This window comes from Vibrio sp. S9_S30, assembly GCF_014694455.1.
Taxonomy (GTDB): domain Bacteria; phylum Pseudomonadota; class Gammaproteobacteria; order Enterobacterales; family Vibrionaceae; genus Vibrio.
Genome location: NZ_JAAUWT010000004.1, coordinates 115344 through 173014 on the forward strand (window position 1 = coordinate 115344; position 57671 = coordinate 173014).

Below are 57671 nucleotides of genomic sequence, written 5' to 3' on the forward strand. Positions count from 1 at the left end.
CCACTTTATCGATGGTTTCGACTTGGTTGTGTAGGAAGTAAACCTGACCACCACGCATAATTTCACGCAGTACCGCTTCCCGCGTCACACTATCTTCCCGTTCGCGAACAAACGTCTTAATTGCCAATCTTCGTGCTGGAGGGGTTGCGATGATAGAAAGATCGCGCATGCCACTCATGGCCATATTCAGAGTGCGTGGAATGGGCGTGGCGGTTAGCGTTAATATGTCCACGTCGGCACGCATGGATTTTACTTTTTCTTTTTGACGTACACCAAAGCGGTGTTCTTCGTCGACAATAAGCAACCCCAAATCTCGGAACCGGATGTCGTTTTGCAAGAGTTTATGGGTGCCAATAATGATATCGACTTTACCCTCTTCGACGTCCTCTAGAATTTGTTTTTGCTCTTTAGCTGATTTGAATCGAGACAGGACTTCCACGCGAATCGGTAGGTTAGCGAAACGGTCTCGGAAGTTTTCAAAATGCTGTTGGGCCAACAATGTGGTTGGAACCAATACCGCGACTTGTTTGTTGTTGTCGGTTGAGACAAAAGCGGCTCTCATGGCCACTTCTGTTTTACCGAAGCCCACATCGCCACAGACTAACCTGTCCATCGCTTTTGCTTGACACATGTCAGACAATACGGCGTTAATCGCCATGGCTTGGTCATCGGTTTCTTCAAATGGGAAAGTCGCTTTGAAGTTGGCGTATTGTTCCCGGTCTAGTTTGAATTTGAATCCAGGTTTGAGTTCTCGTTTAGCGTACACATCCAACAATTCAGCGGCAACATCCCGAACTTTTTCCGCGGCTTTTCTTCGTGCTTTTGCCCACGCTTCGCCACCCAGTTTGTGTAACGGTGCATTGTCTTCGGCACCCCCTGAATAACGGCTAATAAGATTGAGTGAGGACACGGGAACATAAAGTTTGGCCGCGTTTTGATATTCGAGCGTGACGTATTCCGTTTGCATGCCACCCGCTTCAAGCGTTTGAAGCCCAGTATAGCGCCCAATACCGTGATCTAAATGAACGACGGGTTGACCTGGCTTCAGCTCGGCTAAATGGCGAATAACCGTATCAGAATTGACTGCCTTACGATCTTTTTTGCGTCTTTGAATCACTCGATCGCCGAGCAGGTCACTTTCACATATGAACGCGATATTGGCAGACTCATGGATGAAGCCATGCTCTGCTGCACCAAGAATCAAAGTGGTTTTGTCTTCAGAGTTGAGAGCCAGAGTAAGGTGGCTATGTTCTACTGGTTTCAATTTGATACGCTGAAGCAGTTCCAGCAAGGCTTCGCGCCTTCCCTCAGATTCAACCGAGAACACGACCTGACCACCAAATTGTTCAATGAACTGGCGAAGTGACGCCATGGGTTCTTTGTGTTGGTGTTGAACGCGCAAGTCAGGTAGAACGCTTATGTTTTCGTTTGAACGACCTGCTTTTTCTGGAATGGCTTCCATACTGAGTAGTGACTGAGGCAATGACTTGAAGTGAGAATACAATTCGTCTTTTTTAAGCCACAAGATTTCAGGTTCAAGCAAGGGACGAAGTGGATCGACTTTACGTTGTTCAAAACGGAAATGTACATCCGTTAAGAATGTATCTACGGCACTGTCTAAGTCACCGACGGTAACAAGTAACGTGTTGCCTGGGAGGTAGTCGAACAATGTCTCTGTTTCTTCAAAGAATAGAGGTTGCCAATATTCAATACCGGCTGGCCATGTCCCTTTGCTGATCTGCATATAAATGGATTCAGGTTCTCGGCGTGCTTCAAATTTCTGACGCCAACGTCCACGAAAATCCTCAATAGCTTGCTCGGTTGTCGGGAATTCGTGTGCAGGTAACAGTCGAATTTCTTGTATGTCGTCGATCGAACGCTGATTTTCTGGATCGAATGTGCGAATGCTGTCGATTTCGTCATCAAAAAAATCCATTCGATAAGGGTCACTTGCTCCAGTGGGGTACAAGTCGATGATTGAGCCTCGGCTTGCGTATTCACCCGGACCGAAGACTTGGTCGACGTGCCTATAACCGGATTTTTCTAATTGTAGGCGCAATGCGTCCAGTGAATAGCTATCCCCACGTTTTACCATTAACGTGTGTTGAAGTAAGAAGTTACGAGGAGATTGACGTTGGAGCAAAGTGCTTACGGGAATAACAGTGATGCCATCGCTTTGACTCGGTAGCTGATAAAGGTGCGCAATCCTGTCAGAGATGATGTCTTGATGAGGCGAAAAATTATCATAAGGTAATGTTTCCCAGTCTGGAAACAGGTGAACATTTCGCTGAGAAAATTGTTCGACCTCAGAGGAGAGTTTCAGCGCCAATTGAGGGTCAGGGACGACAAGTAATAGGTGACCTTGGTGTTGCTCCGCCAGCTGTGCGATAGCGATCGACAGCGCCGAACCTTTAAGGTTACCGACGTGCCTTTTATCTCTAGCGTTACTTGGTAACGCTAGAGAAAGAAGATTTGAATTAGGCATAAATAACGTTTATTTTTGGTCACGTTTCAGTGAACGTTGTCTTAATAGTTTTTGTTGTTGGTGAAGTGCTGCTTTGATCAGCAAATCCTGATCTTCTTCACGCAAGAGAGAGTATGAGATCGTGACTTTATGGGATTGTTCTCCCTCTTCGCATTCCACGACTTCGCCGTAACAGTAAATGGCTGAGGCTGGAAATTCCAGAAAAATTTTGGCTCGTACCTTCTGTCCGAGTGGCAATACTCCTTTAGCAAAGTACGTGAACTGGCTAGCACCAAAAGAAGTGGTAGTGTAGCTAAATGCTGGGTCGTTTTGTTGTGAAAGCATATAAGTAAGTAAAAGGTTTAACTTACTGTTCTGAGTTTCCAACAATTGAACAACATGAGACAAATCACTATTGCGCAGTTCTCCTATGGCTTTATCCGTTACGGTATCGAGAGAACTGAATTCGCTTGCGACCAAGAAAGGGGCAGGGATCTCAGTAACAAATTGCTCTGCATCCGGAAGGATGAACTCGGAATCTAGCGGCTCGATGTTGATGGATAGACCATGTTGGACGGTAAAATACTCTTGCTGGCTCATACTGCAATTCCTTTCTGTTAACCTTTTGATTATCGCCATGTAGACGAATGAATCAAGAAAACCCCTTGTATATGTCGTTTTTTCGTCAATTTAACTTCGCAATTCTCAGTAAAGACTACTAAATCGGCGTCTTTCTCGTTACATTACCGACCAGAGATTTATCAAGGTTCCCTTAATATGTTCCATCCCATTTCAATTTATATCGGGTTGCGCTATCTGCGCGGAAGGTCTGGCGACCGCTTTAGCCGCTTTGTGTCTTTTATGTCAACGGCAGGCATAACGATAGGTGTGTTAGCTCTGATTACGGTGACCTCTGTCATGAATGGGTTTGAAGGGCAATTAAAAGGACGAATCTTAGGGGTGTTACCCCATGCGGTTGTGAGTCAGGATACAGGTAAAACGGTAAAATCCAGTCCCCCCCCAGAATTTCTTTCCCAATACCCTTCATCTTTAATGCCTGTACCTATCGTTCGGTCTGAAGCGGTGATTCAAAGCCCCGTTCAATTAAGTGCTGGGATGCTGCTAGGCGTTGATCCAACATTAAATGACCCAATAGGGAAACATTTACTTGGTGGTAAGTTAGAGCGTTTAGAACAGGGAGAGTACAAGATATTTTTAGGTCACACTTTGGCTCGTCAATTAAAAGTGAGAATTGGCGATAAAGTGAGAATCATGGTGACAGGGGCAAGCCGATTTACACCACTAGGGCGAATTCCGAGCCAAAGGAACTTTACCGTAGCCGGTGTATTCAATACGGGATCAGATGTTGACGCGCAGTTGATGATCGCAAATATCAATGATGCAGGTCGTTTGCTTCGATTTTCTTCCGACACAATAACGGGTTGGAGGCTGACTTTTGATGACCCATTCATTGTATCGGAGTATGCCAATGCCCCTCTACCCAATGGGTGGAAATGGAGTGATTGGCGTGAGCAAAGAGGGGAGCTGTTCCAAGCGGTGAAAATGGAAAAGAACATGATGGGGCTGATGCTTGGGCTCATTGTCGCTGTTGCAGCATTTAATATTATCTCTGCCTTGATCATGGTGGTGATGGAAAAGCAGGCAGAAGTCGCCATCTTAAAAACTCAGGGCTTATCGAATTATCAGGTTATGACTGTGTTTATGGTGCAAGGGGCGAGCAGCGGAATCATCGGTTCTTTGGTGGGAGGATTCCTAGGTATCGCCCTTGCGATAAACATTAATGATGTATTAGAAGCCTTCAATTTGAGCTTGTTTGCCGTTGGCGGCGAACTCCCGGTGCTTATTAACTATTCGCAAGTTTTCACCATCATTATACTGGCGGTGGCATTGAGCATTATTGCCACATTGTATCCTTCTTATCGGGCTTCGTCCGTCAAACCTGCTGAGGCACTTCGTTATGAGTAAGTTACTTCTTTGTGAGTCTGTCTGTAAAACCTATCGCGAAGGGAGTGTGGAAACCGAAGTTCTAAAAGGGGTGAGCTTTGCGCTGGAAGCAGGAGAACTGGTGTCTATTGTAGGATCTTCTGGATCAGGGAAAAGCACGTTACTGCACGTGTTAGGTGCGCTAGACGATGCATCGGAGGGCGAGGTATCTTTCCAAGATCAAAGCTTGAAAGCACTGTCGAGCAACCAACAAGCAAAGTTACGCAACCAACATATTGGCTTTGTGTATCAGTTCCATCATCTTTTGGCGGATTTTACTGCCGTCGAAAACGTTGCAATGCCTCTAATGATTGGTGGGTTATCTCCCAAACAAGCGAAATCAAAAGCGGAGAATTTGCTCACTAAGGTGGGGTTAGCACATCGTTTAACTCACCGCCCGGCTGAGCTTTCGGGGGGGGAAAGGCAAAGAGTTGCTATAGCACGGGCTTTAGTTAATGAGCCGGCGCTAGTGCTTGCCGATGAACCAACAGGAAACTTGGACCACAGTACCGCCTTGGCGATTTACGACCTGATGCGTGAGTTGAATCGAGAGTCCGGTACGGCCTTTCTGGTTGTGACTCACGATAATGAGCTCGCCGACAAGATGGATCGAAAGCTGCACATGCAAGATGGGTTGTTGGTTCACGAAAATGAAATGCGTGCTGCGCACTAGAGGTTGACCAGATGTTTTCTCTTTCCCTACTCATTGGAAGCCGCTTTAGCCGCGCCAAGCAACGGAACAAACTAGTTTCGTTTATTTCATTGTCCTCCACGATTGGCATTGCGGTTGGTGTGGCTGTCGTACTGATCGGTCTATCTGCGATGAACGGCTTTGAACGTGAACTTGAAAATCGTGTGCTTGCCGTGATTCCGCATGGTGAGTTTGAAGGGTTCAATGGCCCCATTTCAGATTGGTCAACGTTAGCAAAAAAAGCAGAAGAACATGAAAGAGTGACCGCCGCTGCTCCTTATATTCGGCTAACCGGTTTAGCGGAAAAAGGGCAAACATTAAAGGCGGTGGAGATTCGAGGGGTCGACCCCCAGTTGGAATCACGGGTGTCAAATCTTTCGGAATACATCGGTGATGAAGCGTGGCAGAATTTCCGCTCTGGGCGCAATCAGGTGATATTAGGGAAGGGGATTGCCGATTATCTAGGCGCAACGGTCGGTGAAAGCATTACGTTGTTGATTCCTCAAACGAGTAATTCACTGAAAGTGCGTTCGCCAAAGCGTGTTCGTGTGAACATCGTTGGGCTGTTGTCTTTAGGGGGGCAAATCGATCATGGATTGGTATTGCTGCCTTTGGACGATGCACAACAGTACGCCGCCATCAAAGAGGGGGTAACGGGCGTTTCCATTAAAACGACCGATGTACTTAATGCTCAAATGATTGTGCGTGAAGTAGGAAACACATTGCAAGTAAAGGTTTATCTGAAAAGCTGGCAGCAAAAATTTGGTTTCTTGTATCGAGATATCCAATTGGTGAGAACCATCATGTACTTAGTTATGGTTTTGGTTATTAGCGTGGCTTGCTTCAATATCGTGTCTACTTTGATGATGGCGGTAAAAGACAGATTATCCGAAATCGCCATTCTAAAAACGATGGGGGCAACGGATGGGCTTATTCGTCGTACCTTTGTTTGGCAAGGCGTATTTTCTGGCATAACAGGAAGTGTTGCGGGCAGTGTTTTGGGATTGCTCGTGTCGAGTCATTTAACCTTTTTGATTAAAGGGCTAGAAAGGCTTGTTGGGCACCAGTTTTTGTCGGGCGATATCTATTTCATCGACTTCTTACCTTCTGAGATCATTTGGCAAGATGTGGCTTTGGTATCTGGCACAGCGGTGGTGTTAAGCCTTTTCGCTACGCTTTATCCCGCGTCTAGAGCCAGTCAAACGAATCCCGCGAAAGTACTGAGTGGTAAGTAACGTCAACTCGGGATAACAGATTGCTTTCTAGTGGTCCTTTTTACTTATTACAGCGTTGCTCCCCTCCCAATAACCCGTTATTGGCTCGTGGTTTTGCCTTATCTTAAGTAAAAAGGGCTTATGAGAATTCGCCAATTGAAAACCTGTCTGTATTTGAATGGATTCGTTAACCTCTTATCTCTATTCAGGTTAAATAATCTGTTTTGAATGGGAAGATAAGGTTACGAAACAAAAAAGGACTCGAATGGAGTCCTTTTTTGATGGCACTAGCTAAATTCTTTCGTGAGAAACAGCGTAATTACATATCGCTGCATCTTGTCTCGGAACCTTTGAATTCCAGTTATTTTTTATTCGAGAAATCATCTACCGTACTCGTACGCCACGTTTTTGCCAGCTGCGTACAACGGAGTAGCGCCAAATTCCGCGGATTCCAAAGTAGCCCGCCATTGCACTCACTACCCCACAGATTATGCAGCCTAGAAGGAATGGTGGACCGATTGTCGACATTTGAGCCGCAATAAAATCCCAAGATAACTCAAAGTGAAAGGTTTGAGGTGGAACCGACATGACAGCGGCACCTACTTTGTAGGCGAAGTAGAACAAAACAGGCATCGTAATCGGATTGCTTATCCATACGAGAGCGACCGATAACGGTAGGTTGACGCCACATGCGATAGCAAGACCGGCCGCTAGAATCATTTGGCTGGGGAGAGGGACGAATGCCATAAATAGACCAACGGCAAAAGCGCCTGAAGCCGAGCGACGATTTAGGCACCACAAATTTGGGTTATATAGGACGTTGCCAAAGATTTTAAGCGCTTTTTGACGTTTGATTAATTCGTGATCAGGCAAGAAACGTCGGATTAATTTTTTCGGCATAGGATATGAAAACTCACTTATCTAACTGGACACTAACTACTTTCACAACATTGGTTGCTTCGTCCGCACTTTGGACAACAATGCCGAGTGTTATCTGGGTCTTTCCTGCAATTATCCTATGCTTGCTCGTTTGGAACAGACCTTATGCTGATTGCCTTAAAGGCATGTTGCTTGGTTTCATAGTGTTGGTCGTCCATTCCAATCTATTTCAACACCAGCAACGTTTGCTTTTTTCTGAAGGTGAGAATACTACCATAACTGGGCAGATTGACAGCTTTTTTCAACAAATAAGCCATGGATACGAAGCGTCTTTTGTGGTGCATCAACTTAACGGCAGGAAAATTCCATATTTGCTTCGACCGACCGTTAGAGTCCTATGGTCTATGGAGGGCGAACGGCCTTTTTTGGGGCAGATTTTAACGTTGGAAACGGTTCTCAAGCCGGTTTATGGTCGGCTAAATGAGGCTGGCAGAGATCTAGAAAAACATTACGTTGCCAATCGTTGGCATGGGAAAGCGGTGGTTAGGCAAGCAACACTTCTCTCAAAAACAACGCATTACAGACAAAATCTTCATGGTCATGTTACCCATCTTGTGAAGGCGTTTAACAGTGCGCCATACCTGTTTGCACTCAGTTTTGGCGACCGAAGGGGGCTTAGTGAAAGTGATTGGCGGCAGCTGAAAAGCACTGGGCTTCTCCATCTCATGGCGATATCAGGTTTGCATATTGGATTAATATTCGGACTCGGGTGGGTTTTCGGTAGGGTATTGGCAATTTTTCTGCCCATGCCTTCCATAAAAGTTTGGCTACCGATCGTTTCAGGGCTCTTAGCCGCATTGGTATATTCTGGCTTGGCTGGGTTTTCTATACCCACTCAGCGTGCACTTATCGCGTGTTTTATTCTCACTGCTGTGAAATGGGTTGGTGTCCATTTTAGCAATTGGCGTCTGTTGCTGATTGTCTGTTCGATTCTTTTATTTCTTGATCCTTTTTCTGTGCTTTCAAACAGCTTTTGGCTTTCGTTTTCTGCTGTTTCCGTGATTTTTATCTTTATTGGGTTGCGACGTTCGACACAACGTAACCATTGGCAAAAAGTTCGTTTTTTGCTTGAGATGCAATTCTGGTTGCTTATCGCACTCATACCAGTTTCTATTTTTGTATTTTCAGGTTTCAGCATACTGTCTCCTGCATACAATTTTATTTTTGTCCCCTTGGTAAGCTTAGTGACATTGCCTATTATCAGTATCGCTTTGTTGCTTACCGCAATTGCACCTAGTTTGGCCTATCCTCTTTGGCAAGTCGCTGATTGGTCATTAAGCCCGATCCTGTGGGCGCTAAAATGGGGAGAGTATGGCTGGTTGGATATTCCCTCTCGCTATGCTTTTGCCGCTTTCTCCTTGGTTATCTTAGGTGTTTTGTCTTTTCAATTTCGCTCGGTTACCCCAGTGACGTTTTTGGCGGTTGTGGTGTTATGGTTTTTTCCTCAAAAACCCAAACCCATATGGCGAGTGGACATATTGGATGTGGGGCATGGGTTGGCGGTTCTCATTGAGAAAAGGGGTAAAGCCATGTTGTACGATACCGGAATGGGGTGGGAAGGGGGAAGTTATGCGAACAGTGTGATTCACCCAATACTAAGGAATAGAGGGATGAATCAGTTGGATGGCTTGGTTCTGAGTCATTTAGATGCCGATCATGCTGGCGGGACACAGTATGTTGAATCCATGCTGCAACCGAATTGGCGCCGGGCAAGCCAAAGCATTGAGGGCTATCAGCCTTGCATACGAGGAGAGCAGTGGCATTGGCAGGGATTGATGTTTAAAGCGATATGGCCGCCTCGATTAACGCGTCGAGCGTATAACCCTCATTCATGTGTGATTCAGGTCAGTGACCGCAAAACATCAATGTTATTAACCGGTGATATTGATGCGATAAGCGAATTCATTTTGGCTCAGCAGCAAGGTGATCAGTTAGCCTCAGACATTCTGTTGGTTCCGCATCATGGTTCCAGCTCGTCGTCCAAACGCTTGTTTGTTGACCATGTGAATCCCGACATTGCGATTGCTTCATTGGCAAAAGGGAATCGATGGAATTTACCTTCTGCACAAGTGCGCAAAACATATGAGTCAAAAGGTATAAAGTGGATGGATACAGGGGATGAAGGGCAAATCTCTATCCTGATTTATGAGAATGCATGGTCTATTGAAACCGCTAGAGCTGAACATTCCCCTCGCTGGTATAGGCAGATACTAAGGAAAGGAGTAGAATAAGCGGAATTTTTTGACAATGACCTTTCTTATGTCGCAAGAATTAGATCAATCGACCTTTCAAACCTTTAAGCGCTTATGGCCTTATATTTCCTCATACAAAGCCGGTATTGTTATTGCGATTATTGCATTAGTGATTAATGCCCTCAGTGATACCTACATGCTCTCTTTACTCAAGCCTTTGTTAGATGAAGGTTTTGGTCAGTCAGACTCTGAATTTTTACGCACAATGCCGATCATCATTATTATGTTGATGATCGTTCGTGGTGGTAGTGGCTTTGTGTCTGCCTATTTTATGAGCTGGGTGTCCAACAATGTTGTCATGAGGCTTCGTAGGCAGGTGTTTAATCACTTCATGCAGATGCCTGTTTCCTTTTTTGATAAGGAATCGACTGGACGACTGCTTTCTCGCATTACTTACGATACAGAACAAGTCGCGGGCGCGACGAGTCAGGCTTTGGTGAATATTGTTCGTGAAACGGCGAGTTTGCTAGGGCTGATCGGGTTAATGGTATGGAGCAGTTGGCAGCTGTCTTTGGTCTTGCTGGTTGTTGGTCCCGTTGTTGCTATCACTATTGGGGTTGTTTCTCGTCGGTTCCGAAAAATTTCTAAAAATATGCAGACACAAATGGGTAACTTGACGTCGTCATCTGAGCAAATGCTTAATGGACACAAAGTGGTGTTGAGTTGTGGTGGTCAACAGGTTGAGGAAGCGCGATTTAATCACGTCAGCAATGCGATGCGTCAACAAAATATGAAGATGGTTGTGGTCCAGCAACTGTCTAGCCCTGTCGTGCAAATGATAGGTTCTTCGGCGTTGGTTACGGTGTTATTTCTCGCTTCTGTTGACTCTATTCGTGCTGAGTTGACGGCTGGTACTTTTACAGTGGTCTTTTCTGCGATGCTAAGTATGCTTCGACCTCTTCGCGGGTTAACGTCGGTGATGTCTGACTTCCAACGAGGAATGGCGGCTTGCCAAACGTTGTTTAGCCTGATGGATATGCCAACCGAAAACAATGAAGGGAAGTTGGTTAAAGAGAAGGTGAAAGGCGATGTAGAAGTACGAAACGCTATCTTTACGTATCCCACCAAAGATACCCCAGCGTTATGTGACGTCAGTTTCCGTATCCCTTCGGGCAAAACGGTGGCGCTGGTTGGGCGTTCTGGTTCAGGGAAGAGCACGATTGCAAGCCTGTTTACGCGTTTTTATAACTTAGATTCAGGTTCTATCACGCTCGATGGGCATGACATTTGCGAGTACGACTTGCAGAACCTTCGAACTCACTTTGGGATTGTTTCTCAGCATGTCCACTTGTTTAACGACACGGTGGCAAACAACATTGCTTATGCCGCAGAGGATATGTATACGAGAGAACAAATCATTGAAGCGGCTAAACTTGCGTATGCGCACGAGTTTATCGAGGCGCTGGATAACGGTTACGATACGGTGATTGGTGAAAATGGCGCCAACCTATCGGGTGGACAACGACAAAGGCTTGCGATTGCGCGTGCTTTGCTGCGTGATGCGCCCGTTCTGATTCTTGATGAAGCAACGTCTGCGCTGGATACGGAATCTGAACGCGCGATTCAATCCGCTCTGGATGTGCTTCAAAAGGACAAGACCGTTTTGGTGATTGCGCACCGCTTGTCTACCATTGAAAATGCCGATGAGATTTTGGTTATCGAAGATGGAAAAGTGATAGAGCGTGGTCAGCACGACGTACTGATGGCGCAAGATGGCGCATACGCTTCGCTTTACTCGATTCAATTTAGCGAGTCACATTGATGGTGGAAAAGATTTGGTATGAGCGGCATTGGTTGAGCTTTTTGCTCTGGCCAATACTATGGCCGCTCAGCCTATTGTTTGGCTTGATCAGCACGAAGCGTAAACAAGCATTTTTGAGTCAAAAAAAGCCACGTTACCGTGCGCCTATTCCCGTCATTGTGGTGGGCAATATTACTGCCGGTGGGAATGGCAAAACGCCCGTTGTTGTTTGGCTTGTGGAAATGTTGCAAGCGAAAGGGTATAGACCTGGGGTGGTATCGCGAGGTTACGGAGCCAAAGCGCCGAGCTATCCGTTTTCGGTAACTTCGAGCTCCAGCCCTGCACATTGCGGGGATGAACCCCTTTTAATTCACCGCCGAACGAATGCGCCCGTCGTTGTTGACCCGAATCGCAGTAACGCTGTGAAAGCGCTCTTGGAATTTGGAGTTAATATCGTTATCACTGACGATGGGTTGCAGCATTACGCATTGGACAGAGACATTGAAATAGTCGTTGTTGATGGCGTTAGGCGTATGGGGAATGAAAAACTCATTCCTATGGGACCATTGCGTGAGCCCGTTTCTCGGATAGATGACGTGGATTTTGTGATCACTAATGGTGGCAGTGCACATGCAAACGAGTGTCCAATGACATTGGAGCCTTCTAAAGCCATCAATTTGATGACGAATGAACAGAAGGATGCCGTTGAGCTTAAAAATGTGGTTGCAATGGCAGGAATTGGTCACCCTCCTCGCTTTTTTGAAACCTTGAAGAGCATGGGGTTGAAGGTGTTGTCAGAACAGGGTTTTGCCGATCATCAAGCAATGACGGAACCACAGGTTAGTGCCATTGAAATGGCGGGCAAGCCGCTTATTATGACGGAAAAAGACGCAGTCAAATGCCTGTCTTTTGCAAAGGATAACTGGTGGTATTTACCGGTTTCCGCAACCTTGCCAGCTCAAGACGCGGATAAAATATTACAAAGAATACATGAGGTAATGAAAGAATATGGATCATCGACTGCTTGAAATTGTAGCGTGCCCTGTTTGTAAAGGTAAACTGACTTTTGATAAGGATAAGCAAGAGCTTATCTGTAAATTCGACCGCCTTGCTTACCCAATTAATGAAGGCATTCCCGTTTTACTTGAGTCAGAAGCTCGCAGTATTTCTATGGATGAGGGAAGGTAAATGACCTTTACGGTTGTCATTCCTGCTCGATACCAATCAACGCGATTACCGGGCAAACCTCTTGCTGATATAGCGGGTAAACCTATGATTGAATGGGTTTACCTACAAGCGATTCAAGCTGGGGCTGAAAAGGTCATTATTGCTACTGACGATAAGCGTGTTCAGCAAGCTGCGGAAGCGTTTGGTGCGACGGTTTGCATGACATCGGATAAACATGAATCGGGCACTGAACGCTTGGCCGAAGTGGTGGATTTAATGAATATTCCGTCGGATCATATTATTGTGAATGTTCAGGGTGACGAGCCCTTGATTCCTCCTTCCATCATTTCGCAAGTTGCGCAAAACCTGCAACAAAGCAAAGCGCCTATGGCGACGCTATCGGTAGAAATTGAAGACGAAAATGAAGTGTTTAACCCGAATGCCGTGAAAGTGGTGACAGATGAAAATGGTTATGCGCTGTATTTCAGCCGAGCCTCGATTCCTTGGGATAGGGATGATTATTCCAAGTCAAAGCCGTCTATTCGTCAGCCATTACAGCGCCATATTGGGATTTATGCGTACCGAGCGGGGTTCATAAAAACCTACGTCAATTGGGAACCGAGCGCGCTAGAGCGAATTGAATGTTTAGAGCAATTAAGAGTGCTTTGGTATGGTGAGAAGATTCATGTTGATGTGGCTAAAGAAACACCTGCAGCAGGGGTCGATACACCAGAAGATTTAGAGATCGTCAGAAAGATACTGTCTAGCTAGCTTGTTTGAGTGTCAGCCAATCTAAGGCAGAAAAAATAGCAGCGAATTCGCTGCTATTTTTTATTCGGGATGAGTGATGAGTGTTACGTTATTCGTGTCTAGATGTGCGATGTAGCGATCACTTCTAAGATACTCATACTCTTTCACCCTCGCTAAACCGTGATCAACATTTGTTCTTTTGATCGCTGGGTGACACATAATCAACCCATGATGATCGAGATTGTTGACCCAGCCTTCCATGAGTGCCGGGAAGTTCGCGGTTTCACTAATGGAATACAACCCTGCAAAACTGGTATTCGTTTTAGCGCTGGTGCGCTCACGAATAATTGAATTAAAGCCAATATTTAAACCTTTGATCACCAAGGCTTTTAGGGCTGAATCGTGCCCACTAAGTGGCACCGAGGGGGTTCTAATCCACGGAGGGTTCGTTGAGTAGCGTTGATTGATGACGGACACTAAGACATCACGAATAACGGGAAACGAATGTACGTGCTGATGACCATCAATATAATCGGGGACTCTGCCCACTTCATTTTCAAAGTTATCCAGCTGCTGATTGAGTGTGACTTTCATCGCCGATTGATCCAACGTACGTGTCATCGCCCCAAGCATTAAGTTACTCAGACTTGCAAAGTGTCCCAAATCGAAATGCAAGCCAAAAGCCGCTTGCCCTTCAAGTTCTTTCAATCTGCGAGCAGACGCTTTCCAGCTAGGCATCAATGTCATACAGCTGGTGGCGGAAATACGCTGATTCTCAATTAATTCTAGAATGGCGTCATCGACGTCGTCAGACATACCATAATCGTCTGCACACACTATGATGCTTTTCATTAATTAACTTTCTACTTTGTTGTCATCGATATTGCCATCAGCGTCTTGACCACCGATGCCTTTGTCTACGCTTTGCTGGTACTCTTCAACAATATAGAGAGGGCGCTTTTTTACTTCAGAGAAGACACGAGCCAGATAGTCTCCCATGATACCGATGGATAATAATTGGATGCCACCAAGGAAAAAGATGGAAACGGTCAGCGTTGGCCAACCTGGTACGTCTGAACCAAAAATCAGCGTTCTAAGTAAAATGAGCATGCCATAGCCAAATGACATGGCTGAGATAATCGCGCCTATCACCATCCATATTTTTAAAGGAATGCTGCTAAATGATGTCAATCCGGTTATCGCGAGGGAGGTGAGATCCCTAAAGCGAAAGGTGCTGGCTCCGCTCAATCGGTCTTCAACATCGAACGATACGGCTTTACTTTTAAAACCAACCCACGCATAAAGACCTTTCATCATTCGGGTACGTTCGGGCAACGACACCAATGCATCAACAACGTTTCTGTTTAAAAGTCGAAAGTCACCGGCATCTGGGTGGATATCCACATCCGAGATTCGATTTAAAAGCCCGTAATAGAGTTTTGTGAACGCTCTTTTCGCGAAGGACTCATCGTTTCTATTCGCTCTCACGCCATAAACCATGTCGAAGCCGTCACGCCAGTGTTCAATGAATTGTTCGATGACAGATAGCGGATGTTGGCCATCTGAATCCATGATAATGACGACATTACCGCGAGCGCTGTCCAAACCCGCACTTAGCGCAATTTCTTTACCAAAATTTCTGGAGAGCTTTACAACAGAAATAGGGTAACTATTCGCAAGTTCTTGAGCGACACTTACTGTGTTGTCCGCGCTGCCATCATCAACAATGAGGATTTCGACTTCTTGGCAAAACTGCTTCAAGTAGTTGTATGTTTTTGGCACGACATGCGGAAGATTCTCCGCTTCATTATATGCAGGTAACAAACACGTGATCATATTAGGAAGGTCACGACGGTGTTGGCTTTCTGCGAGAGGGGCGTTTGAAGCGCTCATATTTTTATCACCAATCTAGATTTACCTTTGGGTAATTAACCTAAAGGACAACAACGCGCCATTATAAACAGGTTTGACCTTAGTAAGAAATAAACACAAACTTGATATTTCGTTTTGCTTCCAGTTTATGGTTCAGGTAACTTCCGAGTTTTATTCATATAAAGTTCCTCTTTTGCCGACGAAATAGCGCTTTGTACATTCGCGCTTTTGTACATTCGCGCTTTGGACATTGCCTATAGCTGTGAATACCGAAAGCCGTAAACGCCGAATACTGTATGTGCCTCAAACGTGAAGTGTTTATGCGGAGGAAGACCTCAGGCGAAAGCCGGCGAATCGGGTGCCACAAATTGCAGTTTTCCTGCATATTGCAGTTTTCCCACATACTTCGGTTTTCCCAAATATTGTCGCTTTCTCGTATATTGTTGCTTTCTCGGATATAGAGGGTGTGTTCGTTCTAAAGATGGAACGGAAAAGCAATCAATGCGTTGGCTTCTCCTGTTTGAACCGTAAAAAAGCCCACAGACTTCGTGGGCAAATAGGAGGATGGTTTAGAGATACTGGCTTTATGTTTCAGAATTATAGTCTTCACGCTCAGGGCAACTGCCAAGAATCTCTTTTCTTCCAGACTCATTTCGCTGTTCCAAAATGACGTCAAAACCCCAAAGACGATATAGATGTTTCAATACTTCCTGATAGCTTTCACCTAATGGAATCCTATCATGGGGTATGTATTGTAAAACCAAGGATCGATCCCCACGTACGTCAACATTCCACACCTGAATATTGGGTTCTAAGTTGCTTAAGTTATACTGTGCCGCAAGCTTTTCCCTGATTTGTCGATAACCGACTTCGTCGTGTATGGCACTGACTTCAATGAAGTTTTTCCTATCATCATCACTAATTGCAAATAGCTTAAAGTCGCGCATCAATTTGGGTGATAAATACTGGCTGATGAAGCTCTCGTCTTTAAAGTTTGCCATGGCGAAGTGTAAGGTATCTAACCAATCTGCGCCCGCGATGTCTGGAAACCATTCTCTGTCTTCGTCGGTTGGATCTTCACACATTCTGCGAATGTCTTGAAACATCGCAAAGCCCAGAGCATAGGGATTGATGCCACTAAAGTAAGGGCTGTTGTATGGAGGTTGGACGACGACATTGGTATGGCTGTGTAAGAACTCAAGCATAAATTTCTCTGATACCAAACCTTCATCATACAAATGGTTCAGTATGGAGTAGTGCCAGAAAGTAGCCCAACCTTCGTTCATGACTTGTGTTTGCTTCTGAGGGTAGAAATATTGGCTGACTTTTCTAACTATACGCACGATTTCTCGTTGCCAAGGCTCAAGAAGTGGCGCGTGTTTTTCAATGAAGTACAAGATATTTTCTTGGGGTTCCGTTGGGAAGCGAATTTTTTGCGATTGCTCCTTCTCCTCGCTTTTAGGAACGGTTTTCCACAGTTCATTTACTTGAGATTGCAAGTATTCTTCCCGAGCTTCTTGTCGCGCTTTTTCCTCAACAATGGAGATCTTTTCTGGTCGCTTATATCGATCGACACCGAAGTTCATTAGGGCATGACAGGAATCCAAGAGTTGTTCGACTTCTTCTACGCCGTGCTTTTCTTCACACTCAGTGATGTAGTTTCTGGCGAATAATAGATAATCAACAATGGAACTAGCATCCGTCCAAGTTTGGAACAAGTAATTGCCTTTGAAGAAAGAGTTGTGACCATAACACGCATGAGCCATAACCAAAGCTTGCATGGTGACAGTGTTCTCTTCCATTAAATAAGCAATACATGGGTCTGAATTAATGACAATTTCGTACGCCAGCCCCATCTGACCATGCTTGTAGTTTTGTTCTGTTTGGATGAATTTTTTGCCGAATGACCAATGGTTATAGTTGATGGGCATACCAATACTTGAATACGCATCCATCATCTGTTCTGCTGTGATCACTTCAATTTGATTAGGGTAGGTGTCTAGACGATAGTACTCTGCCACCCTTTTGATTTCTTTGTGGTAACGCTCCAGCAGTTCGAATGACCAATCCGGACCATCTGGCAAGCGCTTGTTGTTTGTTGCTGTTTTTTTAGCTGCTTTAGTCGCCATAGCGCGCCTCCCTATGCCGTTTCTTTTTGAAACAGTTCCCTAAATACTGGGAAAATATCATCCACAGTACGAATGTTTTTCATGGCAAAGTTGTCGAATGCTTCTTCAAGTTTGAGATATTCATGCCATAAGGTTTGGTGGGTTCTTCTTGTTATTTCGATATAGGAGTAATACTGGCAGTCAGGTAAAATATTGTTCACGAGCAGCTCTTTACAGCGAGGGGAGTCATCTGCCCAATTATCCCCATCGGAAGCTTGTGCTGCATAGATGTTCCATTCATTGGTTGGGTATCTGTCTTTCACGATTTCATTCATTAATTTCAGTGCACTGGATACGATTGTGCCACCCGTTTCTTGGGAATAGAAAAACTCATGCTCATCGACTTCTTTTGCTTGAGTATGGTGACGTATGAAAACGACTTCGACACTCTCGTAAGTTCTTGTTAAAAAAAGATACAGCAGTACATAGAACCGTTTTGCGATGTCTTTAGTGGCTTGGTCCATAGACCCTGATACATCCATCAAACAAAACATGACCGCTTGGCTGGATGGAATGGGGCGCTTTTCGTAATTTTTGAAACGTAAATCAAAAGTATCAATAAACGGAACTCGCGCAATACGCTGGCGGAGCTCTAGGATTTCCTCTTGAAGTTTTTTCTCCTCCAAAGGCTGAGCGGGTTCATTGTTTTCGATGCGCGCTAACTCTTCTTCCAGTTCTGCCAGAAGGCGTTTTTTGCTCGCGGTTAATGCGGTTCTTCGCGCGAGTGATTGTTGAAGAGAGCGTACCACGCTGATGTTGGCTGGAATCCCTGCCGTTTGGAAGCCAGCGCGATGGGTTTTCCATTCTGTGATTTTATTGATTTGGTTTTTTTGAAGGTTAGGCAGCTCCAAGTCTTCAAATAGAATATCGAGATATTCGTCCTTTGAAATCTGAAAAACAAAGTCGTCTTGACCTTCGCCATCGGCACTTGCGTCGCCTTCACCAGAGCCACTTCCTTGCCCACCTTTAGGGCGCTCTATTTTGTCACCCGTTATGAACTGATCATTACCTGGGTGAACGCGCTCCCTGACGCCACCTTGTCCTTGATGAAAAATAGGCTCTTTGATGTCCTTGTGTGGAATCGATATGTCTTCACCGGTTTCTGTATTGGTGATAGATCGACGATTCACGGCATCGGCTACCGATTCCTTAATTTGCTCTTTATGGCGGCGTAAAAAGCGTTGTCTGTTGACGGTGCTCTTATTCTTGCCATTGAGCCTTCTGTCGATAAATTGCGCCATACGTTAACCCCTCTGAAACGTCAAAGTGTCGAACTGTGTGCCATGAATGACTGGCAGCACTTGCCAGCCTTCATATCTAAGACACTGGGTACTAAGAGGATTTACGCACTCGTAGGTACCATTCCGACAACAATCTAACTTGTTTCTTGGTGTAGCCTTTTTCCATCATACGAGCGACAAAGTCGTCGTGTTTTTTCTGATCATCCGTTGACGTTTTCGCATTGAAGGAAATGACAGGTAGCAGTTCTTCCGTATTTGAAAACATTTTCTTCTCGATGACCGTTCTGAGTTTTTCGTAGCTCGTCCAAACAGGGTTTTGCCCTTTATTGTTTGCGCGAGCGCGTAATACGAAGTTAACGATCTCGTTTCTGAAGTCTTTTGGATTACTAATGCCTGCCGTTTTCTCAATTTTTTCTAGCTCATTGTTAAGCGCAGCACGGTCGAATAGTTGCCCTGTTTCTGGATCGCGGTACTCCTGATCTTGAATCCAGAAATCGGCGTAGGTGACGTAACGGTCGAAAATGTTTTGACCGTACTCAGAGTAGGACTCAAGGTAAGCGGTTTGAATTTCTTTCCCGATAAACTCAACATATTTAGGCACTAAATAGCCTTTTAAGAACTCTAAGTAGCGTTCAGCCGTATCTTGAGGGAATTGCTCGCGTTCAACCTGTTGCTCAATGACATAGAAAAGATGAACAGGGTTTGCTGCCACTTCGGATTGATCAAAGTTGAATACGCGAGAAAGAATTTTGAATGCGAAACGAGTGGAAAGACCCGACATGCCCTCATCAACACCCGCGAAGTCTCGATACTCTTGGTAGCTTTTCGCTTTAGGATCGGTGTCTTTTAGAGTTTCACCGTCGTACACACGCATTTTCGAGAAAATGGATGAGTTGTCGGGATCTTTCATGCGGGAAAGAATGCTGAACTGAGCCAAAATGTCCAATGTGCTTGGAGAGCATGGTGCTTTCGACAGTTCACTGTGGTCCAGTAGTTTTTTGTAGATTTTAACTTCTTCCGAAACGCGTAAGCAGTAGGGCACTTTGACAATGTATACCCTATCTAGGAAGGCTTCGTTGTTCTTATTGTTGCGGAAGGTTTGCCACTCTGATTCGTTTGAGTGCGCTAAAATCATGCCATCGAATGGCAAGGCTGAAAGCCCTTCCGTACCGTTATAGTTACCTTCTTGCGTTGCAGTCAGCAATGGGTGCAGAACTTTAATGGGGGCTTTGAACATCTCTACAAATTCCATCAAGCCTTGGTTAGCTCGACACAATGCACCTGAATAACTGTACGCGTCGGGATCATCTTGTGAAAAGTGTTCAAGTTGACGGATATCGACTTTACCCACCAGTGATGAAATGTCTTGGTTGTTTTCATCGCCGGGTTCTGTTTTCGCAATCGCTGTTTGACCTAAAATCGACGGTCTTACTTTCACCACTTTAAATTTTGAGATGTCACCGCCAAACTCAGTGAGGCGTTTAGCTGCCCAAGGAGACATGATGGAGCGTAGGTAGCGCTTTTCGATGCCATAATCGCCTTTGAGCAAATCCCCATCTTCATTAACATCGAACAAACAAAACGGATGGTCATTGACTGGGCTTCGTTCACCGTTAGCCGAAAGGACGTATATTGGCATTTTTTCCATTAAGGCTTTTAATTTCTCTGCGAGTGATGATTTACCCCCCCCAACCGGACCCAAAAGGTACAGAATTTGTTTTCGTTCTTCTAGCCCTTGAGCGGCATGTTTCAAGTAAGACACGATTTGCTCTATCGCGTCTTCCATGCCATAGAAATCTTCAAAGGTTTTGTATCTGGATATCACGCGATTGGAGAAAATGCGGCTGAGTCTCGGATCTAATGCGGTGTCGATGACTTCAGGTTCTCCAATCGCCATTAATAGGCGCTCAGCTGCATTGGCGTAGGCGCTTTTGTCTTCACGACATAGCGATAAAAAGTCTTGTAGCGATAGTTCTTCGTCCTTGGCTGCTTCATAGCGAGCCTGGTAGTGGTCAAAAATGCTCATAGCGAATACCCCTCTAAGCCTGTCAAATCGACTAATTAACAGCGAAAATGTCACGTCCTTCACTAAATAAGGTTAGACCCAGATTTTGAATTCTGCTTATTAATTCGGTATTTATTTCGATTTTTTGAGAAAAAAGTATGAAGCAAGTAAGGGTTTGTATGAGTGTGCTAGAAGTGATTCAAACTGGCTGGAGTACTGTTCAGACTATAGTGGTAATGGGAAAGCACCACATTACAGTGGTGCTTTGATAAAAATATCAAATGATGTGAAAGAGTTAGGTGCAAAAAATAGTGCTAAGCGTTGAAGATTTGATGAAACTCGGCCGCAGAAAGGTGATATTGACGTGGGCAGCGTTTCCAAGATGCCAACATTCTGCGGTATTTTTCAAGCATTGGCATTTGCGCGTTGAAGTGATGATCACCTTTGTCGAATTGAGTATACAGCCCTTCCGAATCGACTAGAAAACGCACATAGTGGACAAGTTGTGCTTCACTTGCGATATCAAAACCTAAGAAATTGAGCCTACGCTGATCAACGTTTTCTCTTTCATCGTGGTCGAGCATTTTGTTCGATTCTTGCATCGCGTGATACATTTCCATTATGTCGAGGATTTCTCGACACTGCGTTTCATTCAAGCAGCCATAGTCTTTATTCAGCTCCAACATCTGTAGCTCATATCCACGTTCTACAATCGTTTGAAGACGTTGATACTTTTTGGCATTCTGCGGGTCCATCTGCGACATGAGGTAATATTGATTAGACAGAATGAGTCGTTGAGCGTTAGTCATTTCCATAGCATGGTCTCTTAAATTTTATTACTTAATCTACGAAACAGAGTAACAGTAAATATCTCTACCGAAACATGATCTCAACACATGTTTCATAAGGTTTGGTTGAGTAATGAGCGGATTTATTCGTGCTACTACTGCTACGGCTAATGCAAGCCTAGAGTTTTTCTTGTGAAGGTTATTTACTTGGAAAAAGGTAATGTCTATCTGAGAATACGCGTAACCATTCTGGTCGATACACGCAAAGTACCGCTAATGCCATTCCATTGATAAGACCTTCTGGGAATGCCATCAATGGGATTAGCATGAACAGATTCTCCATTACTGTGGTGAAGTCATACCAGTCCTGCCAAAGATAGTAGCTGCCTTTCAACAGAAGGTGAGTGCTTCCAACAAATATGGCATTGAAAAAGCCAGCGACGAAAATGAAAACGAAGATATTTTTGGGTAAATAATGGTAACTCAGAGTGAATATGAAATAGCTTAAGAGGATAGGAATGAAACCGGAAATCAATATCTGTGTGGGTAATTCGGTTAACGGCCACTGGTTGGAAAAGGCGAGTATCCCATAGACAGGTAAGGTAAGTACGCAGGCTACTCGCCAGCCGAACATCATGGTAAAAGTGGTGACACCAAGGAAGTGGATGTCTAAACCGCTTTTGACTCCGGCTTTGGTTTGCCAAAGAAAAAAGAGTATTGCTAAGGTAATGATAGTGAGATTCTGAAAAGACCGTTCGCTTAGAAATTTAGGAATGAACGCGTTTACGGTATCTGCCCAGCTTCGCTGTATGACAAGTGCGACGATGGCGAGACAAAGAAACTGAAATATCGACATTGGCTGATTCCTAGAGTGACAAATTTGGGGGCGGCTGTTGTTCCAAACGCTTTTAAATAACCTGAACTCGAAATAACAGGTTTAGCGCCGACCCTAAATACAACAAAGCCAGCGTTATGCTGGCTTTGTTTGCGAATGCTTGAAGCATAACGTCTCTATGAAAACTAGTATTTCACATTGTCGTTGTATTGTTCAAGTATTCCTTTGATCGTCTCCATCGTCTCTTTAGGTGGAGGGTTGACCCCCTCGAGTGGATAGTCGTGACCTAATGCTTCCCATTTATGAGCGCCTAATTTGTGGTACGGCAACAACTCCACTTTTTCGATGTTATCCATATCTTTAATGAAATCACCGAGCATGTGTGCGGCTTCTTCGTCGTCTGTATAACCAGGCACAACGACATATCGGAGCCAAGTTTTTTGCCCAATGTTATGAAGATAACGTGCGAAATCTAACGTACGTTTGTTTGAAACGCCAATAAGGTCTTGATGAATCTCATCTTTCATATGCTTGATATCGAGCATGACAAGATCCGAGGCTTCGAGCACCTGATCGACAACATCGGTATGCCTACGGATGTACCCATTAGTGTCTAAGCAAGTATGCATCCCTTCTTTTTGAGCTGCTCGGAAAAAATCACGTACAAATTCAGGTTGAAGCATGGCTTCACCTCCTGAACAGGTAACCCCCCCACCAGAAGCCCTCATGAAATGCCTATAGGATTTTGCTTCACTAATGATTTCATCTACGCTCACCACCTTGCCATCGTGAGTATCCCACGTGTCTCGGTTATGGCAATACTTACAGCGCATTAGACAGCCTTGGAGAAACACAATAAAGCGAATTCCCGGACCATCCACCGTGCCACAAGATTCGAAGGAATGAATACGACCAGTAGTAGACATGAGCTAATCTCTTAGGAATAAATTACTGTCATTTTATTACAAAATGACAGTGTGCCCTAGGAAAAACTGAGGTTATTTGGTCTGAAGATCAAAATTATCATTTCGTAAAATATCACCAATAGAAATGATAGCTGTTTACAATGATTTTCAATGATAAAGGTATAAAAAACATCAAAATATCCAAAACAAAGAAACGGAACCGTTAGCATGGAAACGTGCCTGATCCTCGTTAAAATCTGGCGTTTTTAAGGCATAAGTGAGCGATATCCCCACCTCTTTATAGTGTGCTAGAGCACCTAAAACTGCGGTGGACTGTAAGTGAGTTACAGAAACAGGTGGAACTTGCGGAGGACGCTTACCTGTAATGGTGATGTCATTAAAGCGGTATCGAGCTTCTAATCCAGTAAAAACGAACCATCCTGAGTGGTCATAATCTAAATGGAGCCGATGCGCTGGGTTGTCATATTGAATGTCGGCAGAACCAAAAGTATTGGTCAGTGCCGTACCCATCCGCCACATTACGCCACTGCCTAGTTCGGATCGAAAATTTCCTAATGCAATTCTGTTAATCCAGCTGACTTCGGATTCTTGAGATTCAAAATAACCAGCATTTCTATGAAGCAAGTTTTGTTGTGTGTACTTCAATTGGTAAACCCAAGGTTCTTCAATTTGGTATGCCCAGCCTTGAGGGCGAGCAGAGCCTATCAGGTCATGAACAAAAACTTGAGCTGAATCTGCTTGGGCATTTTTTCCCATTGTTCCGAGCATAACGTGAAAGGTTTGGTGCTTTTCGCTTGTTCTTGCGATCAAAGAACCACTAATGAAACTGATTCCAGAATAGGGGCGCTCATCCATCTTTGGCGTGGCGGATTCAATATCAATGGGAGTCCATAGTTTCTGTCCAAGGTTTAGATTCCAATAGTAGCGAGCATCCTCATCCCCAAAGCCGATAGAGCCCAAGTTATGGCTCTGTTCACGGGATCCGTTTGAATTCAATTCAGACAGGATACCTAGCTGAATACCACTGCTGTAATCTTCATCACTCCTTACAAGAGAATCGTTGTCCATGGTGAGTGATAGTTGCGTCTTAGCTTGCGTAGCCACGGTAAACAGCAGCGCAAAAGTAATGGGTAGCCAAACAGTCTTCATATCAATGTCGACTCCTACATGAATAAACTCAAAGTGTGCAATGTGAAACTTTTCGGATTTTTATGCAATAAATCAAGTAAGTGGATGGGAAAATCTTTTTGTAAAAAGAGACATGTGTTGAGTTTTTGCATATCTAATGATGAAATTATCATTAGCCAAATGTTAGAAAAATGTAAATTAAACTACAGTATCTTAAACTACAGTATCGTCGTATACCCGACAGTTTTTCCGAACAACACAAGTGCCAATATTTAATTGGTTGGTGTCAATTTCCCAAAAAGAGGAGGGAGTAATGACTAGTTTTGCGCTCTCACAAAAACAAAAAGTATGGATGTACCTAGCGGCATTGATGGTAGGTTTTGCTGGTTTGTTGGTGTTTATTTCGATAAAGATAGGCTCAGTAACGCAACAGTATCAAAATCAGGGGTTTATCCATGAAGGTGTTGCCGAAATCGGTCAAACTCAAATCAGTTTATTGGAGCTGGCCGCTCGCTTAAACAATATGACCGGAGAGCAGGTCGAAGAGATTAACTCAATGCTTAATGATATCTCTCAAAAGGCATCGAGGAAAAAGGCAATTTTAGCCGAAGTTGGGCTACACGATGGAGCGGAAAACTTCATTAAATCTATATCGGCATATCAAGACGCATTAGTTCCGTGGTTAGCGATCAGGCAAGAGATGGGGTTTAATGTTGATGACGGAAAGCTGGGTGATCTCAAGCAATTGGCCAGCACTATAGAGGCAAAAATTGCCGAAACTGGAATGGTGAGCATCAATTCTGATTTTCAGAATATGGTAAAAACCCAGCAAACTTATCTGTTACAACCCAACGAAGAGAACCTCAAATTCTTCAATCGCGCTTTGGCGATGTTTATCAATATGTCAAATTCATACGCCATGCTCGATCTTTATGAAAAGGAAGTGGAGTTATTTAAAGAGTACTCTGCCCGTGTCAGCGAATTGTCCGTTGAACTTGAGTCCGTAGAGCAATCACTCTTTCAAAGGCAGAGAGATGTGCAAGCGGTGGTAAGGCAATTAGGCGAGAAAATGAATGTGATCAGTGCGGAATTTGGGCAGGCAGCTCAACAGACCTCTTCTACGGTGCGATTTTCTACATTGGTTGCTTGTTTATTTCTAGCTCTGTTTACTCTATTTATTTTTGTATCGCAGAACATGTCTATATCACGAGCGTTGAAAAGGGTAACGGCGATATTAGAGCTTATCTCTAACGGGGACTTATCCCAAAGAATGCCCGTTTCAAGCAATAAGAATGATGAATTCAATCGTTTAGCACTTAACATTAACCAAGCCTGTGAAAATTTGGGTGAGTTGGTTAAAGGCGTACAGCACAGCAGTCATGCTCTAGCATCTAACGCAAATGAACTGAATTCCGGATTGGATGAATTGGTCGTAAGCCAGCATGATGTTGTAGGTCAAACTCAAGTATTGGCTTCAGCAACCGAAGAAGTAAGCGTGACTACGCAAGAAGTATCGAGCAGTTTGGATTTAGTCGTACAAGTGAGTGAAAAATCCAGCGACTCAGCTCAACAGGGCGCAACAGTCATTACCAGTGCTATTGATTCTATTGAGGATATTGGGAAAATTCTTGGGAGTGCCTCGACACACATAAAAGCATTGGAAGATGCTTCGGCGAAGGTCGATTCTGTAATGGATATTATTAATGGTATTGCGGAACAAACTAATTTGCTTGCGTTAAATGCGGCAATTGAAGCCGCTAGGGCAGGAGAGCAAGGAAGAGGTTTTGCTGTTGTGGCAGATGAAGTACGAAGCCTTGCGGTGAGAACCGTTGATGCCGTCGCAGAAATATCCGGTACGATCGAGACCATGAAAAAAGAGAGTGCAGAAGTGATCCAATATATTGGGCAGTCTGAAACGTCCATGCAGCAAGGCAGAGAAAAAGGTCACGAAGCGATGGAGGCGTTGAAGCTGATTACTGAACAAGTGTCAGAGGCAACCGAGCAAACCGAACGAATCTCATTGTCCATCAAAGAACTTGCTACCACGAGTCAATCTATGGCTGATAGCATGTCTCAAATATCATCCTCAATGAAAACGATAGAAGAAAACAACGCGCAGCTTAGAGAGGTAAGCAGCCGAGTAGATGAACGTTCTGATGTATTAATTAAAGAATGCAACCAATTTGCCGTTTAGGGAATTCGCAATTGGGGAGCTTAACGCCTTATTGACCATGATTTTTCTGGTTTAAGTGACTGTGACCCAAAAAAAGCCCCCGCATTTGCGGGGGCTGGTATTTTTTCACTCAGTGATTACAGAGATTCAGTGAAAGTACGAGCAATAACATCTTTCTGCTGCTCAGTCGTTAGAGAGTTGAAACGAACAGCATAACCCGATACACGGATTGTTAACTGAGGGTAATTCTCTGGGTGCTTAACCGCATCTTCTAATGTTTCGCGGTTAAGAACATTTACGTTTAAGTGCTGACCGCCTTCAATGCCGGCTTCATGATGGAAGTAACCATCCATTAGACCTGCAAGGTTAGCGCGCTGAGAGCTTTCTTCTTTACCAAGCGCATTTGGCACGATAGAGAACGTGTAAGAGATGCCATCTTTCGCATCAGCAAACGGCAGTTTACCTACAGATGTTAGAGAGGCGACTGCGCCTTTCTCATCGCGACCGTGCATTGGGTTTGCGCCTGGTGCAAAAGGAGCACCTGCTTTACGACCATCTGGCGTAGTCCCTGTCTTCTTGCCGTATACCACGTTTGAGGTAATGGTAAGGATAGACTGAGTCGGCACTGCGTTGCGGTAAGTCTTCAGCTTACGGATTTTACCCATGAAGCTAGAGACAAGCGCACAAGCCATGTCATCAACGCGAGCGTCGTTGTTACCAAATTTAGGGTAATCACCTTCGATCTCGAAGTCGATGGCTACACCGTCTTCATCACGCACAGGTTTAACTTTAGCGTGCTTAATTGCTGACAGAGAATCGGCAGCAACAGAAAGACCAGCGATACCACAAGCCATAGTACGGCGAACATCGCGATCATGAAGAGCCATCAAAGCGGCTTCATAGCTGTACTTGTCGTGCGAGTAGTGGATAGCGTTTAGCGCAGTCACGTATTGTTTAGCTAGCCAATCCATTAGGTTGTCTAGACCAGCCCACACTTTATCAAAGTCTAGGTATTCTTCGGTCATTGGCTCACTCTTCGGACCAACCTGCATCTTCAGTTTCTCATCAACACCACCGTTGATTACGTAAAGAAGTGTCTTAGCAAGGTTGGCACGAGCGCCAAAGAACTGCATGTGCTTACCAATGATCATTGGAGAAACACAACATGCGATAGCGTAATCATCGTTGTCGAAATCTGGACGCATAAGGTCGTCATTTTCGTACTGGATAGAAGAGGTATCGATAGATACCTTCGCACAGAACTTTTTGAAGCCGTCAGGTAGCTGCTCAGACCAAAGTACAGTGATGTTTGGCTCTGGAGAAGGCCCCATCGTGTACAGTGTGTTTAGGAAACGGAAGTTAGTACGTGTAACCAGCGTACGACCATCGACGCCCATACCACCCATAGATTCGGTCGCCCAGATAGGGTCGCCAGAGAATAGCTCATCGTACTCAGGGGTACGTAGGAAGCGAACCATACGCAGCTTCATTACGAAGTGGTCGATCATTTCCTGAGCTTGTTCTTCCGTGATGAGACCCGCTGCGATATCACGCTCAACGTAAACGTCTAGGAACGTAGAAGTACGACCCAGAGACATTGCGGCTCCGTTCTGAGATTTAACAGCAGCTAGGTAGCCAAAATAAGTCCACTGAATCGCTTCTTGAGCCGTTGTCGCAGGGCCAGAAATATCGAAGCCGTAGGAGGCTGCCATCTCTTTCATTTGACCTAGCGCGCGATGCTGCTCTTGAAGCTCTTCACGCAATTGCATCGTCATCTGTAGATCGTCGCCATCTTCTAGTTTCTCTTGAGTAGAGTGGAACTGGGCGACTTTGTCTTTCATTAGGAAGTCTACGCCGTATAGAGCGACACGACGGTAATCACCGATGATACGGCCACGACCATATGCATCTGGAAGACCAGTTAGAACACCCGATTTACGACATTTTAGGATGTCTGGAGAGTAAACATCAAAAACACCTTGGTTATGCGTTTTGCGGTACTCTGAGTAGATTTTAGAAACTTGTGGGTCAAGCGTACGACCGTATGCTTTACAAGAACCTTCGATCATACGCACACCACCATTAGGCATGATTGCGCGCTTAAGCGGAGCTTCTGTTTGGAGACCTACGATAGTCTCAAGATCTTTGTTGATGTAACCCGCATCGTGTGAAGTGATGGTAGAGATAACAGAAGTGTCGAAATCAACAGGAGCGTGAGTGCTGTTTTCTAGCTTAATGCCTTCCATTACTTTAGCCCAAAGCTGATTAGTCGCTTCAGTGCCTTCAGATACTAGGAAAGATTCGTCGCCTTCATATGGTGTATAGTTCTTCTGAATGAAATCACGAACGTTAACTTCGTTTTGCCAGTCACCTTCAGCAAAACCTTCCCAAGCTTTAGCAAATTGCTCTGCCATGACATACCTACCTTTTTAGTAGTAAAAAACCGTACTGTCTTCGCCGTTGAGTCAGCGATCCTTTTCTTAAGGAGCAGTACACTCTAATTAATAACAATATGAATAGTCTCTATTTTTTCTCGTGAAACCATGCATGTTGTCACTGGTTATTCTTTTCTAGTTACACATCCAGAAATTGAAGATTCTGCTGACTTCGTTTCTTAGATTAGGTTAAAAAAAATTTGAAAACCTTAAACTAAATCAATAAAAATCAAAAAAAGTTAATAAAAAGTGGGTAGCAAAGCTTGCTACCCACAAAATATTTGAATTTATAACCAAGCTTTAAGCCCATACTGGCTTTCTAGCATACCAACGGCAAGCATAGCAACTAGACATATAATGAGTACACCACCAGGGATCACAACTCTGTCGATAAAAGAAAGTTTTTTTGAGCGTTCTTTGTCACCAATAAGCCCGTTGTTATCTAGCAACATGGTGATCGCCCATGCGAGAACAGGGTTAACAACCGCGCTACCAAAAATACAGATACCTGCCGCTTGTGAATCTTTGGTGTCTTTGACCATTTGCATGCCTGCTTCAAGAAGTGGAAGGAATACACCAACTAACAATGCGACTCGCATAACGGGGGGCCATACAGCAACATCCATTGGGAAGCCAAGAATAGCAACGATAATACACAACGAGCCGAGCAAGATAGCACCAGCAGGGATTGGTCGTTTAGCAATGGCGGCTGGGATCATGTACGTACCCCAAGAAGAAGTGATGTTTCCGCCACCGACTGCTGTACCTACCATTTGGCGAATTGAACACATCGTCATGGTGTCATCGACATCCATCAGCACTTTATTCGTCCGTTTTGGGTAGTTCAGTTCTTGGAAAATTCGGTGTCCTAGGAAATCGGGTGACCACATCGCAACCGCTAGAATGGCGAAAGGTAGCGAAGCAATGAAATGCTGTAGGGTAGGTAAACCTAATTGCCAACCTGTTTCTGTGCTTCCCCACCAATATACAGGATTCAGATTAGGTAAGCCCATTTCCGTTTCAAATTTAAGGTCAAAACTCGCGCCTAAGGCTAACGCAATCACCAAGCCAACAGCGGCACATACAGGTATCGCTAACCAACGCATGTTAATTTTGGCAAGAAACGCGTAAATAACGATGGTAACGGCTAGCACAACTAAGCCAACGTAGCCCATGCTGCCAGCCGCGACCTCTGCCGATTGCAAACCCGTCGCCCAACTTTGAATTGAGCCAATTTGGCTCATGGTTCCAGTAAAACCAAGAAATATGAGCAACCCTCCGGCGGTGCCTTGCGAGGTGAGGTTAACCAGTTTTGACCCCCCCTTGAAGTAACTGAGAAGGAGACCAAAGACACCGAGAAGAATAGCGAGAGCAAGAGGGTGGGCACCGGCAAGAGCAATCGTACCGATTAGCGGAATCATTGGACCATGGTTGCCAGCTAAGTTTGCCCTAGGGTTGATAAACCCCGAGGCCAGAATACAAAAAAGAAGAGCAGGAATGAGCATTTCTACTCGTGCAACTTCAATGGCAAACTCTTTACCGAGATTAACATGGTCCCAAGCAGCAGTAAGACCATCTGCCCACGACATCATTACAGCCGAGTACATCGCGATAATGCCAATGGTGCCAGCTAACGCAGGGACAAGATCCTCAAGTTCAAAGCGGAAGTCGCGACCAGGTAGGTTCAAACCATAGCGGCGAGGTTTCATGATTTGAAGTTCGTGATCTAGGTAGTCGGAGCGGCTGTTGAATTCTGAAGCTGGTCTATGCAGTTCGCTATAGCTTTTTTCATCTATCGCATCTGAGTTGTCTTTTTGGACGGCGTCGGACATAGAATCCTCGTTTTCTTAAAGTTAGTAATTCTTTAAACACTGAAACAACTGCTTGCAGTTGTGTTCGCTAATCTGTGGCACGAGCTATATGAGCTAGTGTTACACAATATGAAATTTTTCTTGATTAAGTTGTTGTTTTTTGTATTTGTTCCGAGTTTATCAATGGGGTTATATAGTATGATTGATCTTGATCACTTAAAGGTTATTGTTGAAATCAAACTACATCATAGCGCTAATAATGCGTGTGCATGCACCAAATTATGTAAGCGAATTACAGTTGTTTTCGGAAAAATACAAGTTACGCCGAGCATCTATCAGCTTGGGGAATAAAAATATGATCCTTATCATTAACGTGATGTGATGGATGAGAAAGTGAACAGTCACATGCATGAGCATTAGGACATATTGAATGTTGCAACACACTCTATTCCTGTCAATTTTCAGTGACACTTTTTTGGCTCGGTTCTTGCTGTTACTTTCTAAGGTAGAGAAATGGAATAATAGGTGGCAACGAATTGCCGCTTTGTTAGGAGAGAACATGAAGAAGTTTCAATATACTGCTGTTGCTTTCGCAGCAGCAATGGTGATGTCAGGTTGTGGTTCCAGCAGTAAGAGCAGTACAGGAAGTAATACCAAACCATTGTCACCATCTTACGTTAATCTGCAGTTTGTCCAGCTCGCTCCCCCTCAGGCGACTCAGAGAGCGGGCTGTACTTTATTTGCTCAAGATGAAAATGCGTCTCCTAAGCAATATACGTATGCTAATTTAGCGCGCGATGTTCGCGTGCAAATCAATAATGCGGATGGCACCATTAGTACCCAGCTTGCAGTGTCTTCCTCTGGTCTTCTTCGACTAGACAAAAACAAGGTTCCTGCAGGAGGCTTTGTGACTATTATTGATTCACCAAGTAATGCGGATCCATATTATCGGGTTCTTTCTATTCAAAAAGACCTGATCAATAACCAAGTGATTAATGTGGGAAGAAACCAAGGGTCGGTAAATTGCTACGTTGCAAACCAAGCTCCGAAAAATAATAAAACAGGTTACGCTTCCGTTGGTAAAGTTGGTCTGACTGTTACAGATTACGAATATGATTCCATTCTTCAGTCAAGTGGAAGAATCAATTCAGATGCATTTGAAACTCAATCTCTAAATACAGAGGCTGTGTTGGTGCGGGCATACAACAACACAGATTTAGTTGGTTATGCAATGGTCGATAATTTGACGCCTAATGCATTTGAGGACGTAAAGCAAATAGAGGCATTAACAGAAACCATTCCAGGTTCGATACTAACAACGGGACATACACTGTCTTCTATAGATATTAGTATGCACAAGTCGCCCTATAACTATTTGTGGGAAAGCCCTTCGACTTCTTCGAATTCATTCGATATAAAGTCAAACTCTGACTTAACCTTTAACTATCGAGCCAATGGAAGGACATCCACTAATTGGGATTTTGCTGTAAACGGTATTGTTGGCAGTTCGCTTGATATTCAAATCCCTAGCTCATTAAACTTAAACGATACGTCACCCGCCATTCAACAGGACAGTGTAGGGTACAGTTTCGTTAATGAAGGGGTTTCCACCTCAGGAAAGACGTTCATTGTACGTTCAAGCTACGACAAAACACATTCGTCAGGCTCGACACTGAGCCATGTTATTTACTCGAACTCGACTCATGGCAACACTAAAATTCCTGAATTGAATTTGGCTAACCTTGGTCCTTCAAGTGCCGTAAATGTCAAAACCACTTTGTTTGAAGTGAATTCTATCACCCCCAAATTTGTCCGTTATGCCATGACAGATACTGGTAAGGCTGATGTAGTAAGAGAATTGCGTTTACCAAATCAATTAGCCGATGAAAAGAACACACTTAGCCACTCAACTTATACGAAAGTGTCGAGATAGTGCTTATCGCTAAATGAGATAGTGCTTATCGCTAAATGAGATAGTGTTTATCGCTAATTAATGTGCTGTGTTAATTTTGAGTGTGACTCAAGTTAATTTTTAAGAGCCTCATCATTGAGGCTCTTTTTACATCATTATCCAGATTTGTTGAAGATAAAGTCTGGTGGATGAATACTTATTCAGTTATATTGTCTGAATAATGAAATTTTCAAGGTTAATAATATGTTGCAAGAAGGTTTCTGGAATGCTAGCTTGTAACATAATGAGAGGTCGGAGTACCTTGCAGTCGAAAAAATACAGGGAGTAAAGCGCATGAAGGACGTAATCGCGCTGGATATAAAAGAACTGCACAAAACATTCGGTCAGAACGAAGTTTTAAAAGGCATTTCATTAGAAGCCTATAAAGGGGATGTCATTTCAATTATTGGCTCTTCCGGTTCAGGAAAGAGCACCTTCCTTAGATGCATCAATCTGCTTGAGACACCTACTGCCGGCGAAATATGGGTAAATGGTGAACTGATCCAAATGAAGCAAAATCGTCGTGGCGAGTCTCTGCCTGCAAATGAAAAACAAGTGCAACGAATCCGTTCTCGTTTAGCGATGGTTTTTCAAGGGTTTAACTTATGGTCGCACATGACGGTATTAGAAAATGTCATGGAAGCACCTGTTCATGTGTTGGGCATTCCAAAATCAGAAGCGAAAGACAAGGCAGAAGAACTGCTGAAGAAAGTTGGTCTCTACGAACGTAAAGATTATTACCCTGGTCACCTTTCGGGTGGGCAGCAGCAGCGCGCGGCAATCGCCAGAGCACTGGCTGTAGACCCAGAAGTGATGCTCTTTGATGAGCCAACATCGGCACTGGATCCCGAGCTTGTCGGTGAGGTGTTGGGGGTGATGCGTGATCTCGCCGAAGAGGGCAGAACCATGCTCGTCGTTACGCACGAAATGGCTTTTGCCCGTGATGTTTCCAATCATGTCATGTTTTTGCATCAAGGCTTAGTGGAAGAACAGGGAGATCCATCTAAACTATTTACAAACCCTGAGTCCGAACGGCTTCAGCAGTTTATATCGTCAATTTATTAAGCATTGTTTGCTTAAGTATTGTTTGCTTAAGTATTGATTTAAGAATAATTGGTCACTAAGCACCAAAGTAAGTAAACACAATATTTGAAACCATTCACAGGAGTATGGAAATGAAAAAATGGTTACTGGCTGCGACATTAGCAGCAACCGCTGTTGCAGGTACTGTTCAAGCAAAGGATTGGAAAACAGTCCGTTTTGGAATTGAGGGCGCGTATCCTCCGTTTAGTTGGACAGAAGCCGATGGCTCCTTGAAGGGCTTCGATGTGGATATGGCCAATGCTCTGTGTAAAGAAATGGCGGTTACATGTAAAATCGTTCCACAAGACTGGGATGGCATTATTCCTTCTCTCCTCGCACGTAAGTACGATGCAATCATTGCGGCGATGTCGATCACTGATGAACGCAGAAAGAAAGTTGACTTCACTGGCAAATATGCGCTGATTCCAAATAAATTCATTGCCAAAAAAGGTGCCAACATCAACTTTGATAATCTTGATGGTGTGAAGATTGGTGTTCAGCGCGCGACAACGCACGACAAATACCTAACGGACAATTACAAAGCGGTTGAGATTGTGCGTTACGGCTCATTTGATGAAGCGTATTTAGATTTGGCGAACGGTCGAATAGCGTCGGTTTTGGGTGATGCATCTGCACTGGAAGAAGGCGTACTCAACAAAGACGGTGGCGATGCATATGAATTTGTCGGCCCCTCTCTAACCGATCCTAAGTGGTTTGGTGAAGGTTTTGGTATCGCTGTTCGCAAACAAGATAAAGATCTTACCGCTAAACTTGATAATGCAATCAAGTCGCTGCGTGAAAAAGGCATTTACCAAGATATTGCCGCTAAATACTTCAAATACGACGTATACGGCGACTAATTTTCACTTTTCTCTTCATTCAAGAAAGTGAGACGATAAAAGCAGAGGTTTCTTCGCCTCTGCTACTTCAAAAAATACGGTCTTAATTCTTTCTTCTCAGCTCGCTGTATTACTGGATGTAAATATGCTGGATCTTCAAGGATACGAAGTCTCGATATTAAAGGGCGCGTTACTCACGATTGAAGTCGCGATCCTATCACTGATTCTCGCTATGGTATTAGGTATGTTAGGGGCGCTCGCCAAACTAGCACCTTATCGCTGGGCGCGTACTATTGCGACGCTATACACAACCGTCATCCGCGGCATCCCCGATCTTGTACTGATGATGTTGATTTTCTTCGGCGGTCAGATTCTGCTTAACAATAGCCTATATTCGATCAATGAATGGCTGAATGAGTGGATGACGTCGAGCAATCCTGAGCATGAATGGGTGTCCTACCTGCCCGATTATATTGATGTCAGCCCGTTTGTCGCTGGTGTATTGACGATAGGGTTTATATTCGGGGCTTACATGGCTGAAACATTCCGTGGCGCCATCATGGCAGTAGACAAAGGGGAGCTTGAAGCCGGCAAGGCGTATGGTATGAGCAGTGCTTTGGCGTTTCGACGTATCTTATTGCCTCAAATGATTCGCCACGCATTACCCGGATTTGGTAATAACTGGCTCGTATTGCTTAAAACGACGGCTCTGGTATCGATTATTGGTTTAGAAGATATGGTTCGAGTAAGTTCTTTGGCCGCAGGCTCCACCAAAATGCCGTTCACTTTTTACATGACCGTTGCCGTTATTTTCCTCATTTTTACGAGCATATCTACGGGCTTTCTTAAGCTTGTAGAGCGAAAATTCAGTATTCACGCGAGGTAATCCTATGGACTTTTCATTGATAATAGAAAGTTTCCCGGTTTACTTAGAAGGTTTGTGGACCACAGTATGGTTAGTAGGTTTGGCACTGATTATTGGGTTGATGGTCGCGATACCTTTAGCGGTAGCGCGTAACAGCGCGAATTATCTGATCAGTATGCCTTCTTGGGGGTTCATTTATTTCTTTCGTGGAACCCCGCTCTTGGTTCAGCTCTATCTGATTTATTATGGCATGGATCAGTTCTTCCCTGTGAAAGATACGCTGTGGGAAAACGCTTGGTTCTGTGCGCTTGTTGCCTTTGTGTTGAATACGTCGGCTTATACCGCTGAAATCATACGTGGTGCAATCAATGGACTTCCTAAAGGCGAAGTTGAAGCGGCAAAAGCGTATGGAATGAGTGCTTGGAAAACATACCGAAGAATCATTTTACCGAGTGCGTTAAGAAGGGCATTGCCAGCATACAGTAATGAGGTGATTTTTATGCTTCATGGCTCGGCTGTGGCAGGCATTGTAACTATTTTAGACTTAACGGGGGCGGCAAGATTGGTGAACTCACGCTACTATGCTCCGTTTGAATCATTTCTAACGGCAGGGCTCTTCTATATGGGTCTGACCTTTATTATTTTGGGTTGTTTTAAAGTCGCAGAGAAAAAATTTCTGGCTTATTTACGTCCGCTGTCCTAATTCGTTCTATTCACGCCCTGTCAAAAAAGCCGCATTAGAAAAGCTCAATGCAGAAGGTAAAGAAACCAAGCATTGAGCTTTTTCAGTTTGGATCTCTTCGTTTATTCGACAATCTCTCCTGCAATAACGGAGGGTTCACCCGAAACCGTTGGCATCACCCCAATATTGGCATTGCCAGAAATGGAGGTTGGAACAGGTACGGTCGGATCTTCCAACGTAAGCGCAGTACATTGACCAGTGGCGTCTTGCATTTTCTGCTCAATTTCCGTTGCCTTGACAACATAGATATTGTTTGGACCCACAAGCGATCCATCTTTCAAAGAGAACTTAGGACGATACTGGTTACCTTGCTTCTCATAAGGAATTCCCCATAAATCGCCGTTTCCGCCATAGTTCAGCATGAACGTTTGCCCAGCATAGTTTCCAGCGTTACCAGAACGGTCATTACCATCACTGTGCGTATAACTGAACTGAATTGGTTTATCAAAGGTAACAATATTATTTTGGCTATTACGAACGGTGGAAAGCTGGTTCCACTGACTGATGCCGGTTTCCCATACGTAGTAGGTTGTTACAACGCTAGGATCGTAAATATCCCAGATATTGGTCAAAGTGGCAGCAATATCACTAGTAACCATGGGACCTGAACTCACTCCCCAGCTGTACGGAGAGCTACTGAGCTGCTGCTGAGTAATGGATGAGTGGTATTGAACGGGCTCACTGTTACTTGACCGAACGAGTGTGAGTGCATTGTTGCCTGAATCAGAGAATGAGTAATCAATCGCAGAAGCAACGTTGGTGACTTGCGCAGAATAAGGGCTGCCAGAACCGTCAAAGTTTGCCAAGTCACTCAAATTCAGTGTACCAACAGGGCATCGATCAAAACACTTAAGTGCAACAGATCCGGATTCCAGTAAATCCCCTGTCCCTACTTCACCGCCGTTAATGAAAGTTCGTTCGAAAAAGGTTAGCGCACTGCTACCGTAGAGATACTGAACGTTACCACCAAGTTGGTCAGACCACATATAAATGGATTCACCAGCCGATAGTGATATTAACTGTTGGATGTCGAAGTTGGTGATTTGTTGTCCATTTTCTCCCCAAGTCAGTCCTCCAGTGATATAGAAGCCATCAGCCCCCACAGAGTCCTCATTCACCGTTAGGTAATTAACAACCCATTGATTGTATTCTGAGCTGTATACATTGGAATCCCAATATGAAAATAAAACGCCGCGGGCATTGCTTAACGCCAGCGTTTTCGCTTCATTCTTAATTAAGCGACCTGGCGCAGTAACCAATGTGTAGCTTTGGTTTACACCAGTGTTATGATCTTCGGCCACCAAGGTTGTGCCATTGGGTAACGTGGTATCGCTTTCGGTCCAAACCCCCCAGTATCCAACATGTCCGTAGGCATCCACCTGTGTATCGTTATTGCTATCGTAGCGGAAAGAAAAGCCACTGTTTAACGAAACACTTGCTCCAGTAGACGCGTTGAAGAGATCATAGCGATGAACGGAATCAGTGAACTGAGTTCTATCCAGACATTGCCCTGAGTTGCTCCCTGTTTTAAAGGGGAGGCTGTCTATGTCTGCTGCATCCTGAATAAGTACATTGTTGGCATTAAATGCTAAGGCGTATGCACGTCCATTGTTGCTTCCGCGATCGGCTGAAGTAATGGCACTTCCTGTTGAGCGATCGGCACTCATCACCACACTTGCACTTTGAACATACGTATCTACCCCTCTTGTGCTGGACTCATACAAGGTAAACCCGATTGAATTTTCCAGTGAATCCGTAGCCACAATTTCGCCCGCTCCGTTTTGTGTGCCCTCCAATTGGTCAAAAAGTTCGAAGTTAAAAGTAAATGCACCAAATGGATTACTGTCGCTAGCGCCAGCGGTCACTTCAGCCTTAAATTTTATGGCTTGGTCACCACCACCACCGGACATTTTGGGTATCCAAACATTGATTATCAACGGGTCACTATCGGATGCTCTTGTCACATTGGCGACGGCTTTTAGATAAGAAGGCGTATTCGAAGCACCAGAAGATTGACCTGTCGAGCCGTCATCTTCATTTTCAAAACAGGCGGCTTCATCCGCTAAAACAAGATAAGGACCTTGATTGGCAAAACTCGTTGCCTTGAATTGAGTGGTAAAACACAAAATGCTGTTTACAAGCTCTATGGGTTCTAACGCTTCAACCCACACATGTGAGCGTTGGTTAGCATTCGAATAATCAGTTCCTGCATCGTCAAAAGCGGTCATACCTGCCCCTGAAAAAGTCAGGCTACTTGCGAGTAATAAATTAATTATTTTCATTGGTGACAACCTCTAATTGTTCTGGAAGAACCAACTGAGATGTCGGAGTGGTTTGGGATTGAGCTGCGGAACCGCTGCTGTCACAGCCACTTAACCCTAATGCCATAACTAAGGTAAGTAAGCCGCCAACGATGACTTTTTCCATATAATGTCTCCCTAATGTAAGCCTCAAAATAAAATATAGAAGGCCGTGGCAAGAAGGCATTACAAAAACTCAATTAATTAAATTTAATATAATAAACAATGCATTATTGTGGCTTTAATGTTGTTGAATTAATGATTGGGTTGATTTCGTAAAGTTCTATTGAGCTTATAAGTGGATATTTAGATGCGGAGCGACTAACCCAGTATGGAGGATAAAAAAAGCCCAAACCACGAGGGTTTGGGCGGATACAAATAGGAGTTAAAGAAAAAAGCAGCGTTTGTAACAAGTTGCAGGAATAAAATCAGTCTAATACGGCCTTAAACTCAAAATGCTCTGCTTGTTACGTAAGATAGGACTGACCAAATTTCATTTAGTTCAAATTATTTTTAAATTTCTCCAGTATCTAAAAGTGTTTAATGATGAGGTGATGAATTTGTGATGTTATCGTCTTGTTAAATTAGTGGTAGAGGAGTATATTTTCAAACAAGCGTTTAATACGAGTGATTAAAATGAGTGCAAAGAATAAAACCAAAGATAAAATCTTAGATGTAGCGGAAGCGCTCTTTGCTGAACATGGCTTTAATGATACTTCGTTAAGAACCATAACAAGTAAAGCAAACGTGAACTTGGCTTCTGTTAATTATCATTTTGGAGACAAGAAAACGTTAGTCCGAGCGGTACTCAACCGTTACCTTGAAGCGTTCATGCCTGCTTTGGGAAAGGCGCTATCGGAGTTAAATCAAACAGCGGACTATTCAATGGAGGACGTCTTCCAAACGCTAAAACAGCCCCTTCTTTCATTAAATACGCTACGTCCAAACGGTGCGAGCCGCTTTATGTCATTGATTGGGCGTGGGTATACCGATGTGCAAGGGCATTTACGTTGGTTCATTACGACGCGTTACGACGAGGTATTGACTCAGTTTACCTCTTCGGTCAGCCAAGCAAACCCTTCCCTGACTCCGGAAACACTGTTCTGGAGGCTACACTTTACTCTAGGAACGTGCGTTTTCACCATGGCTTCAAGCCAGGCATTAGCCGAAATTGCCTTTAATGATTTTGATAAACAGGTGGACTCAGAAGCCATCATTGACCAACTCATACCCTATTTAGCGGCAGGTGTTGCCGTAAAGTAACAATCAGGTCATCAGAACCTAACCCAATACAAGAATAAATATCAGTTATATAAAGAAACAAAAGGACTGAAACATGAGCTCTCTAAAACAACTAAGAAGAAAATGGGTCAGTGATCCAGCGTTCAAATTCTTCAAAAAAGTGCTGCCGCCACTATCCGACACCGAGAAAGAGGCAATGGAAGCAGGCAGTGTATGGTGGGATGGCGAGCTGTTCGGCGGCTCGCCAAACTGGCATATGTTGCACCAATACCCTAAACCGGAATTGACTGATGAAGAGCAACGCTTCGTTGATAACGAATTGGAAACGTTGCTTTCGATGTTGAACGATGACCAAATCGTCAGACATGATCGGGATCTTCCTGAAGAGGTTTGGGACTATTTAAAGAAAGAGCGTTTCTTTTCACTGATTATCTCGAAAGAGTATGGTGGACGGGAATTTTCTTCTTTAGCCAATTCAACCATTGTGACCAAGATTGCCACCAAGAGCATCAGTGCCGCAGTATGTGTCATGGTGCCAAATTCCCTTGGCCCAGGTGAGTTGCTTTCGCATTACGGAACACAGGAACAAAAAGACTACTGGTTGCCGCGTCTGGCAGATGGTCGTGATATTCCTTGTTTTGCGTTAACGGGCCCCGAAGCGGGCTCTGATGCGGGTGGCATTCCTGATCAGGGAACCGTTTGTATGGGCGAGCATGATGGGAAAGAAGTGCTTGGTATTCGGCTTAGCTGGAATAAGCGTTATATTACCCTCGCACCAGTCGCGACCGTATTGGGCTTGGCTTTTAAACTGAAAGATCCAGAAGGATTACTAGGAGATAACCCAGATCTGGGGATTACCTGCGCGCTGATTCCAGCCGATCACCAAGGTGTTGAATTGGGCGAGCGTCATGATCCACTCGGTCTTGCCTTCATGAATGGACCGACGCGTGGAAACGATGTTTTCATCCCCATGGACTGGTTGATTGGTGGTTCCGAATACGCCGGAAAGGGCTGGCGTATGCTGGTGGAATGCCTATCCGCGGGGCGTGGAATCTCATTGCCAGCACTAGGTACATCAATTGCGCACTTAACCGCTCGCACGACGGGTGCGTACGCGTATGTTCGTAAACAGTTTGGTATGTCAATTGGTCAGTTTGAAGGCGTTGCAGAAGCCATGGGGCGAATAGGGGGGCTTACATACCTTCTTGAGGCAACGCGTACGTTAACGACAACGTCGTTGGACATGAAGGAAAAGCCGGGCATTGTCACCGCCATCGCCAAATACCACATGACCGAAATAGCACGTGATATTTTGAACGATGCTATGGATATTCACGCAGGTCGAGCGATTCAGACAGGGCCAATGAACTATCTTGCGCATCACTACTCGGGCATTCCGGTCGCGATTACGGTGGAAGGTGCGAATATCTTGACACGTAATCTGATGATATTTGGTCAAGGTGCGACACGGTGTCACCCCTATGTACTAAAAGAAATGGAAGCGGCCGCGAATCCAGATTCAAATGAAGGGGCAAAAGAGTTTGATAACCTGCTTTTTAAACACATAGGACACGCAACGAAGAATGCGTTTGGTGCTTTTGGCGCTGCTTTAACTGGGTCTAAGCTCGTATCGGCGTCCATGAGTGGTGAAACGAAAGCGTATTATCAGCACATGACTCGCTTAAGCCGTGCTCTAGCTATAAGCGCGGACGTTGCCATGTTGACACTTGGTGGGGAGCTCAAGCGAAAAGAGATGATTTCCGCTCGTTTGGGAGATGGTTTGAGCTACTTATTCATGGGATCAGCCGTATTGAAGAAATACGAGGATGATGGTAGACAGCAGTCAGATCTAGATTACGTCCATTACGCCATGGCTCATTGCCTTTACCATGCCGCACAGTCGTTGCAAGAAGCGTATGCCAACTTCCCCTCTAAGGTTGCAGGTAATTTCTTAAATTTCCTAGTCTTCCCACTCGGGAACCGATTCAAAAAAGCACCGGACGACAATGCCATGGCTATTGCGAACAGCCTTATGACGCCTGGAGCCCATCGAGATCGCCTGACTCACTTATGTTATGTCGGTAAAGACAACGACGATCCTGTTGGTTTAATGGAAAATGCATTCATGGCGATGTACAAAGTAAGAGGGCATGAGCGCAAGGTTATCCAAGGCATAAGAGAAGGCAAAATCGACAAGAAAGCCCCACTCAATGTTCGACTGGATCAAGCACTCGAGCATAAGATTTTGAATAAAGTCGAAGTGGATGAAATCTTAAGTGCGGATAAACTTCGCTACATGGCAATCCAAGTGGATCACTTTAGCCATGATATGACCGAAACGCGCACCCACAAAACCAATGAGATTTCGCTCAATAGCGTTGCGTAAGCTTCGAATTACCCTGTATTAGAAAAGCGCTGCAGAAATGCAGCGTTTTTTTGATCAAACAGCTCCAACCACTTTCTCATTTTGTAAGAAATTAGGTGCGAAACGGTGTGTAAACTTTTATCCTAGCAACGTTTTTTAAAGGGAAATGAATATGATCATCAAACCAAAAATTCGTGGCTTCATTTGCACCACTACTCACCCAGTAGGCTGTGAAGCAAACGTAAAAGAACAAATCGAATATACGAAAGCACAAGGTCCTATCAAGAATGCCCCTAAGCGCGTACTCGTTGTTGGTTCTTCAAGCGGTTACGGCTTATCTTCACGCATTGCCGCTGCTTTCGGTGGTGGTGCATCAACCATTGGTGTGTTTTTCGAAAAAGCAGGCACAGAGAAAAAACCAGGCACAGCCGGTTGGTATAACTCTGCTGCGTTCGACAAGCTAGCGAAAGAAGAAGGCTTGTACTCGAAAAGCTTAAATGGCGACGCGTTTTCAAACGAAGCAAAACAAAAGACCATTGATTTGATCAAAGAAGACTTAGGTCAGATCGATATGGTGGTTTACTCACTGGCTTCTCCAGTGCGTAAGCTTCCTGAAACGGGTGAAGTGATTCGCTCATCGTTAAAGCCTATTGGTAATACTTACACGTCGACAGCGGTTGATACAAACAAAGATCTAATCATTGAGGCGAGTGTTGAGCCTGCAACGGAGCAGGAAATTAAAGACACCGTTACCGTTATGGGCGGCGAAGATTGGGAGCTGTGGATTCAGGCTCTATCTGAAGCGGGTGTATTGGCGGATGGCTGCAAGACAGTAGCTTATAGCTACATTGGTACTGAGCTCACTTGGCCTATTTACTGGGATGGTGCGTTAGGTAAAGCGAAGATGGATCTCGACCGCGCCGCAACGTCGTTAAACGACAAACTGAATGCAACGGGCGGTAGCGCGAATGTTGCTGTGCTAAAGTCGGTTGTGACTCAGGCAAGCTCTGCGATTCCGGTTATGCCGTTGTACATTGCTATGGTCTTCAAGAAGATGCGTGAAGAGGGTGTACACGAAGGTTGCATGGAGCAAATCTTCCGCATGTTCAATGAGCGTTTGTACAAAGAAGACGGGTCTGCCCCAGAAGTGGATGATAAGAACCGCTTGCGTTTGGATGACTGGGAACTTCGTGACGACATTCAACAGCATTGCCGTGAACTTTGGCCACAAATTACGTCAGAAAACCTGAAAGAGCTGACGGACTACGCTGAATACAAAGAGGAATTCTTGAAGCTCTTTGGCTTTGGTTGTGAAGGTGTGGATTACGAAGCGGATGTCAATCCAGCGGTAGAATTCGACGTTCAAGATATCTAAGCAGTTGTGTATTAAAGAAAAGGCGCTCAGTGAGCGCCTTTTTTGTGACTGTGTAAATGAAGAGCTTCTAGGTAATGATGATCAAGAACGTACCTGCCAAAGTCATCAGGATATTGGCGATGGCATAAGTCCCCGCATAACCCAGAGCCGGAATCGTGGATTTCGCTTGCTCATTAACAACGTCCATTGCTGGACCGCATGTCCTTGCGCCAACAATGGCACCAATCAACAACGCTCGGTTCATTTTCAGCACATACGCACCCACCAGATAAGCCATCATGACGGGGATGACACTCACGAGCAAGCTGACGCCTAAGATTTGGGGGCCCACTTTCGACATGTACGAAACAATACTGTCACCGGCACTTAGCCCGATCCCCACCATGAAGAACATTAAGCCTAAATCCTTGACCATGTTCAAAGCACCTTGGGGAACGTAGCCGAAAGTAGGGTGGTTAGCACGTAGGAAACCCAGAGTAATCCCCGAAAGCAAAAGCCCAACGGCATTGCCCAAACCAAACGTAACTTGCCCGAACGTCATGGTGATCAAACCGAACAAAATGCCTAAGATGAAAAAGCTACAAAACGCCAACAAGTCTGCCATTTGGCTGTGAATGGAGATGAAACCGATTCGCTCAGCCAGCCCCATGACACGGCTTTTCTCTCCACTCACCTGAAGAATATCCCCTTTTGCAAGTACGATATTTAAGTCCATTGGCATTTCGATTTGTGCGCGTACCACACGGTTCAAGAAACAGCCATATTCGGACAAGTTCAAGTCGGAAAGCTTTTTACCTGCGATGCTGTCGCTTTTAACGACGATCTCTTCTTCAACAATACGTAAATCCAATAGATTCCGGTCGAACACTTCTTTACCGTTTCTAAAGCTGGGATCCAATCGGGCATGGCTGTCAGGGTAACCGACGAGGGCAATTTCGTCCCCTTCTTGCAAGATAGCGTCGCCGTCAGGGTGCGCGAGGATGCCATTGCGGCGAATACGTTCAATGTAGCAGCCAGTTTGGCGATAAATACCCAATTCCCTTAGGTTTTTCCCATCTGACCAGTCCACTAACTCTGTCCCTACGCGGTAGGCTCGAATTATCGGCAAATAGACTTTTCTCTGGGCGGAAGTATCGAGCCCGCGCTCTTGGGCAATTTGAGTGGCTGAATCTTGAAGGTTTTGCCTCTGAAATTTGGGTAGTAACTTAGCCAGTATGATCATACTGGTTAGACCGACCAAGTAGGCAATGGCGTACCCAACGGAGAGGTTCTCACGAACCTTATCCATTGTGATATCGGCAGGGACACTTGCTAAACCCGTTTTTAACGCATCTTGAGCACCAACTAGAATAGGTGTTGATGTTAAAGAGCCTGCCATCATCCCCGCAGAAAATCCGAAATCAAGCTCGATATAACGGCTCACAAAATACGTTATGGCGAGAGCGGAGCTCAGTACAGTAAGGCTTAAAATGAAATAATGCTTGCCGTCGCGAAAGAAAATACCGAAGAAGTTCGGTCCTGCTTCAATACCAACACAAAATATAAACAGCATAAATCCAATGGTTAATGCATCGGCATTGAAGGAAAAACCAAGATTGCCCATGAGTATGGCGCTAATCAATACCCCAATAGCACTGCCTAATTGCATACGACCAAATTGAATTTTGCCGATGCCTAACCCTATGGCAAGCACGACGAAGATAAGCAAAATAGGGTTTTGCTCTAATAACGTGACGATATCGATGTTCACTGCTCTATTAACTCGGAATCGCTGTGACAGAATAGAAAAGGAAGGTGAAGTGTAACTGAAAGTGTCAAAGGGAATAAGGGTTTTATACCCTTTTTTCTTGATTTCTTTGTTAGTTATTCATATCGACAAAAACAGCTCGTCGAAACGAGCTGCAATTGAATAAAATCAGAGCTTTGAGATTAATCGTAAAGTCCCAAGTTTTCTTTTGCGTAGGCTTCAAAGTCGGTGAAGCCACCCACATGGTCTTGATCAACGAAAATTTGAGGCACAGTTTCAACCGGCTTACCGACGGTTTTCTCTAGATCAGCTTTGCTGATGCCTTCAGCATGGATATCAACATAACGATAGTTAAAATCGTCACGCTCTTCTTTCAATTTATCAGCGAGGTCTTTCGCACGAACACAGAAAGGACATCCAGGACGACCAAAAATCACTACAAACATATTTTTCTCCTTTGTTCTAATGGTGCCACTATGCCTGAATAGCCTAGGGAAATAAAGCTTGAAAAACCATTTGCTTTAATAGCTTTTGTCTATCAATTTTTATTGAGTACAGTTGTGATTTTCGGCAAAGATCAAATTATGCCATAGGGCTAATATGGTTTGATTTAAAGGATTGCTAAAATCAAAGTTGGTTGCGAAACGCTTAAGGTCAAGATTCTTTAAGGCTAGTTGAAGTAAATCAGTGTTCAAGCTGGTGATCGCGGGCACTCCGTTAAGACTGTGCATATTTCGAGGTGGTGATATGTTTCAATTTATGACTTCGACAAAAATCGTATTTGGTGAAGGTGCGCTTGCATCGTCTTTGTCTACTATTTCTCAATACGGCTACAGTGCGTTACTTGTGACGGGTGAAGACCGAAAACGTGCTTTACCCATCATTGAATATTTTAATTCGCAATCTATTCGCTTCCATCATGTTGCTATTTCAAGTGAGCCCTTTATTGCGATGATAGAAGAAATTGCGGTGCAAGGAAGAAAGTTTCGTCCAGAAATGGTGGTCGCGATTGGTGGCGGTAGCGTCATTGATACAGGGAAAGCGCTGGCAGCCATTATTCCTAACCAAGGTAATCTTTATGATTACGTTGAAGTGGTAGGGCGAGATGTCCCGTTAAAATCGAAACCGATTCCATTTATCGCCATCCCAACCACTGCCAGTACTGGCGCGGAAGTGACCAAAAATGCGGTGCTTCGATCTGGGCAAGATCGAGTGAAAGTGAACCTAAAAAGCGCCGATATGCTGCCAGATCTTGCTATTGTCGATCCTGAGCTAACGTATGGTACGGACGTACAAACATCGGGAAGAGGCGCCATGGATGCTTTTACCCATTTAATGGAAGCCTACGTTTGCGGTGATCCGAACCCTCTAACGGATATGATCTGTGAAGAGGGGCTGCGCAGATTGTCAGGTGCGATTTTACCCGCGTGTTTAGATGACCATCCAGAAGCCCGATCCGATATTTCTTTTGCTGCAATGTTAGGTGGAATGGCAACCACCAATGCCAAGCTGGGCGCAGCCCACGGGCTGGCATTTGCTTTGGGTGGTAAGCTAAAAGCACCACATAGCGTGATTACCGCTCAGTTAGCCCCTTACGTCATGTTAGAAAACATTCATGCGGCTGAATTGCTTGGGCGAGACGATATTTTATCTCGCTACGAAACAATCGCTCAAATAGTAACGAAACAGCATGATGCGCATGTTGAAGATGGTGTGATTTGGGTTCGTGCAATGCTGGATAAACTCAAAGTGCCTAAGCTGTCTACTTTCGGAGTATGTAATACTTCGTTTGAGCAAGTGGCGGAAGACGCGTTGCGTTCGGTTGCGATAAAAGGCAGCCCAATACCACTTAACTACGATAGGCTGATCTATATATTGTCAAAAGTATGCCCATGTACAGGGGGGATCCCTCACCCAATAACACGAGCTTCTGAACAACATAGGACTTCCCAAATGGATAACGTGGAATTTCTAAGTGATAAGTTTGAAAGAGAAGAATAAAAAACGGAGCCATAGGCTCCGTTTTCAGTTAATAGAGAGTCGTCGCTACCGTTGATTTAGCGGCTTGCTGACCTTGTCTAAGGACCTATAGCTTAGTATTGCGCTATTTTGTCGTAACGTGAATCTTTCAATGCATCTTTAACACGCTTTAAGTTTTCTCTGAACCCAGAGCCGCGACGCAGTGTAAAGCCAGTAGCAAGGACATCAATCACCGTCATTTGAACAACGCGGCTCGCCATTGGCATGTATACGTCCGTATCTTCTGGCACATCTAATGAAATAGACAGTGATGAAGCACGATCAAGTGGAGAATCTTTTGCGGTAACCGCAATGACGGTTGCACCGTTTTCTCGGGCTAGATTGGCTATTTCAACTAAGCTTTTTGTTCGCCCAGTGTGAGAAATCAAAACAATAACGTCGTTATCTGTACAGTTAATGCAGCTCATGCGTTGCATCACAATGTCTTCAAAACAACTGATTGGGATATTAAAACGGATGAATTTGTTTTGCGCATCTTTGGCTACAGCAGATGATGCGCCCAAGCCAAAGAATGAGATACGCTTTGCTTGGGTAAGAAGGTCGACAGCTCGATTCACTTGCATGGAATCAATGCTGTTTTTGGCGACATCCAGACACGCCATCGTCGATTCAAAAATCTTATGCGTGTAGGCATCGGGCCCGTCGTCTTCTTCGACATTTCTGTTTACGTAAGGCGTACCATTCGCCAAACTTTGAGCTAAGTGGAGTTTGAAATCTGGGAAACCTTTGGTATCCAGACGGCGACAGAATCGGTTAACGGTCGGTTCACTCACATCTGCCATTTTCGCAAGCGTCGCAATACTAGAATGTATGGCGGTTTGAGGAGAGGCCATGATCACTTCGGCAACTTTGCGTTCAGACTTGCTGAAGTTCTCCAAATTTTTCTGTATTTTTTCTAATGTATTCATCGCGTTCACAAAGGTATAGAGAACATCTTCATTGACCCGATCTTTCCATTTATTCTGTAAACTGGGACTCTCAAGGAGCGAGTCAGAACGATCGCCGACGGTCAATGGCGTATACAGACGAGTATAAACTAAGGTGGTCTGTTGGTTGACTAAAAGACCCGCAATTTGGGAATTAAATGTCTATAATATGACAAGCCTCAAACTTAATTTCAGTTCCGAAATCAAATTGTTGGAGAAACCGCTCAGATAGCGCTATTCACGCCTATTTTACTGTGATCAACTTTCAATAGTGGAAAGAAAGTTTCATTTCTGTAAATTTCAAATAAATATGTGTGGAGTTGTGTATTTTTCTGTCTTGCCCTATTTTGCTAAAATTTTCTTTGAAAGCTCAATAACTTGAGTCATCAAATTTGGCAACTTAGCCGCAATTTCTCTTTGTTCTTGAAGAACCGATTGGAGGATGTCTTGTGTCGTAAGCGGATTGGCGAGTACTACACGAAACACGATGGTATGTCTAAAGCCCCATTTTTCGGGGTTTAATCGCGTTCTCGAAACGAATGTTTTGCCCGTTTCTCGTTGTTTCTTCTGAATCTGTTTTGTTAACGCATTTAATGCTTCGTGCAACTCGTCTAACTGCTTGTCGTCTGCGGCTTCAAGCGCTTGTTTTGCCACTTCTGGTACGTACCGGTATGTGAGCAAGCAAAGCTCGGGTTCTGTTACCAGCTCAAAGTCGGATTGCTTTGAAATTAGAGAAGCAAAATATTTTGCTTTATCGATACTTTGATCGATCAGCAATTCATAACCGGGGCGGCTGATAATATGCATGCTTGAATAAACCAGCATCGCCATTCCTGAACGGGAGCCTTCTAATGTGTGGCTGCCTAAATCCTTTGATCCCTTACGCAATATGTACTGAGCATGATGTTCAATGGCTGCCATAGCACTTGGATCTTTGAAAAGTACCATTCCCGCACCCATCGGAATGTAAAGCTGCTTGTGGGCGTCAATCGTGACAGAATCAGCTAATTCAATACCTTTGAGTAAATGGCGGTGGTTATTAGACATTAATGTTGCCCCTCCCCACGCCGCATCAACATGGAAGTGACAACCGTGTGCCTGACTGATCCGAGCAATATCCTCTAATGGGTCGATATTGCCTGTTTCCGTAGTTCCGGCTACCCCAACAATAGCAAATGGCTTAATGTTGCGTTGTTTTAGGTCGGCAATCTTTTGTTCGAGATCACTAGAGCAAAGCTTGTTTTGATTGTCGGTTTTAACCGTAACCAAACAATCTCTTCCCAAGCCGAGGACATCGGCGGCCTTATTTAAGGAGTAGTGACCACGTTCGGAAACCAAAACAGCCAAACCTTCATAGCCATAATGCTTCATCGCTTTGAAGAGCCCTTCTTTTTCTACCCCCGTAAAATTACCTTTCGGTTTTAGAGCGTTGTTTCTTGCCACCCATAATGCCGTGATGTTTGCAATGGTGCCACCAGAGCAAAATGCGCCAAGGGAATGGTTCGCGCTGTGCATCCATTGCTGATAAAAGTGAGGCGTCTCTTGGTAAATCAACCCGTGAAGCATACCAAGCACTTGGCGTTCAAGGGGGGTAAAGGCTTTCGATGTTTCAATTTTTACCAAGTTCTGGTTTAACGCAATCATGATCTTTGAAAGCGGCATCAGAAAATAGGGAAGTGCTGAGGTCATATGACCAATGAAGCTTGGTGCCGAGGTATGAACAGATTGAGAGACCAAATTGTCTAGCAAGCTTTGCGTGTGTTCAGATACAAACTGAGGGTGTTCTGGCAAATAGGGGTTAGAGAATTGCTTTTCAATGTCGGCTAAGGGTTTTTCTTCAGCGACGATATGTTCTCGCAGAAACTGATTTAAGTTTTGCGATAGCTTATTTTCAATGTGACCAAGTGTTGAGTCTGGTGCTTCCGGCACAGTAAATATTTTCAGCAAACTTTCAAAGCTTACATCTGCTGTCTTATTCTCAGATACCATAACCTTATTTACTTATATTTCGACATTCGCAAGCGGGTCAATCTAAACGAAAATGGGCTCAAAGTCCCGTCTTTATTATTACAGTTTTGCATGTTTGTTGAAACTTTAACCTGACGTGCCAGTATGTTACTGGCATCGTTCCTGCTCAAGTTTATTGATGCTTTGATTGTACTTGTTCAAAGCGTTGTCGATCTTTTTGGGATGACTTAAGAGTTCGGCAAACGCAGTTCTTAATTCGTAGTTTTGGGAATGAGGTTGAGATTGACGATCATCGAAGGTGACTTTAGCGAGCTGACCGAGCTTATCACTTCTTGAGGTGAGTACCTTAATTTCTTTTTGCTCAAGATTTAACCATGCCTCGACAGGTCTATCAGTGGCAACTTTACTTGGGTCATTGCTCAAATAATAATGTACCGCTTCTCTGTTGAGTTCGAAGTGATTCCTTCGTCCGTTCAAAAACCATTGCCCAACGTCGGTAAGCGCTGGATTTTCTTGTATGGTAAAAGAGACAAGATCTTCATACCAAATTAAAGAAGCATCGACATAACTGTCGTATTTTTTTTCTAAGCACAATGTCTGGTCCGTTTGTGTTTGGTCCGTTTGTGCAAAAGTGGATGAGCTAGCTAAAAGTAGGGCGAAGGCAAAGCGTTTCATTGCGAGTTCCTTTAAGGTCTGACTTCAGGCTATATGGTGTTGTTAACATTTTTGGTGCCCGATTAGTTTATTTTAAGCGTTGGTTTGCTTTAGGTAAATGTTTCATCTCTAACTATTTGAGGCAGTTGTTCTGTTTAAGTCAAAGATACAAAAAAAAGCATTAATACCGGGACCAAAAGACTCAAAATGAATCCACTCACAATGGCGATGGGGACACACCGTATTCCACCAGTCGACTGTATGATAGGAAGGGTAAAGTCCATTGCGGTTGCACCTGCGTAGCCTATTGTAGTGCAAGGGAACCTTTGGATTAACATGGGTATTAAAGCAAGAGCGATCAGCTCGCGCGCAAGCTCCAAAATAAATGAAGCACCACCATAAATGGGACCATACGCATCTCCCATTAAAATGCCGGCTAATGAGTACCAGCCAAATCCAGAAGCCATCGCCATGCCTTGGAAAGGGGCGATTTCTAGCAGTAGCGATGCGATGTAACCACCTATTAGAGAGGTTGAAATCATAGTCGAGGCGATCAGCATTCCGTGTTTGTTGATCAAGATTTGCTTAAGCGTTAATCCACTGTTTCTAAGTTGTATTCCTATCAAGAACAAAAGTAATAGAAGAACAGCTTCACTTGTTTGATCGACCCATTGAAGTGAGAAAAGCGATATTAAGCCAACAGCCAAACCTAAAGAAACAACAAGCATTAACTTGACCGATTCCATCATCATCTTATGTAGAGGCAATGCCGATGCGGTACTTTCGGTTTGGACTGGTAAGTATTTATCTAAAATAGGCAGAGCTAAAAGGTTGGCGAGTCCAATAACAATGAAAAAGGTTGTTGCTATTTTAAGAATGAGTTGGAGGTTACTGGAAAGGTTATCCAGCGCCGCGAGGCTCAACCCCATCAAGAAAAGGATAAAATAGATTAAGTAATGCGTGATTCGGTTGACGTAATCTAAGTGAGATTTTTTGGTGACTGGAAGGAGGTATCCAATCACCAAAGGTGTGAATATCAGAATCATCCCTGAATACATAAAATCCTCGAAATGTCAGAGAGTTCAGAATCCGGTTGAATTCATTATCTTTTTAATTTGACTTTCGAAGTCAGAATCTGAAAGGTTGCTCAGTTCATAGAGTACTTCCGCTCCATCAACATCGAATTCCACTTCGTGCTCGTCTATTCCATCGTCTTCATCTCGGAACATTAGAAGATGGTTTGCGATACGAGCAATGTCCAAATAAGTGATGGGATGAAGTGGTTCTTCAATAGATTTGTTCGTCGCTACCTCAATAAAATCTCGATCAAACCCCCAACTTTGTAACACAAGCTGACTGGTTACAGCGCAGCGAGATTGGAAGATTTGAAGTGCGATGTCGTAGTCAAGGTAATTGCCTCGGTCGAGGTATAAGTGATATTCGTTAACCAGACAGAACACACCGATATCGGCAAGAAGACCGATTAGCAGGGCCTTCTCTGCTTCCATGTATGCGTATTTTTCGCCGTCTTCTGTCGCTTGGAATGAACGAACGACCAGAACCATCGTTGCTGCTAACCTACGAGATACGGATGCGCTATTCGTCAAAACATGATTACATTCTTTATTAAGATTAACCGAGTTTTTTAGTTGTTCGATGGCCTGTGCTGTCACGATATCTCGAACACGAAGAATCCCCAATCGAGATACCGCCGTTTGTAAGTCGGTACAGGTAATATTTCTGCGATTAAAAACGACGGAATTAGCAACACGGATAACCACGGCGGTAAGGCTGGGATCTTCCATTAGGCACTCAGCAATATCTGGAATACCCGTCGTATCCATTGTACAAAGTTGCTGGATTTTCAAGACAGCGTCTGGAATGGGCGGAAGACTGATCTTGCCAGTATTTATGGATTGTTCCACTAATTGAGCAAATTCGGACTCAAGCCCTTGGAGCAGTAACTGGTTGTTATGAGGTAACCAGTAAAATGATAAATGATTCATTTGGGTACTTAGAACAGTCTAATATGAACCTCATTTTAGCGTGCTATCCATAGGTCGCGCAACAAAACGAACAAGAAAAAAAGTCCAGTATTTCAGTATATAAAGGTTGAATAAATCGAGCACCTACGATGTTTATAATGCACTTAACTATACTAGTTGCATTAAAATGTGATGCATGTTGGCTTTTTTGCTTATTGATCCAGAGTTACTGTGAGCAACATCTTAACTTATTTCATTCGGTTAAGTATGCGGTTTCATAAAGGTAAATTTCATCATAAACTTCGGGTCACATTTCTAATTTTGAAGTGTTTTTTGTGACCGTATATTTGGTTGCATCTCTAAAGTCGGTATTTATTTAATATTCGACGCTTGTGTATTGATCGGGGGGTTAACACATAAGTTTGGAGGTTAAAGAACATGAAGGAATCAATGTTCTATGATTTTGTTGATCAGTTTGGTAGTTATCAGAAACGATCAATGTTCGGTGGAATTGGCTTATTCAATGAAGGAGCGATGTACGCACTAATTACTGATGAAACAATTTTTATTCGAGGCGGCGGAAACCTAGACAAGAAATTGACAGAGCTTGGATGTGAAAAATATAAGCATGTTAAAAAGCAAACAACAGCAATTGTTAACTATTATGATATTACTGACTTGTTTGACACCATGCACAAGGAGCTGGAAAGCATCGTTCGAGCATCTATAAATTTCTCTAAACAGCAAAGAGCGTTTCAAAAGTCTAAAGACAGCAGAAGGTTGCGTGATCTTCCAAATATGCAATTAACCTTAGAAAGAATGGTGAAAAAAGCTGGCGTAGAAGACGTCAGTACTTTTATGCGGTTAGGTCCTGTTGATGTATTTAGACGTGTTAAGCAAACGTATGGCGGCGAAGTGGATATTCGTTTGTTATGGAAATTTGCTGGTGCAGTAAAAGGCTGCCATTGGAAACTGATTCAAGAGCAGCAAAAGGATGAATTGCTTGCATTGTGTCAGGAAATATAAAAATTGAATTAGCAAAAAGGCTCGCACCAGCGAGCCTTTTTAATATCTTAGTTATTATTAATGGTGTCATGAGTGGCTTCAATGTGTGATAAGAAAAGTAACACTTAGATAGAGTATCAATTAGATAGTTTATTAATGGCGTTATCTAAACGACTGACCGCATCTAGACCAATAATTCGTTTCTATCATTTAATATTACTGAAATAATGACAGCTATACTTATTTCTGTTTTCTTTGTCAATAGGGTATTAATAAGTGAGCCGGATTCTATGAGGTAATGTCTACCACTGATAATTTAAGATTTTAAGGTGATAAGTTTTAGTTTTGAGATCCAAATTGGATTTTAACTCTTCGTATTTACAAAGAGACATATTTACAAAAGAAAAGATACAGTTAAACGCTTGTTTGAAACTTGAAGTTGTTCACTGTTTTCAAATGTTAAATTAGTGTTAAATCCTGCATTTATTCAATATATTGGATTTTTAACTATTAATTTTTGCAATCAATGGGTTTAATCTCTTTGCGTTGTTCTGAGTTTAGGGGAACGTTTGCTTTATTCATGAATTTGATACCAAGTATCCCATTCATAGAATATAAATATAATCGAATAAGGTAGTTTCAGATCTAGTCTAGTAGGAACCATTATAAGAATAGCTCAGCCTCGCTGCTCGCTGAAGTGAGGAGGTACTGGGATATTGATGTTCAATTTAGCTCCGTCTAACGACATACTATAGTGCGTGAATGACATTTTTATGACGGAGAAGCAAAAGACTCGGAGAAGGTCGGTACGTGTTATCTTATTTTTTACGTCGCTTAGGGCTTGTTATTCCAACTTTTCTAGGAATAACCATTTTAATTTTCGCGATTACACGGTTTGTTCCTGGTGGTCCTGTTGAGCGAATGCTTGCGAACATGCAACCACAAGGAGACAGTGCGTCAACATCGGTAGCGGGTGACAGTTCTGCCTTGTCGGAAGCGCAAATGGCAGAATTGAACGCCTTCTATGGATTGGACAAACCTGTACTAGAAGCTTACGTTGATTGGCTGAGTAAGCTTGTTGCCCTAGATTTTGGCGAGTCAACTCGTTACTACGAACCGGTCACCGACATGATCGCTGAGAGATTGCCAGTATCTCTGTTTTACGGCGGTATGACGTTCTTCATAAGTTATTTTATATCGATACCGTTAGGTTATTACAAAGCTCTCAAGCATGGCAGTGTGTTTGATTCGTCTTCTTCAATTCTTATTTTTCTTGGATACGCCTTACCAGGATACGTAGTGGGCGTGTTGCTGATTACATGGTTTAGCTACAACTTAGAGTGGTTTCCGATGGGGGGCTTCGTTGGAGATGATTTTGACGATTATGAAACGGTATACGAGCGTGTCAAAGACATCATGTGGCATGCAATTTTACCTTTGATCTGTTATCTCATTGGTGATTTCGCCACGCTCACCATGACCATGAAAAACAACCTCATGGAAAACCTTTCTTCAGATTACATCCGCACAGCGATAGCCAAAGGTTTACCGTTTCAAAAAGCGGTAAGAAAGCACGCGTTACGCAATAGTTTGATTCCAATAGCCAGCCATTTTGGTAACTCCTTGTTGTTCTTTATGTCTGGTTCTTTTTTGATTGAAGTGATTTTTAACATCGATGGCATTGGCTTGCTTGGGTATGAATCCATTATGGAGCGTGATTATCCAGTCGTAATGGGAATTGTCGCCATCAATGCTTTAATGCTTTTGGTTGGTAACATTGTGTCGGATATTTGTGTTGCGTTGGTCGACCCGCGTGTGAAGTTTGGAGCGTGATCATGTTGAATTTAACGCCTTTAACAAAAAAGAAAATCAAACGTTTTAAAGAGATTAAACGTGGCTATTGGTCATTCCTAATCTTATCCGTATTACTTGTAGCGTCTCTATTCGCGGAAGTGTTTGTTAACAGTAAAGCACTGGTTGTTAAGTATCAGGGAGAATGGTTTTTTCCTGTTGTTAGCGATGTTCACCTTGCTGAAACGTTTGGGCAGACCCACTCAGGTGAAGCCAATTACAGAGAGTTGGCTAAATCTCTTTCAACGTCCGATAATGGCGATTTTGTTCTGATGCCAATGGTTCCTTGGAACCCGTATGAACAAGACTTCAGTGATGATTTCCCACCAACATCTCCTAATGCAGAAACAAAGCATTACTTAGGAACCGATGTCATTGGGCGCGATATTCTAGCTCGGCTGGTTTACGGTTTTAGAATCGCTATGGGCTTTGCATTACTCACAATGTCTATTTCGTACGCGATTGGTACGGCTGTTGGCTGTGCAATGGGCTTCTTTGGCGGAAAGTTTGATCTTTTTGTTCAGCGCCTTATTGAGGTTTGGTCGATGGTTCCTTTTCTCTATGTCATTATGATATTGGTATCGATCACTCAGCCCACTTTTACATTGTTTGTCGCCATTAACGTTTTATTCAGTTGGATGGGCTTGACGTGGTATATGCGAACCATGACGTATAAAGAGTCTGCTCGTGAATATGTCATGGCTGCAAGAGCATTAGGTGCGAGTACTTCAAGAATTCTGTTTAAGCACATTTTACCAAACACAATGGTCATGATTGTTACTCTTGCTCCGTTTACCATTGCAGCAAACATTACCGCTCTTACGGCTTTGGATTATTTAGGGTTGGGACTGCGCCCGCCAACACCAAGTTGGGGTGAATTGCTGCAGCAGGGCAAATCTAATTTGGACTCACCATGGATTGTATCGTCGGTTGTTACGGCAATAGTATTAGTACTTATCATGGTGACCTTCATTGGAGAAGCGATTCGTGCTGCTTTTGATCCGAAGAAATTTACTCGTTACGTATAACTAGAATAATGAAATAGGGAATGTTTATGAAAAAATTAGTCATGGCTGCGTTGCTCTCTGCAACAGGATTTGCAGCACAAGCAGCCACGCTGCCAGAAGGGTTAACATGGAAAACAAACTGGGATGAGCCTTTGATTGGTTCAGAAGAAGCTAAGCGAGGTGGGACCTATAGAACGCACCTTCTCAGTTTTCCACAAACGTTACGTAGTGTCGGACCCGATTCCAATTCAGGGTTGCGTTCATACTTTCTAGACAGTGTTCCGTCACTGGTTGGGCAACACCCCGACACGTTAGAGTGGATTCCTGACTTAGCAAATGAATGGGCGTTTGCGGGTGAGAACAAAACGGTCTATTTCAAGTTGAACCCAGAAGCTGAGTGGTCTGATGGTGAAAAGGTAACGGCAGACGATTTTGTTTTCATGCTAAAGTTCTTCCGTTCAAAAGATATTGTTGCGCCTTGGTACAATACTTACTACACAGAGCAAATTGCTGATGTTGTTAAGATTGACGAACACACAATCGCTGCGGTATCTGCCATAGAAAAAAATCCAGATGAACTACTGCGTATGCTCGGTAGCCTTCGCCCTAGACCAGAGCACTTTTATAAGCCTTCCAAGGATGAAAACGGCGATGGTATTGACGATGACTTTGTCCGAAAATATAACTTTAAAAGTGAGCCTACTACCTACGCCTATTATTTAGACAAAGTGGAGAAAGGGAAAAACCTCACCTTTAAACATGTTGGTGATGATTGGTGGGGATACAGCAATCGGTATTACAAAAACCGTTTTAACGTAGACAAAATTCGCTTCAAAGTGATTCGTGATATCGATATTGCGCGCAAACACTTTGAAAAAGGAAATTTAGACGCATTTAGTGTCATTCTTCCTGGAATTTGGCACGAGAAAACCAATACGGAACCCTACCAAAAAGGTTATATACACCGTTTTTGGGGCTTCAATGAATTGCCTCAAGGTGCTGGTGGTTTGTGGATTAACTCAGCAAAAAATCACTTAAATGACATCAATCTGCGTCAGGGCATAATGTATGCAACTGATTATGATGGGATGATCGAAAAAATTACTCGTGGTGATTACTCCC

The 57671-nt window shown here is 44.0% G+C and carries 45 protein-coding genes (2 of these 45 cut by a window edge); 22 read left to right on the forward strand and 23 right to left on the reverse strand.

The window, feature by feature from the left end; genetic code table 11:
* Positions 1-2485, reverse strand: the 5' portion of a protein-coding gene (mfd, locus tag HC752_RS06170) for a transcription-repair coupling factor (protein ID WP_190334260.1). 974 nt of this gene lie to the left of the window's left edge; 2485 of the gene's 3459 nt are visible here — the first part of the coding sequence; the start codon lies at positions 2483-2485; the stop codon falls past the left edge of the window.
* Between the two features lie 9 nt (positions 2486-2494).
* Positions 2495-3064: a PilZ domain-containing protein gene (locus tag HC752_RS06175; RefSeq protein WP_190334261.1), complete on the reverse strand. Its 570-nt coding sequence runs from the start codon at positions 3062-3064 to the stop codon at positions 2495-2497.
* Between the two features lie 177 nt (positions 3065-3241).
* On the opposite strand from HC752_RS06175, the gene lolC reads away from it, so the two are divergent.
* Genes lolC through lolE form a run of 3 tightly spaced genes read left to right on the forward strand, consistent with a single transcriptional unit; the run spans position 3242 to position 6394 of the window.
* Positions 3242-4450 (forward strand): lipoprotein-releasing ABC transporter permease subunit LolC, encoded by a 1209-nt coding sequence (lolC, locus tag HC752_RS06180; protein ID WP_190334262.1) that lies wholly within the window; start codon positions 3242-3244, stop codon positions 4448-4450.
* Positions 4443-5141, forward strand: coding sequence for a lipoprotein-releasing ABC transporter ATP-binding protein LolD (lolD, locus tag HC752_RS06185; protein WP_190334263.1), 699 nt, complete (start codon positions 4443-4445; stop codon positions 5139-5141). The genes lolC and lolD overlap by 8 nt, the downstream gene beginning before the upstream one ends.
* An 11-nt stretch (positions 5142-5152) precedes the next feature.
* Positions 5153-6394 carry a lipoprotein-releasing ABC transporter permease subunit LolE gene (lolE, locus tag HC752_RS06190; protein ID WP_190334264.1) on the forward strand — a complete coding sequence of 414 codons (1242 nt, stop codon included), beginning with the start codon at positions 5153-5155 and terminating at the stop codon, positions 6392-6394.
* 363 nt (positions 6395-6757) lie between these two features.
* Here the strand turns inward: lolE and HC752_RS06195 are convergent, their stop codons facing one another.
* The gene (locus HC752_RS06195; RefSeq protein WP_190334265.1) at positions 6758-7273 is read right to left on the reverse strand and encodes a DUF2062 domain-containing protein; all 516 of its coding nucleotides are present in this window, start codon (positions 7271-7273) and stop codon (positions 6758-6760) included.
* A 5-nt stretch (positions 7274-7278) separates the two neighbouring features.
* On the opposite strand from HC752_RS06195, the gene HC752_RS06200 reads away from it, so the two are divergent.
* From HC752_RS06200 to kdsB, 5 genes are read left to right on the forward strand one after another with little or no spacing between them, the layout of a single operon-like run.
* Complete coding sequence (locus tag HC752_RS06200; RefSeq protein WP_190334266.1) at positions 7279-9543, forward strand: DNA internalization-related competence protein ComEC/Rec2; 2265 nt, start codon at positions 7279-7281, stop codon at positions 9541-9543.
* A 28-nt stretch (positions 9544-9571) separates the two neighbouring features.
* Positions 9572-11326 (forward strand): lipid A ABC transporter ATP-binding protein/permease MsbA, encoded by a 1755-nt coding sequence (gene msbA / locus HC752_RS06205; protein ID WP_190334267.1) that lies wholly within the window; start codon positions 9572-9574, stop codon positions 11324-11326.
* Positions 11326-12333, forward strand: a complete 1008-nt coding sequence (lpxK, locus tag HC752_RS06210; RefSeq protein ID WP_190334268.1) for a tetraacyldisaccharide 4'-kinase — start codon at positions 11326-11328, stop codon at positions 12331-12333. Before msbA ends, lpxK begins: the two co-directional genes overlap by 1 nt.
* Positions 12314-12493, forward strand: coding sequence for a Trm112 family protein (locus tag HC752_RS06215; RefSeq protein WP_190334269.1), 180 nt, complete (start codon positions 12314-12316; stop codon positions 12491-12493). Before lpxK ends, HC752_RS06215 begins: the two co-directional genes overlap by 20 nt.
* Entirely contained in the window at positions 12494-13243 is a 750-nt protein-coding gene (gene kdsB / locus HC752_RS06220) for a 3-deoxy-manno-octulosonate cytidylyltransferase (RefSeq protein ID WP_190334270.1), read from the forward strand.
* A 60-nt stretch (positions 13244-13303) separates the two neighbouring features.
* Here kdsB and HC752_RS06225 read toward each other — a convergent pair whose 3' ends face one another.
* The 9 genes from HC752_RS06225 to HC752_RS06265 form a co-directional block, all read right to left on the reverse strand.
* Positions 13304-14074 carry a ChbG/HpnK family deacetylase gene (locus tag HC752_RS06225; protein ID WP_190334271.1) on the reverse strand — a complete coding sequence of 257 codons (771 nt, stop codon included), beginning with the start codon at positions 14072-14074 and terminating at the stop codon, positions 13304-13306.
* Between the two features lie 3 nt (positions 14075-14077).
* A complete protein-coding gene (locus tag HC752_RS06230) occupies positions 14078-15115 on the reverse strand; it encodes a glycosyltransferase family 2 protein (RefSeq protein WP_190334272.1) in 1038 nt (345 codons plus the stop codon).
* A gap of 563 nt (positions 15116-15678) precedes the next feature.
* Complete coding sequence (locus HC752_RS06235) at positions 15679-17223, reverse strand: SpoVR family protein (RefSeq protein WP_190334273.1); 1545 nt, start codon at positions 17221-17223, stop codon at positions 15679-15681.
* Positions 17224-17234: 11 nt separating this feature from the next.
* Positions 17235-18503, reverse strand: coding sequence for a YeaH/YhbH family protein (locus HC752_RS06240; RefSeq protein WP_190334274.1), 1269 nt, complete (start codon positions 18501-18503; stop codon positions 17235-17237).
* Positions 18504-18594: 91 nt separating this feature from the next.
* Entirely contained in the window at positions 18595-20529 is a 1935-nt protein-coding gene (locus HC752_RS06245) for a PrkA family serine protein kinase (RefSeq protein WP_190334275.1), read from the reverse strand.
* A 293-nt stretch (positions 20530-20822) separates the two neighbouring features.
* Positions 20823-21323, reverse strand: coding sequence for a YfbU family protein (locus HC752_RS06250; protein ID WP_190334276.1), 501 nt, complete (start codon positions 21321-21323; stop codon positions 20823-20825).
* A 172-nt stretch (positions 21324-21495) separates the two neighbouring features.
* Positions 21496-22152, reverse strand: a complete 657-nt coding sequence (locus HC752_RS06255; protein ID WP_190334277.1) for an energy-coupling factor ABC transporter permease — start codon at positions 22150-22152, stop codon at positions 21496-21498.
* A gap of 164 nt (positions 22153-22316) precedes the next feature.
* Positions 22317-23057, reverse strand: a complete 741-nt coding sequence (gene pflA / locus HC752_RS06260) for a pyruvate formate lyase 1-activating protein (protein ID WP_190334278.1) — start codon at positions 23055-23057, stop codon at positions 22317-22319.
* A gap of 171 nt (positions 23058-23228) precedes the next feature.
* Positions 23229-24206 carry a lipid A deacylase LpxR family protein gene (locus HC752_RS06265; RefSeq protein ID WP_190334279.1) on the reverse strand — a complete coding sequence of 326 codons (978 nt, stop codon included), beginning with the start codon at positions 24204-24206 and terminating at the stop codon, positions 23229-23231.
* 292 nt (positions 24207-24498) lie between these two features.
* On the opposite strand from HC752_RS06265, the gene HC752_RS06270 reads away from it, so the two are divergent.
* Positions 24499-26379, forward strand: a complete 1881-nt coding sequence (locus HC752_RS06270; protein WP_190334280.1) for a methyl-accepting chemotaxis protein — start codon at positions 24499-24501, stop codon at positions 26377-26379.
* Positions 26380-26495: 116 nt separating this feature from the next.
* Here the strand turns inward: HC752_RS06270 and pflB are convergent, their stop codons facing one another.
* A complete protein-coding gene (pflB, locus tag HC752_RS06275) occupies positions 26496-28772 on the reverse strand; it encodes a formate C-acetyltransferase (protein ID WP_190334281.1) in 2277 nt (758 codons plus the stop codon).
* 308 nt (positions 28773-29080) lie between these two features.
* A complete protein-coding gene (locus HC752_RS06280) occupies positions 29081-30625 on the reverse strand; it encodes a DUF3360 family protein (protein WP_190334282.1) in 1545 nt (514 codons plus the stop codon).
* A 538-nt stretch (positions 30626-31163) separates the two neighbouring features.
* Between HC752_RS06280 and HC752_RS06285 the strand changes: the two genes are divergently transcribed.
* The 5 genes from HC752_RS06285 (at position 31164) to HC752_RS06305 (ending at position 36045) form a co-directional block, all read left to right on the forward strand.
* On the forward strand, positions 31164-32537 hold the full coding sequence (locus HC752_RS06285) for a hypothetical protein (RefSeq protein ID WP_190334283.1): 1374 nt from the start codon (positions 31164-31166) through the stop codon (positions 32535-32537).
* 312 nt (positions 32538-32849) lie between these two features.
* Positions 32850-33620: an ABC transporter ATP-binding protein gene (locus HC752_RS06290; RefSeq protein ID WP_190334284.1), complete on the forward strand. Its 771-nt coding sequence runs from the start codon at positions 32850-32852 to the stop codon at positions 33618-33620.
* A gap of 110 nt (positions 33621-33730) precedes the next feature.
* A complete protein-coding gene (locus HC752_RS06295) occupies positions 33731-34498 on the forward strand; it encodes an ABC transporter substrate-binding protein (RefSeq protein WP_342029452.1) in 768 nt (255 codons plus the stop codon).
* Between the two features lie 124 nt (positions 34499-34622).
* Complete coding sequence (locus HC752_RS06300; protein WP_190334286.1) at positions 34623-35363, forward strand: ABC transporter permease; 741 nt, start codon at positions 34623-34625, stop codon at positions 35361-35363.
* A 4-nt stretch (positions 35364-35367) separates the two neighbouring features.
* A complete protein-coding gene (locus tag HC752_RS06305; protein ID WP_190334287.1) occupies positions 35368-36045 on the forward strand; it encodes an ABC transporter permease in 678 nt (225 codons plus the stop codon).
* Between the two features lie 101 nt (positions 36046-36146).
* Here HC752_RS06305 and HC752_RS06310 read toward each other — a convergent pair whose 3' ends face one another.
* Positions 36147-38366, reverse strand: coding sequence for a hypothetical protein (locus HC752_RS06310; protein WP_190334288.1), 2220 nt, complete (start codon positions 38364-38366; stop codon positions 36147-36149).
* Positions 38353-38511 carry a hypothetical protein gene (locus tag HC752_RS06315; protein WP_190334289.1) on the reverse strand — a complete coding sequence of 53 codons (159 nt, stop codon included), beginning with the start codon at positions 38509-38511 and terminating at the stop codon, positions 38353-38355. The genes HC752_RS06310 and HC752_RS06315 overlap by 14 nt, the downstream gene beginning before the upstream one ends.
* A 509-nt stretch (positions 38512-39020) precedes the next feature.
* Here HC752_RS06315 and HC752_RS06320 point away from each other — a divergent pair.
* The 3 genes from HC752_RS06320 to fabV all read left to right on the forward strand — a co-directional run bounded on the left by HC752_RS06320 (position 39021) and on the right by fabV (position 43366).
* Positions 39021-39647 (forward strand): TetR/AcrR family transcriptional regulator, encoded by a 627-nt coding sequence (locus tag HC752_RS06320; RefSeq protein WP_190334290.1) that lies wholly within the window; start codon positions 39021-39023, stop codon positions 39645-39647.
* 73 nt (positions 39648-39720) lie between these two features.
* The gene (locus HC752_RS06325; protein ID WP_190334291.1) at positions 39721-42012 is read left to right on the forward strand and encodes an acyl-CoA dehydrogenase; all 2292 of its coding nucleotides are present in this window, start codon (positions 39721-39723) and stop codon (positions 42010-42012) included.
* 151 nt (positions 42013-42163) lie between these two features.
* The gene (fabV, locus tag HC752_RS06330) at positions 42164-43366 is read left to right on the forward strand and encodes an enoyl-ACP reductase FabV (RefSeq protein WP_190334292.1); all 1203 of its coding nucleotides are present in this window, start codon (positions 42164-42166) and stop codon (positions 43364-43366) included.
* 67 nt (positions 43367-43433) lie between these two features.
* On the opposite strand, the gene HC752_RS06335 is transcribed toward fabV, so the two are convergent.
* A complete protein-coding gene (locus HC752_RS06335) occupies positions 43434-45116 on the reverse strand; it encodes an aspartate:alanine antiporter (RefSeq protein ID WP_190334293.1) in 1683 nt (560 codons plus the stop codon).
* A gap of 179 nt (positions 45117-45295) precedes the next feature.
* Positions 45296-45559 carry a GrxA family glutaredoxin gene (locus HC752_RS06340; RefSeq protein ID WP_190334294.1) on the reverse strand — a complete coding sequence of 88 codons (264 nt, stop codon included), beginning with the start codon at positions 45557-45559 and terminating at the stop codon, positions 45296-45298.
* Positions 45560-45860: 301 nt separating this feature from the next.
* On the opposite strand from HC752_RS06340, the gene HC752_RS06345 reads away from it, so the two are divergent.
* A complete protein-coding gene (locus HC752_RS06345; RefSeq protein WP_190334295.1) occupies positions 45861-47114 on the forward strand; it encodes an iron-containing alcohol dehydrogenase in 1254 nt (417 codons plus the stop codon).
* Positions 47115-47206: 92 nt separating this feature from the next.
* On the opposite strand, the gene HC752_RS06350 is transcribed toward HC752_RS06345, so the two are convergent.
* From HC752_RS06350 to HC752_RS06370, 5 genes are all read right to left on the reverse strand, one after another.
* Positions 47207-48061: a MurR/RpiR family transcriptional regulator gene (locus HC752_RS06350; RefSeq protein ID WP_101114979.1), complete on the reverse strand. Its 855-nt coding sequence runs from the start codon at positions 48059-48061 to the stop codon at positions 47207-47209.
* 360 nt (positions 48062-48421) lie between these two features.
* A complete protein-coding gene (panP, locus tag HC752_RS06355; RefSeq protein ID WP_190334296.1) occupies positions 48422-50068 on the reverse strand; it encodes a pyridoxal-dependent aspartate 1-decarboxylase PanP in 1647 nt (548 codons plus the stop codon).
* 126 nt (positions 50069-50194) lie between these two features.
* A complete protein-coding gene (locus HC752_RS06360) occupies positions 50195-50722 on the reverse strand; it encodes a hypothetical protein (protein ID WP_190334297.1) in 528 nt (175 codons plus the stop codon).
* Positions 50723-50856: 134 nt separating this feature from the next.
* Entirely contained in the window at positions 50857-51759 is a 903-nt protein-coding gene (locus tag HC752_RS06365; RefSeq protein WP_190334298.1) for a lysine exporter LysO family protein, read from the reverse strand.
* Between the two features lie 24 nt (positions 51760-51783).
* On the reverse strand, positions 51784-52707 hold the full coding sequence (locus HC752_RS06370) for an HDOD domain-containing protein (protein ID WP_190334299.1): 924 nt from the start codon (positions 52705-52707) through the stop codon (positions 51784-51786).
* Between the two features lie 417 nt (positions 52708-53124).
* On the opposite strand from HC752_RS06370, the gene HC752_RS06375 reads away from it, so the two are divergent.
* The 4 genes from HC752_RS06375 to HC752_RS06390 all read left to right on the forward strand — a co-directional run.
* Positions 53125-53712, forward strand: a complete 588-nt coding sequence (locus HC752_RS06375) for a TfoX/Sxy family DNA transformation protein (protein ID WP_190334300.1) — start codon at positions 53125-53127, stop codon at positions 53710-53712.
* Between the two features lie 789 nt (positions 53713-54501).
* Positions 54502-55524 carry an ABC transporter permease subunit gene (locus tag HC752_RS06380; RefSeq protein ID WP_190334301.1) on the forward strand — a complete coding sequence of 341 codons (1023 nt, stop codon included), beginning with the start codon at positions 54502-54504 and terminating at the stop codon, positions 55522-55524.
* Between the two features lie 2 nt (positions 55525-55526).
* Positions 55527-56570, forward strand: coding sequence for an ABC transporter permease (locus HC752_RS06385; RefSeq protein ID WP_190334302.1), 1044 nt, complete (start codon positions 55527-55529; stop codon positions 56568-56570).
* A gap of 26 nt (positions 56571-56596) precedes the next feature.
* Positions 56597-57671 carry the 5' portion of an extracellular solute-binding protein gene (locus tag HC752_RS06390; RefSeq protein WP_190334303.1) on the forward strand. It continues 752 nt past the right edge of the window, so 1075 of the gene's 1827 nt are visible here — the first part of the coding sequence; the start codon lies at positions 56597-56599; the stop codon falls past the right edge of the window.

What these genes read in the sequence shown, in the direction of transcription:
- HC752_RS06175 (WP_190334261.1), bottom strand. Translation starts at nt 3,064, where the DNA reads ATGAGCCAGCAAGAGTATTTTACCGTCCAACATGGTCTATCCATCAAC.
- lolC (WP_190334262.1), top strand. Translation starts at nt 3,242, where the DNA reads ATGTTCCATCCCATTTCAATTTATATCGGGTTGCGCTATCTGCGCGGA.
- lolD (WP_190334263.1), top strand. Translation starts at nt 4,443, where the DNA reads ATGAGTAAGTTACTTCTTTGTGAGTCTGTCTGTAAAACCTATCGCGAA.
- lolE (WP_190334264.1), top strand. Translation starts at nt 5,153, where the DNA reads ATGTTTTCTCTTTCCCTACTCATTGGAAGCCGCTTTAGCCGCGCCAAG.
- HC752_RS06195 (WP_190334265.1), bottom strand. Translation starts at nt 7,273, where the DNA reads ATGCCGAAAAAATTAATCCGACGTTTCTTGCCTGATCACGAATTAATC.
- HC752_RS06200 (WP_190334266.1), top strand. Translation starts at nt 7,279, where the DNA reads ATGAAAACTCACTTATCTAACTGGACACTAACTACTTTCACAACATTG.
- msbA (WP_190334267.1), top strand. Translation starts at nt 9,572, where the DNA reads ATGTCGCAAGAATTAGATCAATCGACCTTTCAAACCTTTAAGCGCTTA.
- lpxK (WP_190334268.1), top strand. Translation starts at nt 11,326, where the DNA reads ATGGTGGAAAAGATTTGGTATGAGCGGCATTGGTTGAGCTTTTTGCTC.
- HC752_RS06215 (WP_190334269.1), top strand. Translation starts at nt 12,314, where the DNA reads ATGGATCATCGACTGCTTGAAATTGTAGCGTGCCCTGTTTGTAAAGGT.
- kdsB (WP_190334270.1), top strand. Translation starts at nt 12,494, where the DNA reads ATGACCTTTACGGTTGTCATTCCTGCTCGATACCAATCAACGCGATTA.
- HC752_RS06225 (WP_190334271.1), bottom strand. Translation starts at nt 14,074, where the DNA reads ATGAAAAGCATCATAGTGTGTGCAGACGATTATGGTATGTCTGACGAC.
- HC752_RS06230 (WP_190334272.1), bottom strand. Translation starts at nt 15,115, where the DNA reads ATGAGCGCTTCAAACGCCCCTCTCGCAGAAAGCCAACACCGTCGTGAC.
- HC752_RS06235 (WP_190334273.1), bottom strand. Translation starts at nt 17,223, where the DNA reads ATGGCGACTAAAGCAGCTAAAAAAACAGCAACAAACAACAAGCGCTTG.
- HC752_RS06240 (WP_190334274.1), bottom strand. Translation starts at nt 18,503, where the DNA reads ATGGCGCAATTTATCGACAGAAGGCTCAATGGCAAGAATAAGAGCACC.
- HC752_RS06245 (WP_190334275.1), bottom strand. Translation starts at nt 20,529, where the DNA reads ATGAGCATTTTTGACCACTACCAGGCTCGCTATGAAGCAGCCAAGGAC.
- HC752_RS06250 (WP_190334276.1), bottom strand. Translation starts at nt 21,323, where the DNA reads ATGGAAATGACTAACGCTCAACGACTCATTCTGTCTAATCAATATTAC.
- HC752_RS06255 (WP_190334277.1), bottom strand. Translation starts at nt 22,152, where the DNA reads ATGTCGATATTTCAGTTTCTTTGTCTCGCCATCGTCGCACTTGTCATA.
- pflA (WP_190334278.1), bottom strand. Translation starts at nt 23,057, where the DNA reads ATGTCTACTACTGGTCGTATTCATTCCTTCGAATCTTGTGGCACGGTG.
- HC752_RS06265 (WP_190334279.1), bottom strand. Translation starts at nt 24,206, where the DNA reads ATGAAGACTGTTTGGCTACCCATTACTTTTGCGCTGCTGTTTACCGTG.
- HC752_RS06270 (WP_190334280.1), top strand. Translation starts at nt 24,499, where the DNA reads ATGACTAGTTTTGCGCTCTCACAAAAACAAAAAGTATGGATGTACCTA.
- pflB (WP_190334281.1), bottom strand. Translation starts at nt 28,772, where the DNA reads ATGGCAGAGCAATTTGCTAAAGCTTGGGAAGGTTTTGCTGAAGGTGAC.
- HC752_RS06280 (WP_190334282.1), bottom strand. Translation starts at nt 30,625, where the DNA reads ATGTCCGACGCCGTCCAAAAAGACAACTCAGATGCGATAGATGAAAAA.
- HC752_RS06285 (WP_190334283.1), top strand. Translation starts at nt 31,164, where the DNA reads ATGAAGAAGTTTCAATATACTGCTGTTGCTTTCGCAGCAGCAATGGTG.
- HC752_RS06290 (WP_190334284.1), top strand. Translation starts at nt 32,850, where the DNA reads ATGAAGGACGTAATCGCGCTGGATATAAAAGAACTGCACAAAACATTC.
- HC752_RS06295 (WP_342029452.1), top strand. Translation starts at nt 33,731, where the DNA reads ATGAAAAAATGGTTACTGGCTGCGACATTAGCAGCAACCGCTGTTGCA.
- HC752_RS06300 (WP_190334286.1), top strand. Translation starts at nt 34,623, where the DNA reads ATGCTGGATCTTCAAGGATACGAAGTCTCGATATTAAAGGGCGCGTTA.
- HC752_RS06305 (WP_190334287.1), top strand. Translation starts at nt 35,368, where the DNA reads ATGGACTTTTCATTGATAATAGAAAGTTTCCCGGTTTACTTAGAAGGT.
- HC752_RS06310 (WP_190334288.1), bottom strand. Translation starts at nt 38,366, where the DNA reads ATGAAAATAATTAATTTATTACTCGCAAGTAGCCTGACTTTTTCAGGG.
- HC752_RS06315 (WP_190334289.1), bottom strand. Translation starts at nt 38,511, where the DNA reads ATGGAAAAAGTCATCGTTGGCGGCTTACTTACCTTAGTTATGGCATTA.
- HC752_RS06320 (WP_190334290.1), top strand. Translation starts at nt 39,021, where the DNA reads ATGAGTGCAAAGAATAAAACCAAAGATAAAATCTTAGATGTAGCGGAA.
- HC752_RS06325 (WP_190334291.1), top strand. Translation starts at nt 39,721, where the DNA reads ATGAGCTCTCTAAAACAACTAAGAAGAAAATGGGTCAGTGATCCAGCG.
- fabV (WP_190334292.1), top strand. Translation starts at nt 42,164, where the DNA reads ATGATCATCAAACCAAAAATTCGTGGCTTCATTTGCACCACTACTCAC.
- HC752_RS06340 (WP_190334294.1), bottom strand. Translation starts at nt 45,559, where the DNA reads ATGTTTGTAGTGATTTTTGGTCGTCCTGGATGTCCTTTCTGTGTTCGT.
- HC752_RS06345 (WP_190334295.1), top strand. Translation starts at nt 45,861, where the DNA reads ATGTTTCAATTTATGACTTCGACAAAAATCGTATTTGGTGAAGGTGCG.
- HC752_RS06350 (WP_101114979.1), bottom strand. Translation starts at nt 48,061, where the DNA reads ATGAATACATTAGAAAAAATACAGAAAAATTTGGAGAACTTCAGCAAG.
- panP (WP_190334296.1), bottom strand. Translation starts at nt 50,068, where the DNA reads ATGGTATCTGAGAATAAGACAGCAGATGTAAGCTTTGAAAGTTTGCTG.
- HC752_RS06360 (WP_190334297.1), bottom strand. Translation starts at nt 50,722, where the DNA reads ATGAAACGCTTTGCCTTCGCCCTACTTTTAGCTAGCTCATCCACTTTT.
- HC752_RS06365 (WP_190334298.1), bottom strand. Translation starts at nt 51,759, where the DNA reads ATGTATTCAGGGATGATTCTGATATTCACACCTTTGGTGATTGGATAC.
- HC752_RS06370 (WP_190334299.1), bottom strand. Translation starts at nt 52,707, where the DNA reads ATGAATCATTTATCATTTTACTGGTTACCTCATAACAACCAGTTACTG.
- HC752_RS06375 (WP_190334300.1), top strand. Translation starts at nt 53,125, where the DNA reads ATGAAGGAATCAATGTTCTATGATTTTGTTGATCAGTTTGGTAGTTAT.
- HC752_RS06385 (WP_190334302.1), top strand. Translation starts at nt 55,527, where the DNA reads ATGTTGAATTTAACGCCTTTAACAAAAAAGAAAATCAAACGTTTTAAA.